Genomic DNA, 57,671 nt, shown 5'->3' with positions numbered 1-57,671 from the left:
CGGGCACGAGCGGCACCTCCGGTACCAGCGGAACCTCGGGCACGAGCGGTACGTCCGGCACCTCCGGTGTGTCGGCGAACCCGGTGGGAAATGTCCTCGCAAGCGGCAGCAACATCATCACGAATGCCGGCAGCACCGTCTCCGGTCTCGGCTCCGTCATCGGCAGCCAGACGCTGCCGGGCGTCAATCCGGCCACCACGCAAGCCGCGGGCGGCATCGTGCAAAGCGTAGGCGGCGCGGTCACCGCGCTGGGCAACGGCCTCGGCAGCGGGCTCGGCCAACTCGGCGCGACGAAGGATCCGGTCGGCACCACGGTCGCCAGCACGGGCGGCGTGGTCAATCAGCTCGGCGGCGCAGTCACGCAAACGGGCAACCTCGTCACGAGCCTCGGCAGCGGCCCGCTGTCGCCGCTCGCGCCGGTCACGGGCGCGGTCGGCGGCCTTGTATCGACGCTCGGCGGCGCCGTGTCGAACGGCGGCACCACGCTCACCAACGCACTGTCGACGGGTCCGATTCAGCAGGTCACGCAAACGGTCAGCTCAGCCATCACGCCGATCACGACGATGGTCGGCCAGACGACCCAGACGATCGGCACGGCAACCGGCCTCGGCGCGCCGGTCAACACGCTGCTCGGCACGGTCGGCAACGGGCTGAACCAGGCCGGCGCCCTGCTCGCATCGACGGGCGGCAACCCGGTCACCACCGGCCTCGGCAACACCGTCTCGTCGACGGGCAACACCGTGAAGGCCGTCGGCGGCCTGCTCACGGGCGGCACCGGCGGCGTGACCAACCCGCTCGCACCGCTCACCGGTCTCGTCTCGACGGTCACCGGCACACTCGGCGGTGCAACGGGTGGCGGCAGCGGCCCGCTCGCACCGGTCACCGGCCTCGTCTCGACCGTCACGGGCGCACTCGGCGGCGCAGCAGGCGGCAGCGGCGGCCCGCTCGCACCGGTCACGGGCCTCGTCTCGACGGTCACCGGCGCGCTCGGCGGCGCAACGGGCGGTACCAGCGGCGGCCCGCTCGCACCGGTCACCGGTCTGCTCGGCGCAGTCACGGGCGCACTCGGCGGCGCGACGGGTGGCGCAGGCGGCAGCAGCCCGCTCGCCCCGGTGACGAATGCCGTCTCCACGGTCACGAGCACGGTCGGCGTACCGGCACTGAGCGGCGGCACGGGTGCCGTCACGAACTCGGGCTCGTCGTCGAATCTGCTTGCACCCGTCACGTCGCTGATCGGCGGCCTGCTCGGCGGCACGCACGGCAAGTAATCCGACACCCATTCATCGAAAAGACAGCGAGGAGTCCATCATGTCCCAGCAACGTTCCATCACGACGGTCGCCCTGCGCCACTGGCGCGTGCCCCTCACCGCCTTCGCCGCAGCGTGCCTGCTGGCCGCCTGCGGCGGTGGCGGCGTCAGCTCGCCGCCGACCAGCAGCAACGACAACAACAACCCGAGCACGAGCGGCACGCCCGGCACGAGCGGCACCAGCGGCTCGCCGACCGGCACCAAGGGCGTCATCAGCACGGTCGGCCAGACGGCTACCGACCTCGGCAGCACGGTCGGCAACATCAGCCTGCCGGGCCTCGGCGACGGTGTGACGAAGGGCGTCGGCAGCACGCTGTCCAGCACCGGCACGATCGTCGGCGCGGCCGCCGATGCGGTGAGCAACGGGCTGGGGCAGATCGGCTCGACGAAGGACCCGGTCGGCACCACGGTTGCCGGTCTCGGCAACGTCGTCGGCGCGACCAGCAACACGGTGTCCGGCCTGAGCTCGACGGTCAAGGCGCTGGGCACCGGCCCGCTGGCACCGCTCGCGCCGGTCACGACGCCGGTCGGCACCGTGCTCGATACGGTTGCCAACGGCCTGACGGCCGCCGGCACGACGATCGGCTCGACGCTGTCGTCGGGCGCCGTCCAGCAGGTCACGCAACCGATCAGCTCGGCGATCACGCCGCTCGTGATCACCGCCGGCCAGGTCACGCAGCAGGTCGGCACGACGACCGGCCTCGGCCAACCCGTCTCGGGCCTGCTCGGCCAGATCGGCGGCGCAATCAGCTCGGCCGGCAAACAGGTCGGCGGCACGTCGAGCCAGCCGCTCGTCGGCGACGTCGGCCAACTCGTGACCGCGGTCGGCAATACCGTGACCAACGCGGGCGGCCTCGTCAATCCGAACGGCCCGAACGGCGCAGCACCGATCCCCGGCCTGATCACGAGCCTCGTCGGCGGCTCGACGGCAACCGTCCAGAACGGCTCGTCGTCGGGTTCCGGTTCGACGAACCCGCTCGGCGGCCTGCTGTCGGGTCTCGGCTCGACGCCGCTCGGCTCGCTCACGGGTGCGCTCGGCGGTGCAACGGGCGGCTCGGGCAGCGGCCCGCTCGCGCCCGTCACGAATCTTGTTTCGACGGTCACCGGCACGCTCGGCGGCGCAACGGGTGGCGCAGGCGGTGCAAACCCTCTCGCGCCCGTCACCGGTTTGCTGAATACTGTCACCGGAGCGGTTGGCGGTGCAGCAGGGTCCGGGGGCTCGAGCCCGCTCGCGCCGGTCACGTCGCTGGTCGGCAGCGTGTCGGGTACGGCGTCGTCGGGCAGCGGTTCGACGGGCCTGCTGGCACCGGTCACGGGGTTGCTGGGTACGTTGGGTAGCGTTGGCAAGTAAGGAGGACGGTCGCGTCATCGCAGCCGGAGCGAATGACGCGGCCGTACAAACACAACCGGCATTGCGGCACGCGGCGCGCGACACCCTGGTGTCGTGCGCCGGCATTACCAAGAAGACGAAAAGCAAGGCCTACGAGGAAGAACAATGAAATCCAGACTCGACAGATGGATGATGCTGCTCGCCATCGCGGCAGCAGGCACGGCACAGGCACAAACGCGCGTCGGCGGCAATCCGCTCGACTCCCTTCCCCAGATCAACGCACCGAAGACGGGCCCGAACGTCACCGTTCAGGTCGCACCGCAGGCGCCGCAATTGCAGGAGTTGCTGTCGCGACACCTGACGCCGACGACGTTCCAGGTCGAAGGCGTGAAGTCGGTGCCGTTCGAGGAAATCACGCGCCGCTTCACACCGCTCGTCGGCAAGGACATCACGATCGGCGAGCTGATCGAAACCGCCAACGGCGTGACGAAGCTGTACCAGGAACGCGGCTACGCGCTGTCGTTCGCGTTCGTTCCCGCTCAGACGTTCGAGAACGGTGTCGTGCGCATCACGGTGGTCGAAGGCTACGTGGCGGACGTCAAGGTCACCGGCAAACCCGGCGCGATGGAACCGAAGATTCGCGCGATCGCCGCGCATATCACGGCCGACCGACCGCTGCGCCGCGCAACGTTCGAGCGCTACGTGAACACGTTCGGCCTGCTGCCCGGCCTTACGGTGAAAGCGAATGTCCCGCCGCCGCAAACCACCGACGGCGCGACGACGCTCGAACTTGCGGTGGATCGCAAGCCGTTCAACGTCAGCACGGGTATCGACTTCAACCACCCGGGCGTCCAGGGCCTCATCACCGCAACCGAAAACGGCCTGACGCGGTTCGGCGAGCAACTGAGCATCTCGGCGCTCGCGCCGCCGGGACGCGACAAGCAGACCTACTTCGCGTTCAGCGGCGCGGTGCCCGTCGGCAGCAGCGGCCTGATCACGCGCCTCGATGCCAGCACGTATCGCGGCAAACCGACCGATAACCCGGGGTTGCCGTCGACCGTCGAGCGCACCGTCAAGAACGAGAAACTCGGTCTTTCGGCATCCTATCCGATACTGCTGAACAACCAGCGCAGCCTGCTCGGTACCGTGTCGGGCTATGCGTCGCACAACGAAGACCGCTATCAGAGCAAGCTCAACGGCAACAGTATCGACACGCGCTCGCAGGTCCGCGTGCTGCAAATGCAGCTCGACTACACGAGTGTCCAGCCGAAACAGGTACAGAAGCTGAGCGTCAACGTTGCAAAGGGCTTCAACATCCTCGGCGCGTCGAAAGCGCAAGACATCACCGTCGGCACGGCGACGGCCTCGATAGACAGCCCGATCTCGCTGACCTTCGTCCGCACCGGCGCAACGTTCACGCAGACGAACGAATGGCCGTTCCGGATCGGCACGTCGGTTTCGCTGACCGGGCAATACAGTCCCGACTCGCTGCCGACATCCGAACAGATCTCGTTCGGCTCGACCCGTTACGCGCTCGGCTACCAGCCGGGCGAAACGTCGGGCGACTCGGGCTGGGGGATGTCGCTCGAAGTCAACCGCGGTTTCACACCGGGCTGGACGTATCTGAAATCGATCACGCCGTACATCGCGTACGACATGGCGCGCGTGTATCTGCACTCGGGCACGCCATCGCCGAACCGCATGTCGTCGGTCGGCATCGGCGTGCGGCTCACGGACAGCCGCTACTACAGTCTCGACCTGAACGTCGCCAAACCGGTGGGCGACGCACCGGTCGAAAGCGCGTCACGCAGCCCGCGCATCAACGCCGCGTTCTCGTATCAGCTCAACTGATCGGTCACCAAAGCCGCCCCACAGCCCGCGTCACGCGGGCTGTTTCGATTAGAGTCCCCTCTATCAAACGTGGCGCACGGTTTCACGTATTCTGGCGAAGCTCGCAACAGACCCGCCCCATGTAGACGGTCGTGCGGGCCAATCGAACAGACATGCAAAACAAGGAGGATGACAATGATTCAACTGACCCGCCCGTTGCGTGCGATCGCCATTGCCGGCGCCCTGCTCGCGTGTGCAGCTCCCACGTTCGCGCAAGCCGACAGCCCCGTCGGCATGTGGCAAACGATCGACGACAACACCCATCAACCGAAGGCACTCGTGCAGATCGCCGAGGACGGCGACGGCTCGCTGACGGGCAAGGTCGTCAAGGGCCTCGGTGCGAACGATACGCCCGATCGCCGCTGCACCGCGTGCACGGACGAGCGCAAGGACCAGCTCATCAAGGGCATGACGATCATCAAGGCGATGAAGAAGGACGGCGACCACTGGGACGGCGGCAACATTCTCGACCCGGAGAACGGCAAGGTCTACAAGTGCAAGATGACGCTTGAAGACGGCGGCCAGAAGCTCGTGGTGCGCGGGTACATCGGCGTGTCGCTGCTGGGCCGGTCGCAGACGTGGGTGCGCCAGCAATAACGCAGCACGCGCCGAAACGCGCGGCTCAATAAAAAAATCGGCCTGCGACGACGTCGTCAGGCCGATTTCCTTTGGGGCGTGCGCAACGAAAACCAATGGACTTCACGCCGCGTGCTTCATCGTATCCGATGCATAGCTACCCGGTGCACGATACGCGGGCGCCGCGTTGCTACGCGCCTCTGCCGCCTTCGATTGCGTATGCTTGCGCATCCGCGCGGACAGTTCGTTGCACAGATTCATGCCGGCGTCGCCGTAGAGCTCACGCATCACGTTCATCAGCGTGCCCGTTTCGTGCCACACCTTGAAGCGGCGATGGCATGTCTGATACGACGGGTAACGGCGCGGCATGGCCGACCATGTTGCGCCACTGTAGATCACCCAAAGCACACCGTTCAGCACGGCCCGCGTATTGGCTAACGGCCGGCCGCGCAATTCGGTGCGCGGCTGCATTTCGGGCAGAAGCGGCGCGACGCAGCGCCATTCGTGGTCGGTCAAATCGCGATACGGTGTCATGGACATCTCCAGCCTTAATAACCATGACACCACAATATCGGCTCACCTCAACGATGAATATAAGACAAATCCGAAAATACCCGAAGATTGCCTGAATCTAACCGAAATTGACGTTTAAATTACGCCGATTGCGAGTACCCGCCATCCGCTCAGGTCAACGACGTATCGACGATGCGGCGCGGCGTTTCGAGATACTCCTTCGACTGCATCTCGACGATGCGCGAGACCGTACGCGCGAATTCGTTGGCCATCGGGCCTTCGACGTACAACGCTTCGGCCGGCACCGCCGCGGACATCAGCAGCTTGACCTTGTGATCGTAGAGCACGTCGATGAGCCATGTGAAGCGGCGCGCTTCGGACGCCATCCGCGGCGACATCTGCGGCACCTCGGACAGCACGATCGCATGAAAACGGCTCGCCAGTTCGAGGTAGTCGTTCTGCGAACGCGGACCGCCGCACAGCGTCGCGAAATCGAACCACACGACGCCGTCCGCCTTGCGCAGCGCCTTCAGTTCGCGCTTCTCGATATGCAGGATCGGGCTCTCGTCGGGCACGGCCGCCAGCTTGCCGAATGCATGGCGCAGCTCGCGATCGGCTTCCGCGCCGAGCGGCGTGTGATACATCTTCACCTGCGCGAGCGTGCGCTGGCGATAGTCGACCCCCGCATCGACGTTGAGCACGTCGAGCTTTTCCTTGATCAGCGCGATCGCCGGCAGCATGCGGTCGCGATGCAGGCCGTCCGGATACAGGTCGTCGGGATCGTAATTGGACGTCATCACGAACTGCACGCCGTTGTTGAACAGGCGATCAAGCAAGCGATACAGGATCATCGCGTCGGCGATGTCCGACACGTGGAACTCGTCGAAGCAGATCAGCCGGTAACGCTTCGCGATGCGTCGCGCGAGTTCGTCGAGCGGATCGGCCTGCCCTTTCAGTTCCTCGAGCTCGCGGTGCACTTCGCGCATGAATTCGTGGAAATGCAGGCGCGTCTTGCGCTGCACGGGTACGACTGCGTAGAAGCTGTCCATCAGGAAGCTCTTGCCGCGACCGACACCGCCCCACATGTAGACGCCGCGCGGGAGATCCGGGTGATTGATGAGCTTCTTGAAAGCGTTCGAGCGGCGCGCCTTGTAGTCGACCCATTCGTCGAAACAGCGCTGCAGGCGATCGACGGCCGCGCGCTGAGCGGGATCGGACTGATAGCCGCGCGTGGTCAGTTCGCGCGTGTAGTATTCGGTGACGTTCATCGGGCAAACCGGAAAGAACGAAGGCGAGCGGGAAACCCCGCCCGCCTTCGTCATGAGACGGCTGCGCCGGCCGACGGCCGGCAGGCGCTATACCGTGCTCAGCTGTTCAGCGAGCGCTTGTCGACCGCGAGCGCCGCTTCGCGCATCACTTCCGACATCGACGGGTGCGGATGGCAGATGCGGGCGATGTCTTCCGACGCCGCCTTGAACTCCATCGCCACCACGGCCTCCGCGATCAGGTCCGACGCGTTCGCGGCGATCACGTGCACGCCGAGCAGTTCGTCGGTCTTCGCGTCCGCGATCATCTTCACGAAACCGTCCGGCGCATTCATGCCGAGCGCGCGGCCGTTGATCGAGAACGGGAACTTGCCCGTCTTGATCTCGCGGCCTTCGGCCTTCAGTTGCTGCTCCGTCTTGCCGACCCATGCGATTTCCGGGTACGTGTAGATCACCCACGGAATGCAGTTGTAGTCGATGTGAGGCTTCTGCCCGTCGATCACTTCCGCAACCAGCACGCCTTCGTCTTCCGCCTTGTGCGCGAGCATCGGGCCGCGCACCACGTCGCCGATCGCGTACACGTTCGGCACTGCGGTGCGGCAGTGGTCGTCCACGTCGATGAAGCCGCGCTCGTTCGCCTTCAGGCCGATGGCCTCGAGGCCGAGGTTATCGGTGTTCGGCACGCGGCCGACCGACACGATCAGGCGGTCGGCGTCGAGCGTCTGCGCGTTGCCGTCCTTGTCCGTGTAAGCGATCGACACGCCGTTCGCGGTCGTCTTCACGTCGCCGATCTTCACGCCGAGATGGATGTCGAGGCCCTGCTTCTTGAACAGCTTCGCCGCTTCCTTCGCAAGCGCTTCGTCGGCTGCGCCGAGGAATGCCGGCAGCGCTTCGAGCACCGTCACTTCGGCGCCGAGGCGGCGCCACACCGAGCCGAGCTCGAGGCCGATCACGCCCGCGCCGATCACGGCGAGCTTCTTCGGCACCGAGTCGAACGTCAGCGCACCTTCGTTGTCCGACACGATCTTGTTGTCGACCGGGATGTTCGGCAAGTGACGCGCCTTCGAACCCGTCGCGATGATCACGTTCTTCGCGGTGACGACTTCGGTTTCACCCTCGCCGCTCACTTCGATCTGCACGCCGGCATCGGTCTTGCCGGTGAACTTGCCATGGCCCTTCAGCCAGGTGATCTTGTTCTTCTTGAACAGGAACTCGATCCCGCTCGTCATCTTCTCGACGATCGCGTCTTTGCGGCCGAGCATCTTCGCGACGTCGATCTTCACGCCGTCGACCGTGATGCCGTGGTCGGCCAGGTGATGCGACGTGTTCTCGAACTCTTCCGACGACGCGAGCAGCGCCTTCGACGGGATGCAGCCGACGTTCAGGCAGGTGCCGCCGAGCTTCAGCGCGCCGGCCGGGTTCTTCCACTTCTCGATACAGGCAACGGTCTTGCCGAGCTGCGCAGCGCGAATCGCGGCAATGTAGCCGCCGGGGCCGGCGCCGATCACGACGACGTCAAATTCCTTGGACATGACAATCCTTTCTACTTGTACGCCCGCAGGTTCACGCGTGCGCGCGAACCTGCGAACGGGTCGATGCAGTGAGGCTCGGCTTACAGGTCGAGCAGCAGGCGTGCCGGATCTTCCAGCGCATCCTTCATCGCGACGAGCGACAGCACGGCTTCGCGGCCGTCGATGATGCGGTGGTCGTACGACAGCGCCAGGTAGTTGATCGGGCGGATCACGATCTGGCCGTTTTCGACGACCGGGCGCTCCTTCGTCGCGTGCACGCCGAGAATGGCCGACTGCGGCGGGTTGATGATCGGGGTCGACAGCATCGAACCGAACACGCCGCCGTTCGAGATCGAGAACGTACCGCCCGTCATTTCCTCGATCGACAGCTTGCCGTCCTTCGCCTTCTGGCCGAATTCGGCAATCTTCTTCTCGATTTCGGCGAGGCTCAGCTGATCCGCGTTGCGCAGGATCGGCACGACCAGGCCGCGCGGCGAACCGACCGCGATACCGATGTCGAAGTAGCCGTGGTAGACGATGTCGTTACCGTCGATCGACGCGTTCACGAGCGGGAACTTCTTCAGCGCATGGACGGCCGCCTTCACGAAGAACGACATGAAGCCGAGCTTCACGCCGTGTTCCTTCTCGAACTTGTCCTTGTACTTGTTACGCAGTTCCATGACCGGAGCCATGTTCACTTCGTTGAACGTCGTCAGGATCGCGTTGGTCTGCTGCGATTCGAGCAGGCGCTCGGCGATACGCGCACGCAGGCGCGACATCGGCACGCGCTGCTCCGGACGATCGTTCAGCCACGTCGCCGCCGACGCCGGCACCTTCACTTCCGGCAGCGCCGGCTTCGCAGCGGCGGTCTTCGCCGGCGTGGCGGCCGGAGCGGCCTTCGGTGCGCTGCCTGCGGCCAGCGCGTCGCCCTTCGTGACGCGACCGTCGCGGCCCGAACCTGCGACGTCGCCCGTCGACAGGCCCTTCTCGGCCAGCAGCTTCGCTGCGGCCGGCGATGCGGCGGCCGAGCTCGATGCGGTCGCGGCGGCCGGCTGTGCGGCCGGTGCGGCTGCAGCAGGCGCTGCCGCCGGCTTGACTTCGGCGGCACCTGCCGCTGCTTCGGCAGCACCTGCCTTCGCTTCGGTGTCGATCGTCGCGATCACCTGATCGGCGACCACCGTGTCACCGTCGTTCTGCAGCACTTGCGCGAGCACGCCCGCGGCCGGCGCCGGCACTTCGAGGACGACCTTGTCGGTCTCGAGTTCGATCAGGATTTCGTCCTGCGCGACTGCTTCGCCCGGCTTCTTCTTCCACTGCAGCATGGTGGCTTCCGACACCGACTCCGAAAGCTGGGGGACTTTGACTTCTACGATAGCCATGTGATTTTCCTGGATGCTTAATCTGGGGTATGACGAGGTTCGTGCGATTCCTTCGGCCGGTGCGGCGCGCGACGCGCCCGGCAGGCCAAAAGGAACGGGAAAGCGCCGCGCGCCTTCCCGTTTCGCTTGACGTCGATTATTTCGCGATCGATGCGCTCTTCAGGCGGCCGAATGCACCTTCGATCAGGGCCTTCTGCTGCTCGTAGTGCTTCGCGTAGTAGCCAACCGCCGGCGAGGCCGAAGCCGGACGGCCGCTGTATGCCAGCTTCTGCCCTTCCTTCATGCCTTCCTTCAGGTGGTGCTCGACGTAGAACCAGGGGCCCTGGTTCTGCGGCTCGTCCTGCACCCAGACCACTTCAGTCGCGTTCTCGTACTTCTTCATTTCGGCTTCGAACTGCTTGTGCGCGAACGGATACAGCTGCTCGATACGGATGATCGCGACGTCGTTCGCCTTCGCTTCGCGGCGATGCGCGACGAGGTCGTAATACACGCGGCCCGAGCACACCAGCACGCGCTTGACCTTCTTCGCGTCGATGCCGCCGTCGGTTTCGCCCAGTACCGGCTGGAACGAACCCTTCGCGAGTTCCGACAGGTCCGACACCGCTTCCTTGTGGCGCAGCAGCGACTTCGGCGTGGCGACGATCAGCGGCTTGCGGAACAGGCGGATCATCTGGCGACGCAGCAGGTGGAAGATCTGCGCCGGCGTCGTCGGCTGGACGACCTGCATGTTGTGGTCGGCACACAGTTGCAGGAAACGCTCGATACGCGTGGACGAGTGTTCCGGACCCTGGCCTTCGTAGCCGTGCGGCAGCAGCATCGTGAGACCCGACACGCGGCCCCACTTCACTTCGCCCGACGAGATGAACTGGTCGATCACGACCTGCGCGCCGTTGACGAAGTCGCCGAACTGCGCTTCCCACAGCACGAGCGTGTTCGGCTCGGCAGTCGAGTAACCGTATTCGAAGCCCAGCACCGCTTCTTCCGACAGCACCGAGTCGATCACCGTGAACTTCGCCTGACCTTCGGCGATGTTCTGCAGCGGCACGTACGTGCCGTCGTTCCAGCGCTCGCGGTTCTGGTCGTGCAGCACCGCGTGACGGTGCGTGAACGTGCCGCGGCCCGAATCCTGGCCCGTCAGGCGCACCGAGTAGCCCGATGCGACGAGCGACGCGAATGCGAGGTGTTCGCCCATGCCCCAGTCGAGCGGCTGGTCGCCGCGCGCCATGTTGCGGCGGTCGTTGATCACGCGCTCGACGAGCGGGTGAACCTTGAAGTTTTCCGGGACCGTCGTGATGCGTTCGCCCAGGCGCTTCAGTTCGGCGAGCGGCACGGCCGTGTCGGCTGCGTCCGTCCACTTGCGGTTCAGGAACGGCACCCAGTCGACCGCGTACTTGCTCTTGTAGTTCGACAGCACCGGATCGACGGTGTGGTGGCCGTCGTCCATCGCCTTGCGGTACGCCTTCACGTAGTTGTCGGCGTCTTCCGCGGTGATCACGCCCTGCTGCACGAGCTTCTCGGCATACAGCGCACGGGTGCCCGGGTGCTGCGCGATCTTCTTGTACATCAGCGGCTGCGTGACGGCCGGCGTGTCCTGCTCGTTGTGACCCAGCTTGCGGAAGCAGACGATGTCGATCACGACATCCTTGTGGAACTGCATCCGGTAGTCGATCGCGATCTGGATCGCGAGCACGACGGCTTCCGGATCGTCGCCGTTCACGTGCAGCACCGGCGCTTCGATCATCTTGACGACGTCGGTACAGTACAGCGTCGAGCGCGCGTCGCGCGGGTCGGACGTCGTGAAGCCGATCTGGTTGTTGATGACGATGTGCAGCGTGCCGTGCGTGCCGTAACCGCGCGTCTGCGCGAGGTTCAGCGTTTCCATCACGACGCCCTGGCCGGCGAACGCCGCGTCGCCGTGGATCTGCACCGGCAGCACTTGCAGGCCGTCTTCGTCGCCGCGACGGTCCATCCGCGCCTTCGCGGAACCTTCGACCACCGGGTTCACGATTTCGAGGTGCGACGGGTTGAACGCGAGCGACAGGTGGACCGGGCCGCCTTCCGTCGACACGTCCGACGAGAAGCCCTTGTGGTATTTCACGTCGCCGGCCGGCAGGTCGTCGACGTGCTTGCCTTCGAATTCGGCGAACAGGTCGGCCGGCATCTTGCCCAGCGTGTTGACCAGCACGTTCAGGCGGCCGCGGTGAGCCATGCCGATGATGATTTCCTGCACGCCGCGCTTGCCCGCGTGCTGGACGACTTCGTCCATCGCCGCGATGAAGCTTTCGCCGCCTTCGAGCGAGAAGCGCTTCTGGCCGACGTACTTGGTGTGCAGGTAGCGCTCGAGGCCTTCGGCGGCCGTCAGGCGATTCAGAATGTGTTTCTTCTTGTCGGCCGAGAAGGCCGGCGTCGCGCGGGTCGATTCCAGGCGCTCCTGCCACCAGCGCTTCTGCTCCGGATCGCTGATGTACATGTACTCGGCGCCGATCGTGCCGCAGTACGTGTCGCGCAGGCCCTTGACGATGTCGCGCAGCGAAGCCTGGTCGAAACCGAAGTACAAGTTGCTTGCGCTGTACGTCTGGTCGAGGTCGCCTTCGGAGAAATCGTAGAACGCGGGTTCGAGCTCGGGAATGGCCGGACGCTCGCGACGCTTCAGCGGATCGAGGTTGGCCCATTGCGAGCCGAGGAAGCGATAGGCGCTGATGAGCGACTGGACGTGCACCTGCTTGCGTGCGGTCGCGAGATTGCTGGTGCTTTCGCGCGGAATGAAGGCATTGGCCTTCGCACGCTCGGCGAACGATTCGACGATCGGGAAGTGAGCGACGTCATTGGCATTCGAGCCGTCCGTCGCAGGCACGTTCTGCAGCGCGTCGAAATACTCTCGCCAGTTCTCCGGCACCGATGCCGGATTGTTGAGGTATGCATCGTACAGTTCTTCAACGTACGAAGCATTGCCGCCGAACAGATAGGAGTTCAGCTGAAACTGCTTCATTACATCTGACATTTTACGCTCACCTTTCTTCGAGCTTCTCGAGAAATAGCGGGTTACTCAACCTTCCGCGACACGGCCTGACCGTTTAGCGGATTGCGAATCAAGTCTTGCTTGGAAGGACCTAAAACTTGCGTGCGCGCAGCATATCACAGAACCGATACCGGAGTTCACGGCGCAATGCGCGCGAAAGCACCGCGCGGCGGGGTTTTGCCGGATTGCCGCGGCCTGCGGGAACAGTGTTTTGCAACCGGCCCGGTTGCCGGTCGCGCGAATGCAAAAAAGGCCGCCCGAAGGCGGCCTTTTCCGTGATGCGGGAACGATCGATGCTTAGTCGACCGCGCCTTCGCGGCTCGCGCGGCGACGCTCGTGCTCCTTCAGGAAGCGCTTGCGCAGGCGGATCGACTGCGGCGTCACTTCGACGAGTTCGTCGTCGTCGATGAATTCGACCGCGTATTCCAGCGACATCTGGACCGGCGGCACGAGACGCACGGCTTCGTCGGTACCCGACGCGCGCACGTTGGTCAACTGCTTGCCCTTGATCGGGTTCACGACGAGGTCGTTGTCGCGGCTATGGATGCCGATGATCATGCCCTCATACAGCGCATCGCCCGGCTTCACGAACATGCGGCCGCGATCCTGCAGCTTCCACAGTGCGTACGCCACCGCGGCGCCATCGTCCTGCGAGATCAGCACGCCGTTGCGGCGCTCGAAGACCGAACCGTCCTTGACCGGTGCGTACGAGTCGAAGATGTGGCTCATCAGGCCCGTGCCGCGCGTGAGCGTCAGGAATTCGCTCTGGAAGCCGATCAGGCCACGCGCCGAGATCCTGTACTCCAGACGCGTGCGGCCGCGGCCGTCCGACGCCATGTCGAGCATCTCGCCCTTGCGGCGGCCCAGCTCTTCCATCACGCCGCCCTGGTGTTCGTCCTCGACGTCCACCGTCAACAGCTCGTACGGCTCGTGACGCACGCCGTCGATCTCCTGCATCACGACGCGCGGACGCGACACGGCCAGCTCGTAGCCTTCGCGGCGCATGTTCTCGACGAGAATCGTCAGATGCAGTTCGCCGCGACCCGACACTTCGAACACCGTTTCGTCGCCGGTATCCTTCACGCGCAGTGCGACGTTGTGGTTCAGTTCCTTCATCAGGCGGTCGCGGATCTGGCGGCTCGTCACGAACTTGCCTTCGCGGCCGGCGAGCGGCGACGAGTTGACGAGGAAGTTCATCGTCAGCGTCGGCTCGTCGACGGTGATCATCGGCAGCGCTTCCGGCGTGTCGACCGCGCAGATCGTCGCGCCGATGCCGACATCTTCAATACCGTTGATCAGCACGATGTCGCCCGCCTCGGCCGACTCGACCTGCACGCGTTCCAGACCCTTGAACGACAGCACCTGGTTGATCTTGCGGTTCAGCACGTCGCCTTCCGGGCCGAAACGCATCGCGACCGGCTGGCCCGGCTTGATGCGGCCGCGCGTGATGCGACCGACGCCGATCCGGCCGACGTACGTCGAATAGTCGAGCGACGTGATCTGGAGCTGCAGCGGCGCTTCCGGATCGGCCGGGCGAACCGGCACGTGCGCGAGGATCGCCTCGAACAGCGGGCGCATGTCGCCTTCGCGAGCAGCCGGGTCGAGCGACGCGTAGCCGTTCAGGCCCGATGCGTACACGATCGGGAAGTCGAGCTGCTCTTCGGTCGCGCCGAGCTTGTCGAACAGGTCGAAGGTCTGGTTGATGACCCAGTCGATCCGCGCGCCCGGACGATCGATCTTGTTGACGACGACGATCGGCTTCAGGCCGAGCGCGAGCGCTTTCTTCGTGACGAAGCGCGTTTGCGGCATCGGGCCTTCGACCGCATCGACGAGCAGCAGCACCGAGTCGACCATCGACAGCACGCGCTCGACTTCGCCGCCGAAGTCCGCGTGCCCCGGCGTGTCGACGATGTTGATGTGCGTGCCTTCGTATTCGACCGCGCAGTTCTTCGCGAGAATCGTGATCCCGCGCTCTTTTTCGATGTCGTTCGAGTCCATCACCCGCTCCGCAATCTGCTGGTTCTCGCGGAAGGTGCCGGACTGGCGGAGCAGTTGGTCGACGAGCGTGGTTTTGCCGTGGTCGACGTGGGCGATGATGGCGATATTGCGAAGGGCGCGGGTCATAGAAACCTGGAAATCGTTTGAACGCGCAAACGCGCGCGCTCGTTTTTCACGGGCGCGCGCGTTGCAGCTTGGAAAGCCTCAAATTATAGCACGTGCGAGTGTCGAGAGCCGACCCGCGCATTGCAATGCAGCAAAACGGGCGGCTCCGCCTTCCTCTGCCGAACAGACGAACCCGCTTCCTTACCCTTGCCGGCCGGCCCCAAAAACCTTATCGAGATAAGGGATTCTCGCGATACACAGCGCGGGTTTTGCCGTTCGATTAACATTTGCCGCGGCAAGCAATTGTGCCTATACTGCTGCCTAGTCAACTATTGCAGCCTCAGGGTTTTATGTCGGATTCTCCTACTCCTCCGCCCGTTTCGCAGTTGTCTTCGTATCAGATGAACGACAGCGTCGGTTATCTGATGTCGCGCGTGAAGTCGGTGATGACCAACCTCGTCACGCAGCGCACGCAGGAAGAGCTCGGCATCACGGGCACACAGGCGAGCATGCTGTTCATGATCGCGGTCGGCAAGTGCTCGACGGCCGCCGAACTCGCGCGCGAATACGGGATCGACGCAAGCGCGGTCACGCGCTTGCTCGACCGGGTCGAGAAACGCGGCCTGCTGTCGCGCGTGCGCAGCATCGAGGACCGACGCGTCGTGCGCCTCGAGCTCACCGACGAAGGCCGGGCGCTGGCCGAACGGCTCCCGCCCATTTTTCGCAGCGTGCTCGACCAGGTGCTGGACGGGTTTACGCCGGAAGAAGTCGGGTTCCTGAAGAGCATGCTGCGCCGCATTCTCAGCAACTATTGCGAGACGGCCGGCGGTAGCATCACGTAATAGTTGCCATAACAATTACTTTTGACAGATTAATGTAAGGAAATCCTTGCAGTGTCCATCATTCATTCCGAGTCAGGGGTTAGCGCGATGAAATCCTCCCCGTTGTCCGTGCGCGCCGGGTCGTGCCGCGCCGCCATCGCTGCCGCGGTCGCCGCGCTGGCGCTGGCGGGCTGCGCGAATTACATCGGCATCAAGAGCGACAAGCAGATCGCCCCCGCGTCGCAATTCGAATCCGCCCAGAGCCTGCCGGCCCAGGGTGGCCAATGGCCGGCACTCGACTGGGCCAGCCAGTTCGGCGATCCGCAATTGCCGAAGCTGATCGACGAAGCGCTGCAGGGCAACCCGTCGATCGCGCAGGCGCAGGCGCGCATCGCGAAAGCGTCGTCGTATATCGAATCGTCGCGCTCGAACCTGATGCCGAAGGCCGAAGCCAGCTATTCGTGGACGCGTGAACTGTATTCGTCGAACGGCCTGTTCCCGCCCCCGTACGGCGGCCAGTGGTACAGCGAAAACAACGCGCTGGCGAGCGCCTCGTGGGAACTCGACCTGTGGGGCAAGAACCGCGAGCGCCTGCACACGGCCGTGTCGCAGGAAAAGGCCGCCGAAGCCGACATGCAACAGGCGCGCATCACGCTCGCGTCGTCGGTCGCACGCACCTACAACTCGCTCGCACAGCTCTATGCGCTGCGCGACATCGCGCAACGCGAGATCACCAACCGCGAGACGGTCGGCAAGATCACCGACGGCCGCGTATCGGCCGGCCTCGATACCAACGTCGAACGCCAGACGGCCCGCGGCAACATCGCGACCACCCAGGCCTCTCTGTCGGACCTCGACGGCCAGATCACGACGGTGCGCTACCAGCTCGCCGCGCTGCTCGGCAAGGGCCCGGATCGCGGGCTGCAGATCGCGGCGCCCGTGATGAACCCGAGCGGCAACGTCACGCTGCCCGGCAACCTGCCGGCCGATCTCGTGTCGCGCCGCCCCGACATCGTCGCCGCGCGCTGGCAGGTCGAAGCCGCGATGCACGACGTGAAGGAAGCGAAGGCCGAGTTCTTCCCGGACGTGAACCTCGCGGCCGGGTTCGGCTTCGATGCGTTCGGCTGGGGCAAATTCCTGAACTTCGCGAGTCGCCAGGCCCAATTCGGCCCCGCGATCCACCTGCCGATCTTCGATGCCGGCGCGCTGCGCGCCCAGCTCAAGGGCCGCTACGCCGACTTCGACCTGTCGGTCGCGAACTACAACCAGACGCTGATCAGTGCGCTGAACGACGTCGCGACGCAAGTCGCGTCGATCCGCGCGATCGATCGCCAGATGGGCGACGCCCAGCGTGCGCTCGACGCCTCGACGCGTGCGTACGATCTCGCGGTCATCCGCTACAAGGCCGGCCTGTCGCCGCAACTGCAGGTGCTGACGGCGGACAGCAACCGCCTCGCATCGGAACAGACGGTGACCAACCTGAAAATGCGCCGGCGCGACATGCAGCTTGCCCTGATCAAGGCGCTCGGCGGCGGGTTCGACGCGACCGGCACGCCGCTCGCCGCGCCCGATGCGGCCACGCCGACCAAACAGGCCGCCAACTGATCCGGCGCCACCACTACGCAGACACTCGAAATAAAGGACGGAGAAAATCGCCATGAGCGACCAACAAAACGCCGCCAGCGCGCAGCCGCAGAACAACGGCAAGCGCAAACGAATGATGACGCTGCTCGTCGCGGTCATCGTGATCGCGGCCATCGCATACGGCCTGTACTACTTCCTCGTCGCCCGCTTCCATGAAGACACCGACGATGCGTACGTAAACGGCAACGTCGTGCAGATCACGCCGCAGGTCACCGGCACCGTGATCGCCGTGAAGGCGGACGACACGCAAACGGTCAAGGCCGGCGATCCGCTCGTCGTGCTCGACCCGGCCGATTCGCAGGTCGCGCTGCAGCAGGCGGAAGCCAACCTCGCGCAGACGGTGCGCCAGGTGCGCGGCCTGTTCGTCAACGACGACCAGTACCGCGCGCAAGTCGCGCTGCGCCAGTCGGACCTGTCGAAAGCCCAGGACGACCTGCGTCGCCGCCTGGCCGTCGCGCAGACGGGCGCCGTATCGCAGGAAGAAATCTCGCACGCCCGCGACGCGGTGAAGGCCGCGCAGGCATCGGTCGACGCCGCACAACAGCAGCTCGCATCGAATCGCGCATTGACCGCGAACACGACGATCGCATCGCACCCGAACGTGATGGCCGCCGCCGCGAAGGTGCGCGACGCGTACCTCGCGAACGCGCGTAACGTGCTGCCGGCGCCGGTCACCGGCTACGTCGCGAAGCGCTCGGTGCAGGTCGGCCAGCGCGTGTCGCCCGGCAACCCGCTGATGTCGGTGGTGCCGCTCAATGCCGTGTGGGTCGACGCGAACTTCAAGGAAGTCCAGTTGAAGCACATGCGCATCGGCCAGCCGGTCGAGATGACGGCCGACATCTACGGCTCGTCGGTCACGTACCACGGCAAGGTCGTCGGCTTCTCGGCCGGCACGGGCTCGGCGTTCTCGCTCTTGCCCGCGCAGAACGCGACCGGCAACTGGATCAAGGTCGTGCAGCGCCTGCCCGTGCGGATCGAGCTCGACCCGAAGGATCTCGAGAAGCACCCGCTGCGCATCGGCCTGTCGATGCAGGTCGACGTGGACATCAAGGACGAACGCGGCGACCAGCTCGTCAACGCACCGAACACCGTCTACGAGACCAACGTGTTCGCGAAATACGGCGACGAAGCCGATGCCGAAATCGCGCGCATCATCGCCGAAAACGCAGGCGGCAACGCGTCGGCGCCGGTCGCGGCGAAGCAGAGCAGCGCCGCGAAAATGATGTAACCGTTCCGACTCCGGAAAGACAACCGACATGGCACAGGCTCCTGTCTCCCATCCGCCCCTGCAGGGCGGACAACTCCTGCTCGGGACGATCGCGGTATCGCTCGCGGTGTTCATGAACGTGCTCGACACGTCCATCGCGAACGTCGCGATCCCGACCATCTCGGGCGACCTCGGCGTGTCGTCCGATCAGGGCACGTGGGTCATCACGTCGTTCGCGGTCGCGAACGCAATCTCGGTGCCGCTGACCGGCTGGCTGACCGAGCGTTTCGGGCAAGTCCGCCTGTTCCTCGCGTCGATCATCCTGTTCGTCATCTCGTCGTGGATGTGCGGGCTGGCGCCGAGCCTGCCATTCCTGCTCGCGTCGCGCGTGCTCCAGGGTGCCGTCGCGGGCCCGATGATTCCGCTGTCGCAAGCGCTCCTGCTGTCGAGCTATCCACGCGCGAAAGCGCCGATGGCGCTCGCACTATGGGCGATGACGACGCTGATCGCACCCGTCGCGGGCCCGATTCTCGGCGGCTGGATCTCGGACAACTATTCGTGGCCGTGGATCTTCTACGTCAACATCCCGGTTGGCATCGCCGCCGCCGCCGCGACGTGGGTGATCTACCGGAATCGGGAGTCGGCCGTGCGCCGTGCGCCGATCGACGGCGTGGGCCTCGCGCTGCTGGTCGTCTGGGTCGGCTCGCTGCAGATCATGCTCGACAAGGGCAAGGATCTGGACTGGTTCGCGTCGACGACGATCGTCGTGCTCGCGCTGACCGCCGTCATCGCGTTCGCGTTCTTCGTGATCTGGGAGCTGACCGCCGAGCACCCGGTCGTCGACCTGTCACTGTTCCGCATACGAAACTTCACCGGCGGCACGGTCGCGCTGTCGATCGGCTACGGCCTGTACTTCGGCAATCTCGTGCTGTTACCGCTGTGGCTGCAGACGCAAATCGGCTACACCGCGACCGACGCCGGCCTCGTGATGGCGCCGGTCGGGTTGTTCGCCATCCTGTTGTCGCCGCTCACCGGGAAGTACCTGCCGCGCACCGATCCGCGCTTCATCTCGACGGCGTCATTCCTCACGTTCGCGCTGTGCTTCTGGATGCGTTCGCGCTACACGACCGGCGTCGACGAATGGTCGCTGACGCTGCCGACGCTCGTGCAGGGTATCGCGATGGCGGGCTTCTTCATCCCGCTCGTGTCGATCACGTTGTCCGGGCTGCCCGGCCACCGCATTCCAGCGGCGTCCGGCCTGTCGAACTTCGTGCGGATCATGTGCGGCGGCATCGGTACGTCGATCTTCCAGACCGCGTGGGATCATCGGAACAACTTCCACCACGCGCAACTGGTCGAACAGACGAATCCGTACAACCCGACGTTCAATCAGGCCGTCACTCAGATGGGTAATCTCGGGCTCACGCAGGAACAGGCACACGGCCTGATCAACAACATGGCCACGCAGCAGGCTGCGCAGCTCGGCGTGAACGATCTGTTCTACATTTCCGCCGCGATCTTCGTGCTGCTGATCGGATTGATCTGGATCACCAAGCCCGAACGCGCGGGCGGCGGCGATGCCGGTGCGGCGGCGTCGGCGGCACACTGAGCGCCACCCGGCAGCAGCATCACGGCGCGATCACGCCAAACAAAAGGCCCGGTCGAAAATGACCGGGCCTTTTTCATTCCGCTGCGTGCACGTGCGTGCGTCGCTGCGTCATTGCGCCGTCACGACGAGCCGTTCCGGTGCGAGCACGCCATTCGCCTTGCGTGCCACGCCGAGCAATCGCGTTGCGTCGTACACCCGCACGCGCTCGCCGTCGGCCGCGTCGATCGGCTCGAGCGCCGACAGCGGCAGGCGCTGGCCGTGCAGGAACCGCTTCGCGGACGCGTCGTCGAGCCGAATGGCCGGAAACGTCGACAGCAACGCGTCGACCGGCTGAAGCCATGCATCGCGCGCCGATTCGGCAGCGTCCGACAGTGCATCGAGCGTCACCGCGTGCTCGAGCGTCAGCGCACCGACGCCCGTGCGACGCAGCATCGTCAGATGCGCGCCGCAACCCAGCGCCTCGCCGATATCCTCCGCCAGCGTGCGCACATACGTGCCCTTGCTGCAGGTCACGCGAAACGTCACGTCGGGCAGCTCGCAGGCTAGCAGTTCCAGCGCGTGGATCGTCACGTTGCGGCCTTCCCGCTCGACGGTCTGGCCGGCCCGCGCATATTCGTACAGCGGCTTGCCGTCGCGCTTGAGCGCCGAATACATCGGCGGCACCTGCACGATATCGCCGGTGAAACGCACGAGCGCGGCTTCCACCGCCGCACGATCGCATTCGACGGGGCGTGTGTCGATCACGTCGCCTTCCGCGTCGCCGGTGGCGGTACGCTGGCCGAGACGCATCGTCGCTTCGTAGGTCTTGTCGGCGTCGAGCAAGTCCTGCGAGAACTTGGTCGCTTCGCCGAAACACAGCGGCAGCAGGCCCGAGGCCAGCGGATCGAGCGTGCCGGTATGACCGGCCTTCTTCGCGAGAAGCAGGCGCTTCGCACGAATCAGCGCATCGTTGCTCGACAGGCCGACCGGCTTGTCGAGCAGAAGAACGCCGTCCAGCACGCGCCGGGGCACGCGCGGACGTTGGGGTGCAGCATTCGTCATAGGCCGGTCGAGCTCAGTCGTCCTTGGCAGGCACGTCGGCCTCGTCGTCGTCCTTCGCGCGCGTGGAGTTCGCTTCCTTGATCAGGCGCGACATTTCGACGGCCTTCTCGATCGTCTGGTCGTAATGGAAATGCAGCGTCGGCACCGTATGAATGTGCAGGCGCTTGAACAGCAGGTTGTGCAGGTGACCCGACGCATGGTTCAGCGCTTCCTGCGTCTTCTCCGGATCGCCGGTGAGCGCCGTGAAGTAGACCTTCGCGTGCGCATAGTCCGGCGTGAGTTCCACGCTCTGGATGGTCACGATGCCGATGCGCGGATCTTTGACCTCGCGCATGATGAGTTCGGACAGATCGCGCTGAATCTGATCGGCGATCTGAACGTTGCGATTGGGGGAAGTACGTTTCCTGGACATGATCGATCCGTGATCCGTTTATCAGGATGAAGCGGCGGCCATTTTCGGCACGCCACCATGAAAATGGGCGGGGCAAGCCCAAGCCTGCCCCGCCCATGAGCCGATACGCGACGATTACAGCGTACGTGCGACTTCGGTCACTTCGAAGACTTCGAACTGGTCGCCTTCGATGATGTCGTTGAAGTTCTTCACCGACATACCGCATTCGAAGCCTTGCTTCACTTCCTTCACGTCGTCCTTGAAGCGCTTCAGCGATTCGAGTTCGCCCGTGAAGATCACGACGTTGTTGCGCAGCACGCGCACCGACGACGAGCGCTTGACGATGCCGTCCGTGACCATACAGCCTGCGACCGTGCCGACCTTCGGTACCTTGAAGACCTGGCGCACCTCGACCATGCCGGTGACGACTTCGCGCTTCTCCGGCGCCAGCATGCCCGACATCGCCGCCTTCACCTCGTCCACTGCGTCGTAGATGATGTTGTAGTAGCGGATATCGATGCCGTTCGCCTCGGCCAGCTTGCGTGCCTGAGCATCCGCACGCGTGTTGAAGCCGATGATGACCGCCTTCGATGCCGTCGCGAGGTTGACGTCGTTTTCGCTGATGCCGCCCACCGCGCTGTGCACGATCTGCACGCGCACTTCGTCGGTCGACAGCTTGAGCAGCGACTGCACGAGCGCTTCCTGCGAACCCTGCACGTCTGCCTTGATGATGAGCGGCAGGTTCTGCACTTCGCCTTCGCCCATCTGCTCGAGCATGCTTTCGAGCTTCGCGGCCTGCTGCTTCGCGAGCTTCACGTCGCGGAACTTGCCCTGACGGAACAGCGCGATTTCACGCGCCTTGCGCTCGTCCGGCAGCACGATCACTTCCTCGCCCGCACCCGGCACTTCCGACAGACCCTGGATTTCGACCGGGATCGACGGGCCGGCTTCCTTCGTCGGCTTGCCGTTCTCGTCGAGCATCGCACGGACGCGGCCGTAGGCCGTACCCGCCAGCACGATGTCACCGCGGTTCAGCGTACCGGACTGCACGAGGATCGTCGCGACCGGGCCTTTACCCTTGTCGAGCTTCGCTTCGATCACGATGCCCTTGGCCGGTGCTTCGACCGGCGCCTTCAGTTCCAGCACTTCGGCCTGCAGCAGCACGTTCTCGAGCAGATCGTCGATACCTGCGCCCGTCTTTGCCGACACCGGCACGAACGGCGAATCGCCACCGTATTCTTCCGGCACGACGCCTTCCGCGACCAGTTCCTGCTTGACGCGATCGGGGTTCGCTTCCGGCTTGTCGATCTTGTTGATCGCGACGACGATCGGCACGCCACCCGCCTTCGCGTGGGCGATGGCTTCCTTCGTCTGCGGCATCACGCCGTCGTCGGCCGCCACCACCAGCACGACGATGTCGGTCGCCTTCGCGCCGCGCGCACGCATTGCCGTGAACGCTTCGTGACCCGGCGTGTCGAGGAACGTGATGACGCCACGCGGCGTGTCGACGTGATACGCGCCGATGTGCTGCGTAATGCCGCCCGCTTCGCCCGCGGCAACCTTCGCGCGGCGGATGTGGTCGAGCAACGAGGTCTTGCCGTGGTCGACGTGACCCATCACCGTGACGACCGGCGGACGCGGCAGTTGCTCCGCATCGGTACCGGTTTCGCCTTCGACGAGCAGCGCTTCCGGATCGTCCAGCTTCGCGGCAACCGCGCGGTGGCCCAGCTCCTCGACGATGATCATCGCCGTTTCCTGGTCCAGCACCTGGTTGATCGTGACCATCTGGCCCATCTTCATCATCACCTTGATGACTTCGGAGGCCTTGATCGACATCTTGTGCGCGAGATCCGCAACCGACACGGTTTCCGGCACGTGCACTTCACGGACGATCGGTTCGGTCGGCGCCTGGAACGACGATGCGCTGTCCTGGTGACGGCCGCGACCCTTCGGGCCACCGCGCCAGCCGCGGTCGACACCGCCGCTCGAGTCGCCGCGCGTCTTGATGCCGCGACGCTTCGATGCGTCATCCTGCCAGCCGCCCTTGCCTGCGCCCGGCTTCTTGTTGCGGTCGCCCGCGCCTGCCGGCGCCTGCGTCGTGGCCGGTGCCGCGGCACCGACCGGCTTCTTCACGGCCGGACGCGCCTGCGCACCCTCCGGCTTCGCCGGCTTGTGCAGCGTGCCCTTCGCTTCGGCCGGCTTCGGCGCCTCGACCGGCTTCGGCGGTTCGGGTGCCTTGACCACGGCCTTGCGCGGCGTGTTCATCATTTCGCGAATCGCGCGTGCTTCGGCTTCCGCCGCCGCGCGACGCTTGCTGATCTCTTCCTGCTCGGCGCGCGCCTTGTCGGCCGCCTCGCGAGCTGCATCCTCGGCCTTCTTCGCCGCTTCGCGCTGCGCCGCGCGTTCGGCGGCCGCACGCGCTTCGTCCTGCGCGGACTGCGCACTCGGTGCTTCCGACTCGGCTGCGGCAGCCTGTTGCGCGGCCGCCTGCTGCCGTGCCGCAGCGGCTTCCGCCGCGGCACGCTTCGCCGCCGCTTCTTCCTCGGCGCGACGGCGCTCGGCTTCCGCCGCTTCCTCGCGGGCGCGACGTTCGGCTTCCTCGCGCTCGAGGCGCTCCTGACGCTCGCGCAGCTCCTGCGCCTGCTTCTCGAGCAACTCGGCCTCGCGGCGCGCTTCTTCCTCGCGACGCTTCAGTTCCGCATCGTCGTCCGCTTCGGCGACCTGCGCCTGACCCTGTTCCGCACCTTCGCTCACGTCGTCGCGCTTGACGAACGTACGCTTCTTGCGAACCTCGACCTGAATGGTGCGAGCCTTGCCCGTCGCGTCAGATTGCTTGATCTCCGACGTATGCTTGCGGGTCAGCGTGATCTTGCGCTTGTCGCCGTCGGTTGCGCCGTGCGACTTGCGCAAATGATCGAGCAGACGCGCCTTGTCCGTTTCGGACAGCGCATCGTCTTCACTCGCTTTCTGGACGCCCGCTGCCTGCAGCTGCTCGAGCAGCACACCAGCAGGCATTTTCAGTTCCGCGGCAAATTGGGCTACGTTGTTACTCGCCATTCATTCCTCTTAGTGCAAGGACCGATTCCTTGCGGTTAGCATCGGGTCAGGCCATACGGCCGCCATCAAATCAGTGCGCCATGGTCATTTCTCACTGGAACCAATGTTCACGTGCTTTCATGATCAACGCCTTAGCGGCATCCTCTTCCATCCCGGTCATGTCGACCAGTTCATCTACAGCCAGCTCGGCGAGATCGTCGCGCGTCTGCACGCCGTGTTCGGCCAGCTTCGCGAGCAGCTCCGGCGTGATGCCGTCGAGGCTCTTGAGATCCAGCGCTGCGTTCTCGACCTTTTCTTCGTTCGCGATCGCCATCGTCAACAGCGCGTCGCGTGCGCGGTTGCGCAGTTCGTGCACGGTGTCCTCGTCGAACGCTTCGATTTCGAGCATTTCGTTGAGCGGCACGTACGCGATCTCTTCGAGGCTCGTGAAGCCTTCGTCGATCAGGATGTCGGCAACTTCCTCGTCGACGTCGAGACGCGCCATGAACAGTGCACGCAGCCGGTCGCGCTCTTCGCCCTGCTTCAGGGCGGATTCGTCCGGCGTCATGATGTTGATCTGCCAGCCGGTCAGCTCGCCGGCAAGGCGAACGTTCTGACCGCTGCGGCCGATCGCGACAGCCAGTTCGTTTTCGTCGACGACGACGTCCATCGAATGCTTTTCTTCATCGACGACGATCGACTGGACGGCAGCCGGCGCGAGCGCGCCGATCACGAACTGGGCGGGATCTTCCGACCATAGCACGATGTCGATGTTTTCGCCACCGAGCTCGTTGCGCACGGCCTGCACGCGCGAGCCGCGGATGCCGACGCAGGTGCCGATCGGATCGATCCGCTTGTCGTATGCGATGACGCCGATCTTCGCGCGCACGCCCGGGTCGCGGGCAGCCGCCTTGATCTCGAGCAGGCCCTGCTCGATTTCCGGCACTTCCATCTCGAACAGCTTCATCAGGAATTCGGGCGCCGTGCGCGACAGCTCGATCTGCGGGCCGCGCGCGGTGCGGTCGACCTTCGCGATGTAGGCGCGCACGCGGTCGCCCACGCGCAGGTTTTCCTTCGGGATCAGTTGATCGCGGCGCAGCAGTGCCTCGACACGGCCCGATTCGACGATGAAGTTACCCTTGTCGAGGCGTTTCACCGTACCCGTCATGATCTTTTCGCCACGCTCGAGGTAGTCGTTCAGGATTTGCTCGCGCTCCGCGTCGCGCACCTTCTGCAGGATCACCTGCTTCGCGGCCTGCGCGCCGATGCGACCGAACTCGATCGACGGAACGGGTTCCTCGACATACTCGCCGACTTCGACGTCGGGGTTCTGCTCACGAGCCTCGAACAGCAGGATCTCGCGATCCGGCTCCTGCAAGCCTGCCTCGTCGGGCACGACGAGCCAGCGACGGAAGGTTTCGTGCTCGCCGCTTTCGCGATCGATATGGACGCGGATTTCGGCGCCTTCGTCGAACAGCTTCTTGGAAGCGGACGCGAGCGCAGCCTCGAGGGCGCCCAGCACCACATCCTTGTCGACGTTTTTCTCGCGCGCCAGCGCATCCACCAGCATCAACACTTCGCGACTCATTATTTGCGGCTCCTAAAGTCAACTTGCGGAATCAGGCGGGCTTTGTCGATATCGGCCAGCGTGAAATCCAGCATGGCTGCCTCGCCCTTCTTCCCCTCAAATTCCAAACCGATCGTTTCGCCATTCGGCGCGTGCAGAATGCCCCGGTACGTCTTGCGCCCGTCCAGCGGCTTTTTCAAGGTCACGGAAACTTCGCTGCCGGCGAAGCGCTCGAAGTCGGCCAGCTTCTTCAACGGGCGGTCGAGCCCCGGGGACGAGACTTCGAGCCGTTCGTAATCGATGTTTTCGACCGTCAAGACGTGCTGGAGCTGACGCGTGACCTTTTCGCAATCTTCGAGCGAGATGCCGGCAGGCTGATCGATATAGATGCAAAGCATGCCGCGCCCGGTGCGCTCGAGATCCACCAGCTCGTAGCCGAGCCCGGTGACCGTGGTTTCTATCAGTTCCGTCAGTTGCACAGTGTCCTCTCAGGTGTTCGCGCCCGCCGCTCGCGATTCACCCGCGGGCGCGCGCCTTAGCCGGCGCAGGAAGCGCTACCCGAGATGCCTAACCGTTTCAGCAAAAAAAAATGGGCGGAACGCCCATCTTCTTACTGGTGGTCGCACCTGAGCCGCACATTGAATCCGTACGCCCAGCGACTCCGCGATTATAGCGATTTTTGGCGCAAACGCCAAGCCAGCCGGTAAAAGCAGCGCGCCGGCCGCCTTTACGGACCGAAAATGCGAAATCGGGCTGCCCGATCGACCGAAACCAACTATCGAACCGGTGATCGCCGTTGTCGCGGTACGCGACATCATAGATGCAGCCGAAATCCATCAATGCAATGCGTCGCGTCGACAAAACCGGCCGAACGCCGGTCGGACCGGCGAGCCGGCAGCCTCGCGCCGCCGCACGCCAATCCAGTCAATAGACGCTTAGCGGCTACGCGTACGACTGCGCTGCGGACGCTGACCGCCGCGCGGGCCGCCGCCGTTGCCGCCGTCGGCGCGATTGCCGTTCGGATTGCGATTGCCGCCACCCTTGCTGCCGCCGCGCTTGCCGCCCGCGCCATCGCGCTTGGGGCCGGCGCCATACGACATGCGATTGCCGTCGACATCGCGACCGCCGCCGGTGCGATTGCCGTCGCGCCCGCCACCTACGCGATTGCCATCACGGCCGCCGCCCGGACGACTACCGTAGCCCGACGGCGCAACCGGCAGGCTACCGTAGCCGCTCAAGCCCGGCAGGCCCGGCCCGCCGCGTCGGCCGCCGCCGCGACGCGGCTGGTCGAGTTGCCCGTGCGTCGTCAGCACCGGCTCGCGGCTGATGAAGCCCATCGACGTCTGCATCGGATCGGGCTGGCGACGCTCGGTCGGACCGGCGCTGCCGCGCTTGCCCTTCTCCTCGGACGGCGCCTTCAGGCCGACGGTCGCCATCAGCTTGCGCACCTGCGCGTCGTCGAGCTCTTCCCAACGGCCACGCTTCAGGCCGCGCGGCAGCGGAATCGGGCCGTGACGCGTACGGATCAGCCGGCTCACCATCAGGCCGACCGCCTCGAACATCCGGCGCACTTCGCGGTTGCGGCCTTCGGCCAGCGCGACGTGATACCAGTGGTTCGTGCCTTCGCCGCCGCCATCGCGGATGCGCAGGAAATTCGCCGGACCGTCGTCGAGCTCGACGCCGTGCAGCAGCTTCTGCCGCATGCCTTCGGACAGCTCGCCGACGACGCGCACCGCATACTCGCGCTCGACGCTGTAACGCGGATGCATGAAGCGGTTCGCGAGGTCGCCGGAGGTCGTCAGCATCAGCAGACCTTCGGTATTGAAGTCGAGACGGCCCACCGCAAGCCATTTCGCCGTCTTCATCGGCGGCAGACGGTCGAACACCGACGGACGGCCTTCCGGATCCGCGTGGCTGACGATTTCGCCCGTCGGCTTGTGATACAGCAGCACGCGCGGCGGCTTGTTCGGCAGCTTGCGCTTGACCGGCTTGCCGTTGATCCGCACCTGGTCGGTCGGCATGATCCGCTGGCCGATGTGCGCCGGTTCGCCGTTCACCGACACGCGGCCGGCGACGATCAGTTCTTCCATTTCCCGGCGCGAACCCATGCCGGCTTCCGCCAGCACCTTGTGGAGCTTCGGCGCATCGTCGTCCGGCGACAGCACACGCTTGTTCGCAGGCTGATTGCGGCCACGGCGCAGCATCGGCGCTCGCACGCCGCTACCGCCCGCGGAGTTGTCCGCGTCGAACGCGGGCGACGTCACGTACGCGAACAGTTCGTCCTCGGACGCATCGCCTTCCATGGCTTTCGCCGAGCCACCTTCGGCCTTCGATGCACCGCGACGGCCCTGGCCGCCCTGGCCGCCCTTGGCCGCGCCTTCACGCTTGCCGGCGGGCTTGCGGCCGCCCTTGGCCGCGCCTTCCTTGCGCGGCGCACGCGCCGGCTGCGCGTCGGCAGCGTCGGCCGGCTGCGCATCCGCGCCCTCGGCGCCCTGCTGCTCGCCTTCGGCGCCCTTCGACTTGGCCGCCGCGCGACGCCGCGCGATCAGGCTGCGCGGGCCGCGCCGCAGACCGCGGCGGGGACGCTCGTCGCCACCCGCGGCCGAAGCATCCTGCTCCGGCGCATCGTCGGCACGCGCTGCCTGCACGGCAGGCGCGGACGATTCAATATCGTGGATATCTGTCAAAACAACCTCAAAATGTCAGGTCTCGCGCCCGGCGCGGGCGCGGCAAGAAGTTGGCCGCGATCAGGCGCGACGCTGTTTGGGTTCTGCTTCGTCGTCCGGCAGCGCGTCGGCGCCGATGGGCGCACTGGCGCTTCGTACGGCATCCGCGAGACTGTCGGACGTGTCGTCCAGCGTCTCGTCGTCCGCGGGACCGGAACGGGAGGCGTCGGCCCGATCGGCCTCGCCGGGCATGTCGCCGGCCGCTTCCGCTCCGTCTCCGGCAGCCGCTTCGGCGGCCGGCTTGCGATCTTCCTCGCTCCAATCCGCACGCTGCGGCTCGGGCTGCACACCGGTCGGCACTGCTTCGGCGCCGACCTGCTCCGTATGTTCCGTTTGCCCGCGATCGGCGTCGAGCGTATCGCGACTCGGAATTTCGTGCGTCGACGCGACGTCGGCCGGCACCTCGGCCGACTGGCCGTCGGGCGCTTCATCCGTGAGCGCCTGCGGCATGTCGGCCGCCGCATCGCTGGCCACCGGCATGTCACCGTCGAAATCCATCGCCTGCTGCGCGAGCAGCGCGGCCTCGATGTTCGCGGCCGGCTCTTCGAGCGCCGGCAGGTCGTCGAGCGCCTTCAGGCCGAGATCGTCGAGAAACTGCTTGGTCGTCGCATACAGCGCCGGACGCCCCGGCACGTCGCGATGACCGATCACCTCGATCCAGCCGCGATCCTCGAGTTGCTTGACCACCTGCGTGTTGACCGTGACGCCGCGAATCTCCTCGATGTCGCCGCGCGTGACGGGCTGCCGGTACGCAATGATCGCGAGCGTTTCGAGCACCGCGCGCGAATATTTCGGCGGCTTCTCGGGATGCAGGCGATCCAGATAATGACGCATCGCCGGCTTGCTCTGAAAGCGCCATCCGGTCGCCAGCGCCACCAGTTCGACACCGCGACCGGACCAATCCTGTTTCAGATCTTCGAGCAACGTGCGGACCGTGTCAGCCGACACGCCGTCGGCAAAGAGCTTGCGCAAATCGCCGAGCTTCAGCGGTTCCTGCGCACAGATCAAAGCAGTCTCGAGGACGATCTTCGCCTCTTGGGTATTCATGCAGCTAGGCCAGACCCTGTGGTCAAACGAACCGGATCAACAAACAGACGAAAGGAACGGAAGACGCGCTCGCCCGATTCTGATCGGTCATATTGATGGGAGCACGAACCGGGGGCGGCGAACCAACTTCAGGCCAGGCCCAAACCGGACGGAACAGCACGGCTCAACGACGGAACCGCGTGACTGAACGCCATATTACGCAAAATTGCCCGGTGCGTAAAGATGAGCGGAACAGGCCGCCGCACGGCGCGGCGCCCGCTCCGTCCCTGCTTCAGCGGGCGCCCGCGCCGTGCGCAAGGAACCGGCGTAGCCGCTCGACGCCCGCGTCGAGCCGCGCCGGATCGCACGCATAACACCAGCGCACGAACCCCTCTCCCTCCGGGCCGAACGCACGACCGGGCGCAAGGCCGAGCCCCGCGTCGCGCACCAGCGTCTTGCAGAACGCCAGGCTGTCGGCCGCGCCCGGCAGTCGCAGGAACAGGTACATCGCGCCCGGCGGAGGCGGCACGTCGACGCCCGGCAGCGTCCGCAGCGCGGCGATCAGGTGATCGCGCGCATCGCGCAGCGCCGCGACGAACGTCCGCACGAACGGCTCGCCGTCTCGCAACGCGACCTCGGCCGCGGCCTGAACGAAGCCCGGCGCACACGACGTGTTGTATTCGACGAGCTTCGACAGGTCGGCCATCACCGATGCCGGCGCAACCAGCCATCCGAGCCGCCAGCCCGTCATCGCCCACGCCTTCGAGAATGAATTCACGACCACGACGCGCTCGTCGCGAGACGCGATATCGAGGAACGACGGCGCGCCGCCCTCGTCGAATGCAAGCCGCTCGTACACCTCGTCGGCGACCAGCCAGATGCGGTGACGACGGCAATGGGCGAGCACGGCCCGCTGATCGTCGCGCGACATCGTCCAGCCGGTCGGGTTGTTCGGCGAATTGATCAGCAGCATCCGCGTATCGGGCGTCAGCGCCGCGAGCAACCGTCCGACATCGAGCCGCCATCCCGCATCGCCGTAGCCGAGCGGCACGCACTCGACCTGCGCGCCGAGGACCTTCGGAATCTCGACGAGATTCGGCCACAGCGGCGTGACCGCGACGACACGCTCGCCCGGCCCGACCAGCATCTGGGCAGTCAGCATCAGCGCACTCACGCCCGAACTCGTCACGGCCACCGTATCGGCCGCCGTCGCACCGTGACGCGCGCCGACATAGGCGGCGATCGCGTCGCGCAGCGCCGCCGTGCCGAGATTGTGCGTGTAGAAGGTCGCACCGTCGCGCAGCGCCGCCGCCGCAGCGTCGCGGATGAAGTCCGGTGTCACGCGGTCGGATTCGCCGAACCAGAACGGCAGCATGTCCGGCACGCCGAAGCCGGCGTTTGCGACCTCGCGGATCAGCGATGGACGCAGCGCGTGCACCGTGGCGCGCGCCGCCGGCTCATCGTTCGCCGGGAAAAAACCTGCGGAATGCGTCATCGAGAACCATCGCCCCAGGAACACGGTCCGCGTAGTGTACCGGCCGGCAAGCCGGACCGGCGCAACGTCAGTCGAGATCCTCGGCCCTCGCCGGCATCTGCCGCACGAGCTCCCAGATCGCCTGCGCGGCGGGCGACAACGACCGGTCGCGGCGGCGCACCAGTTCGACGGTGCGTTCGGTACGCGGCGTGAGCGGCCGCGCGACGAGCGTCGAGCCGGCCGGCAGCGGCAGCGACAGCCACGGCTGCACGCTCACGCCGACACCGGCCTCGACCAGCCCGAACACGGTCGCCGAATGCCCGAGTTCCTGCATGACCGTCGCGTTGACGCGATGCGTGGCCAGCGCCGCATCGATCAGCGGCCGGCTGCCCGATGCGTGATCGAGCAATACGAGGCGCTCGCCGTCCAGCGCAGTCCACGGCACCTCGGCCCGTGCCGCGAGCGGATGGTCGGCGCGCGCGACAAGGCAGAACGAATCGGTCATCAGCGGCTCGCAGACGAGATCGGCGACCGTCAGCGGCCCGATCACGACGCCGAAGTCGACTTCGCTCGATTTCACCTTGCGCAGCACGTCGCTCTGCACGTCGTCGCGCAGGCCGAGCGTGACGAACGGGAACTGGCGCTCGCACGACGCCACCACGCGCGGCATCAGCCTGCATGCGATCGTCGGGCTTGCCGCGACGACCACGCGCCCGCGGCGCTGCTCGCCGATCTCGCGAATCTCGCGCAGCGTGTCGTCGAGATCGTCGAGCAAGCGCGACACGCTCGCGATCAGGTTCGCACCGACGTCGGTCAGTTGCACGTCGCGCGTCGTGCGGTCGATCAGCTTCAGCCCGAGTTCGGCCTCGAGCTCTCGCACGCAACGGCTGACGGCGGACTGGGTGAGCCCGATCTCGTCACCCGCCCGGCTGAAGCTCTTGAGCCGCGCGACTTCGATGAATACGCGAAGCTGGCGCAGCGTAACGTTCATGTCCCGACCTCATCAATCATCGATATCGATGCGGGATTCTAATGTGCGAAACCGGCTTCGGCGAACGAATCGGCACCCGCCGCCCATGTTTCGCTGCGGTGCAATACATTCGCAAACGCACGTGACATGGGCGAATTGCACAAGATTGGTGATTGTCCCGATTTGCTCACGGGTTATTTTGGCGTCTTATACGCCCCTAGCTGACTTAGCCGTTAGCTCGCTGCCAAGCGGCTCTCGAGGGATTCACCTCCGACATGGCACGCTTCGTGCATTACCTTGCGCACAGGGTGCAGGTTTCGTCGGACGGAAGAGCAGAAACGCCGCTGCCGGCCAACCGGACGCCCCCACCCGGCACTCGACGATCGAGTGCTTGAAGAGTGCGCGGCGCAGGGCAGCGCACCGGAGTTAGCTTCGCTGAGGTGAGGACATGATGCTGTTCGACGATTTGAGAGATAACGAATGGGCGCTGGTCGAGGGTTTGTTTTGCTCGGAGCCCGCACGGAGTGAGCGGCGCGGCCGTCCCCGCGTGGAAGCCCGCTCGGTGGTCAACGCCGTGCTGTGGGTGCTGTCGACGGGGGAAGGCTGGTCGAAACTGCCGGGCCGCTATCCGTCCCCGCCGACCTGCCGCCGCCGCTTCGACGAATGGCAGGCGGACGGTACGCTCGCCGAAATCGTGAAGCGACTCGGCACGAGCGGCCGGCAGATCTCGCTGCGCGGACGCATCGGCGCAAGCGCGGCGAAGCCGCCCGCCCCGCCGAGCCGCGACCGGCTGCGCGGCGCCTTCTGGACCAACCCGGAATCCTGGCGCGCACCCGTCAAGATGGCGTAACGAATGCTCGATCGGGCGGCTTCGGCCGCCCGGTTTCTTTCTGCGACGCGACCTTTCGCGACGCATGCCTTGCCGTCGATTACCGTTGTCGTGCTGCGAAACAACTATTTACCAATATTTACAGCAAGCCTGCACTCCCACGCTTACCTTAGCGACATATCAACAGGCCGCACTGACGGCTTGAAGGGAGCCCCGCCATGAAAACAATGTCACTGCTCGTTGCATGCGGCATTGTCGTTTCCGTGGCGCTGAGCACTCCCGTCCATGCCGACGATCGCGCGAAGCCACCCCATCGCCAGCAGGATCACAGGAACACCTTTCGACAGCCACCGTCCGCGAACCCGTCCAGCCGGCAAACCGTGCCGCGCGGCGACTTGCGCGGCGACATCGCCAGCAATGCGCGGGCGCGAATCGGCTCACAGCCGTCGGGCGTGCCGCGCCATCCTTAGCCCTGCCGATTTCGAGATTTCGCCAAAGAAAATGCCCGCATCCGGGAACTGCGCCGCATGCGACGAGTCACATCGTTGCCATGAGCACAGCGTGGCAGCAGCAAAAGTATCCGGTACGCCCGTATCCTCGCGATACGGGCTTTTTTTTGCATCGCCGTCCCGTGCGGCGATGCACGGAACGGGATGGAGAGCCGCTAAAGACGACTTTCAAGAATCGCCACGGCGCTCGCTTCGCTCAATGCGTAGTCGTCCATGCGGCGATCAGTCCAGGAAAGTAATTTCTCGTCGCGCTCGAGGCGCGAGAATTCGGCGCGGCCGCTGTCGGTCAGTACGGCGATGTCGACCGGTGCATGAAAGCCCGGTGCGGGGGCAACGGTTTTCTGCCTGACCGTGTCCATCAGGCCGAGCGAACGGAGATACTCGAACACGCCCGGGCGGCGTGCCCACGGTACCTGGCGGTACTGCACTCGTCTCAATGCGTCGAGCACCGCTTCGTTGGAATACGTGGCCATCTCGATTCTTTCTTAAAGTGCAGCGACAATGCGAAGCGGCGAGCCGGGCGGGGTCTCCGCCCGCCGAAACCGCCACCGATTCTGGAGGCCGACGTTGTTCGGCGTCGCGTCAGGGCCGTATCGTCAGCCGTCCATAAAAAGACACCATACCCCAATCAAATTGATTCTGTTCGATTCATTTGTACTTCTCTTCATCGGTTTCATGCTCTGCCGCAAGCAGCGTCGAACCATTTCCATCGCCGCCGCCGCGCTGTTCTGGCTACTGGCGACGGGCTGGCTCGCGGCGCCGCTCATCGCCTGGACCGAGGCGGGCGTCACGCCGGTCGAGCACCCCGACATGCACGGGCGAACCACGCTGATCCTCCTTGGCGCCGGCACGCGCCGCACCGACTCGGGATTGCAGCCGCCGCCCGACGGCGTCGCGCGCATCCACAAGGTTGCTGCGCTCTATCGCACGTGCCGGCAGCAGGCCGAACGCTGCACCGTGGTGATGTCGGGCGGCAACCCACAGCATCACGGCGACACCGAGGCGGCCGTCTACGGGCGCCAGCTCGTCGCACAGGGCGTGGCGCCGGCCGACCTCGTGCTCGAACCGGACAGCCGCACAACCTACGAAAACGCGAAATTCACTGCATCTATACTACGCTCACAGTATGACGACGCGCGCGTTCTCGTCACGTCGTCGTATCAGATGCGCCGGGCGCTGCTCGATTTCCGCCGTTTCGGCATCGATCCGCAGCCCGTTTATGCGAACCTCCGACGTGCGCAAACGGGCTGGTTGCCGCGCTGGCGCAATGTGGCGAACGCCGAGCAGGCGCTGCACGAGCTGGTCGGAATCTCGCAATTCCACGTGTATCGCTGGCTCGGCTGGTTCTGACGATACCGCGAAAATCGCTGCACCACCCCGCATGGCAGATGCGTGACGCAGTGCGCGAAGTGTTGCGCGACTTCAACGGGGCCTTGCGTCGTGCGCCGATCCGATGCACATTGATCCGTCACTTTTGTTACACTCGACACGCACTCGATTGCAGTCGCCAGACAAAACGGCACACTCGGGTTCATCACCACTTAGCGGAGGTAAAGCAATGAAGAAGACGTCCCTGGCTATCCTGGTAGCGATGTCGGCGCTGACTGGCGCAGCGTATGCGCAAGAGAGCACGCAGATCCAGACCATCACCGATCCGGCCAAGATCGCCGAGATCGAGCAGCGTGCACAAGCGCTGCAACAGCAGCAAGCGGCCGAAGCGGCTCAGCCGGCGGCGCAGGAAGAGCATCACCACGGCAAGAAGGCTGCGCATCACAAGGCAGCGAAGAAGGCCGGCAAGAAGGCGAAGGCTGCAGACGCTGCCAGCCAGTAAGTTCGGCGGCACCGTACCAGCGACAAGCCGAATCCGGGCAACCGGGTTCGGCTTTTTTGGTTGCGGCGCCCGCGCGCTGTGCTAAAGTCGCGCACCGAAATTTTCCACCCGTGCGCACCCCGGTGCGGAGGACAGCATGAGTAACATTCAACTCGACATCGAGTGGACCGAAGCCGCCACTCGCCGGATCAAGCAACTGATGCCCCGCGGCTCGGACGACGCGTTTCTCGCGCTGCCGCCGATCGAGTGCCTGCCGATGGAGGGCGACGTGCTGTTCCTCGGCCCGCAAGGCAAGCAGCAACCGTTCATCGTTGCCGAGCGCCAGTATCACCATGACGGCGACGCCGACTGGACGATCATCCTGATCCTCGACGTACCCAGCGCGTCGCACTGACGCGCGGCCGCGACCGGACAGGTCCGGTCGCTCCACCCGGCTCGACTCAGACGAGCTTCGACAGCACGCGGATTTCGGAACGTTCGATCCAGTCCGCGGCCGCTTCGCGATAAGCGAGAATATGCGCGGAACGCGCATGCGCGGCCAGCGCCTCCTCGCTCTCCCAACGCTCGATGAATACGAACCGCGCGGGCTCCTTCAGATCCCGGTGCAGGTCGTACTGCAATGCGCCGGCTTCGTTGCGGGTCGGCTCGACGATTCCCTCGAGCGCGGCGCGCAGTTTTTCCTCGGCGCCGGGCTTCGCCACGATCAGCGCCACGACTGCAATTTCCGCCATTCCCGCCTCCCTCTTCCGAAAAAGTCCGAGAATACGCGAATCTCGCGCCGCGCATCGGCTACGCCGAGACGGCATGACGACGGCACCAAAAAAATAGCCCGCGCTTCAGAGAAGCGCGGGCGAAACCGTCGCCCTACGAGGATAGGCGACGGGGCCATCGAGATCCGCACGCTGGCGCGGATCGTCATCTGTTGTGCCGACGCTTGTCGCGTCGGCATGTGAAGGCGTCGAGACCGTTGTTCGGGCGCTCGCGGCGCATTCCCCGGGCTCTGACGCCATCCTCCCTGTTCTAACGATTCCAACCTATAAAGCAGGTTGCGTGCCAGGCGCAGGACACCCGACATTCCGTTGATTTATAAGGACAATTTTTTAGATCGGCGACAATGTGACACTTGTTTTGTCGTCGTAACGCCCGGATGTTACGTAACGTCACGAGGCGGGGTCGAACCACGCTCCCGCCACACGCGCCAGCGAGCGACCATGAAAAAAGCCCGCCGGAAGGCGGGCTTTTCAAGGGTGCGGGAAACGCCGGGATCAGCGGAGCTGATTCACGAGCAACCCCATGATCTGCCGAGCCGGCGACGACGTATCGATCGCGCCCGAATCGTCGACGACCGCGACGCGCGTCTGATCGGCCGTGAGCGCCTTCACGTTGACGCGATACTGCTTCGCCTGCTTTTCCTTCTTGCCGTGGAACAGCTGGCTCCAGAAACCCTGCTCCGCCGAGCTCAAATCCTTCGGATCGACGTAGCGCACGAAATACAGGCCCTTCGAGCGATCGCGATCGTCGACCGTGAAGTTCGCGCGATCGAGCGCGAGACCGACATGCAGCCACGACCGGTCGTACGGCTCGCCGAGCGTGACTTCGGACGGCACGGCCGCTTCGGCCGCGTCATTGCCTTGCGCCGACGTGCGCGAGACGTTCTGCGCAGCGATCGCCGCGGCAGCCTTCGACGACGCATCGGCATCGGCCTTCTTGTCGTTCGGGACCGCGTTGTCCTTGATGTTCGCGATCGGCGGTTCGCCGTTCTTCGCGCGTTGCTCGTTCTGCGCGAGCACGGCCATCAGCCGCTTCAGGTATTCCGTCTCGAGCGCGGGATCGTTCGGCTTCGGTTCCCATTTGCTCGAATCGTTGTTCGCGCCGGTGATCGCCTCGCGCATCCCCTTCTGGCTGATGAACACGTAAGTGCCGCCGTTCGGCGCCGAATCGAGACGCGTGCGGTACTTGTTGCGCTCGGCCGTCACGTACGAATTGCCCATCGCCTTCGAGATCACGCTGCGGATCAGGCCGTCGTTGATCTGCGGATGGGTTTCGTTCCAGTCGGTTTCCATCACGCCCTTGTCGCGCTGGTCGACGACGAGCAGGAAGCCCTGCTCCTGCCAGAAACGGCGAACCTGCGGCCAGATCGCGGCCGGCTGCTTGCCGTCGATCACGAGCCAGCTTTCGGTGCCGTCGCGCTGGATATGCATGCCGGCCACGGCCGGCGCGACGGTGTCCAGCGCGGGCGCAGCCTGCTGGACCTGCTTGAGCGCGGACAGGGAAGTCGCGCCGCCCTGGGGCGGCAGCGAACGCTGATCGGCCGTCTCGTCGAGCATGTTGGGCGGCACTGCGAGCGACGCTTCCTTCGATTTCGAATCGCTCTTGTAGTCCACTTTCGTGGGCGACGACGTACCGCAACCGGCGACGAGCGCGCCGGTGGCGAGCACTGCAGCGAACCGCATGGTAAGACGAAGATCAGTCATGTTCGGGGAATCCTCTTCCGCTAAATCACGGCGCTTTCCGTGGATCAACCTTGCATTTTACCGGGGCCGCGCCGCGATGTGCAAAAAAGCGACGGCCAAGAAAAAACCCGCGTCAGCCTGAGCTGACGCGGGTTCTTGTCTGGTCGGGGCGAGAGGATTTGAACCTCCGACCACCTGCACCCCATGCAGGTACGCTACCAGGCTGCGCTACGCCCCGAAAGAAAAAAATTATAACAGACAGTTCCTCGATTTAGAACGGGTCGCATGCATTTTGTGAATGTTCTCGTGAAATTTTTTGGCGCGATGGTGCCGATGCAAGCAATCTGCGGCGCCGGTTCCCCACCTGCGTCACCGCTTGCGTGCGACGCAGATAACCGTCAGGCCGGCGACGCGATTGAAGCGGAACATCGGCAACTCGATGCGGCAGATCGTCTTGAGCAAGCCGTTGACGAACGGATGATGACGACGCAATTGCGACGCAGGCTCGCGCGGATGCGAACGCGCGCGCTCGCCCAGCCGCAACGCGGCCGCGAGCGGAAACGTGAGACCGAAATAATAGGCGCCGTGCTCGACGTCGAGCCCCGCACGCCGGGTCACGTCCTCGAGGCCGCCGAGCGTATATCTGCGCTTGTGCTCGAGGAAATCGTCGTGGCCGCTCCACAGGAACTGGAACGCCGGCACCGTGATCAGGAACCGGCTGCCCGGAGGCGCACCCTTCACATACTGCATCAGCAGCCCGACATCGTCGTCGACATGTTCGAGCACGTCCATCAGCAACACGAGATCGGCATCGAATCGATCGACAGACCGCCGAAAGTGGATGGGCTTGCCGGCCGCCTCGCCGTCGCTGTCGTCGGCGTAGCTCGTGTCGACGCACCATGCTTCCGTCGCCTGCGTGCGCTCGAGCAGATGCTGCGAGAAAAAGCCGGAACCCGCACCGACGTCGAGTATGCGGTTCGCGCCCGACGCACCCAGGAACCGGCGAATTGCGCTCGCCTTCGACGCGTAGTACCAGTGGTCGCCCACCCCCGCACCCAGTACGTCGACTTCCTTCAGGTCCATGGCGCTTCCCCGTGATGGCTGCCGTGTTGTGACGCCGAACCAGCCATTGATGCCGATCTTACCTCGCCGCCAGCGTCGATCGTATCCGTCGATGCCCGGGGGCCGCGCCGCTCGGGCATCGGGTGAAACCCGCGCCGGCCAAGGCCGGTCGCGGGTTTTCAGGGCCGCTTCGACAGACGCCGACCGCCGCGCCGGACAAACCAAACGACCGTTTGAACCAGCCGTCCATCCCCCGCGAATCCATTGTCTGGCCGCCCGCCGGCGCGCCGCACCGGTATGCCCGTTGTTTGGTAACGCCGCTCTAGCACGCTATGACACACTGCACGGCATCGACGCCCGCGCCGTGCAATAGCGCGTCGCCGTCGATCAAGACAAGACATGGAGACAGACGATGCGGAATGCGGTCCGACACGGCCATCGCTCGCCTTTGGCAATTTTCGACTGGGTTTCCGGCCTGCGACGCACGGCCGCCGCGGGGTCGCGCACGACATCCCGCGTGTTCGGCTGCAGCGCGCTGGCGCTCGCGCTGCTTTGCACCGGCTGCGCGGAATCGGCCGCGCAACGCGACAGCAATACATCCATCGCGTCGACGAAGATCGAGCGCACCAAGGCCGAGCGGCTCGCGCGCGAGCAGCAGATCGCGCGTACCGTGCCGTCGCTCGCATCGATCAGCCTCACGCAACCGCGCCCGTTCACGCTGCGCGACTCGGGCCAGAACGGCGCGATGACGTTCCTGCGCGACGTCGATTTCCGCGTCGTCAACAACCTCGGCTTCTTCATCCATCAGTTGTCCGCCACGCTCGTACCGACGCAGGCCGGCGCGCCGATCGTGTTCGACGACCCGACGAGCTTCGAGATCGACGTGCACGAAGGCACGGTCACGCTCGACAACGCGAAGCTGACCGCCCTCTTCAACACCTACATCTTCGGCTATCGCAACGCGCCGCTGCGCAAGCTCGCGGTGTCGGCCGGCGACGGCGTGATCCATCTGCAAGGCGAGATGCAGCGCGACGGCTGGGTACCGTTCTCGCTGACCGGCACGCTCGCGATCCGCGACGGCAGCCAGCTCGTGTTCCACCCGACCGGCGTGCGCGTGTCGGGCATCGACGCCCAGCCGGTGATGCGCGCGGCCAACGTGAAAATGGCCGACCTGCTGAAGGTGCAGACACCGATCGCCCAACTCGCCGGCGACGATCTCGTGATGGCGGTCGACAAGCTGATGCCGCCGCCGCGCCTGAAACTCACGATCACCGCCGTGCGCGTGACGCCGGCGGGCCTCGACCTGAAGCTCGACGACGGCACGCGTGCCGGCTTCGCGATGCCCGCGAATGCCCCGCAGCAGGCGATGTATATCCGCGGCGGCGACGTGAAATTCATGCGCTCGATGCCGATGAACGCGGATATCCTGATCGGTCCGATCGACTCGTCGAGGCGCGACCAGACGTTCGTGTTCGACCTGTATCACTATCGAGACCAGGTGTCGGCCGGCTACTTCAACTTCGACGAAAGCGGCGCGATGGCGATCCGGATGCCGTCGTATACGGGCCCGGCGAGCGGCGCGCTGCTCGGCAACGCCGCGGCGCGCCTGAACGACAGCTTCCTCGCCGCGCAGCAGAATACGCTGCGCGACGTGCGGCAGCACTGGGAAGCGTACGCGCTGGCGGCGGACGCGGCGCGGCCCGGCATGCAGAAGGTTGCGATGCGGCGCACGTCGACGACGCCGTTCAACGAACGGCACGTCTCGAACCGCAACCCGACGATCCACCTGCGCAACGTCGACTTCAACCTGTCCGGCGATATCGGCTTTCATGTCGAAGATCTCGACGTGGAGCTCGTGTCGAAGCGCCCGGGCGAACCCGTCGATCTCGACGATCCCAACCAGTACGACATCCGCATTCTCGGCGGCACGGTCGTCGAGTCGTGGAAGGCGATGTCGGCGCTCTTCAACGACTATCTGCTCGACTATTCGCCGCGTTCGCTGAACGACCTGCAATTGAGCGCGGACGGCCAGAACCTGCGCGTCCGGGGCGGCATCAAGCTGTGGAATCATGTGCCGGGCGTCTGGCTGCCGACCGACATGAAGGGCTCGCTGACGGTGCTCGACGACCGCCACCTCGCATTCAAGCCATCGCAGGTGTCGGTGCTCGGTATCCCGCAGGCGACGCTGCTGCGCTCGCTCGGCATCGAGCTCGCGTCGCTGACGCCGTTGCAGCGGCGCGGCGCGGAACTGCGCGGCGACACGCTCGTGCTCGACCAGTACACGGTGTTCCCGCCGCCCGTGCTGAACGGCAAGCTCGGCCAGGCAACGGTCGAGCGCGACGGATTGCGGCTCACGTTCCGGCGCGCCGCAAGTGCACCCGCCCCGAAGCGGCCGCAGATCGACGCGCCGAGCTACATGTGGATGGAAGGCGGCGACATGAAGATGTTCAACGTGCTCGAACTGAACGTGCGCGCGCTGATCCGGAATTCGGCCGAGGCCGGCCCGATGCGGTTCGACCTGTACGGGTATCGCAGCCAGGTCGCGCAAGGCTCGGTGCGGATGCTGCCGGACGGCACGCTGGTCGTCGACATGGGGCTAAAGAATCCGCTCGCGTCGCGCTGATCCGCGTGCAGGGCACGCATGAAAAAAGCCCGGTGGCAGGTCGCCAACCGGGCTTTCCAATGCATCTTGCGCGCCGTGCGCTCAATCGCGTTTCAGTCCGTCGATCACGTCCAGCAACGCCTGCCGCAACGCGATGACGTCGACGGTCGCGCCCGGCTTGATCGCCCCGCGCGCATCGACGGCCCGCGCATCGGGTTCGACCGGCTCCGCCGCGGCCCGCTCGCTGCCCGGCGAATCGAGCCGGTTGCGCGCACCGTTGATCGTGAAGCCCTGCTCGTACAGCAACTCGCGAATCCGCCGGATCAGCAGCACTTCGTGATGCTGGTAATACCGACGATTGCCGCGTCGCTTCACCGGCCGCAACTGAGTGAACTCCTGTTCCCAGTAACGCAGCACATGTGGTTTGACCCCGCACAGTTCGCTGACTTCGCCGATCGTGAAGTAGCGCTTCGCGGGAATCGGAGGCAAGACGACTTTCTCAACCGTGGTGGTCATCGTCGGTTAACCGTCGGTAAAGGGTGCGCGGCGGCCGCGCGGGGCGTGGGCGCGCGTATTACTCCGCGCCGTTTTCGACCAGCGCCTTCAGCTTCTGGCTCGCGTGGAAGGTTACCACCCGGCGGGCCGCGATCGGAATCGCCTCGCCCGTCTTCGGATTGCGGCCCGGACGCTGCGGCTTGTCGCGCAACTGGAAATTGCCGAACCCCGACAGCTTGACGCTTTCGCCGTTTTCGAGCGCGTCGCGGATCACTTCGAAAAACGCCTCGACCATGTCCTTCGCTTCACGCTTGTTCAGCCCGACGCTGTCGAACAGCAGCTCCGCCAGCTCCGCCTTCGTCAGCGTCGGCGTCTCGGTGGACGCCGGCGCCGAAGCGTCGCGGTTCATCGCGCTGCGTTGCGCCGTCAGGAGGGCTTCGAATTCACTCGAGGTCATGTCGTTCATATCTGCCATACAGCGCGTTGAATCAAAACTTACGATGGAAACAAGCCGCCCGCGAACGGGCCGGCCCCTCTCCTCAGCCGCGCAGGCGCGCGCCGGCACGAGCCATCCGCTCGACCAGCGTCTGGATCGCCTGATCGACGATCTCGTCCTGCAGCGTGCCAGCCGCGTCCTGCAGCGTCACGCGGAAGGCAAGGCTCTTCTCGTTCGCGGCAAGACCACCGGAAGTGTTTGATTTTGCACGAAATTCGTCGAAGAGTACAACCTTCTGAACGAATCGGCAGGCCTCTTCGGCAAGCGCCTTCTTCATTTCGTCGAAAAGTGCCTGAACCTCGACCGCCTGATCGACGACAACGGCGATATCGCGACGGACCGGCGGGAATTTCGACACGTCGGTCGGCGCGGGCAGCGCACGCGTAGTCAGCGCGTCGGCATCGATCTCGAACATCACCGGCGCGTGCGGCAGCTCGTACTTCTGCATCAGGCGCGGATGCAGCTCACCGATCCAGCCGACCGCGCGGCCATCGACCTCGATGCGTGCGCTGCGGCCCGGATGAAGGGCCGGATGCTCGGCCTTCACGAAGCGTGCAACCGCCGGCGCGAGCAGCGCTTCGAGATCGCCCTTCACGTCGAAGAAATCGACCGCGCGGGTCGCCGCACCCCATTGCTCGTCGAGTGCCGGACCATACGCCAGCGCGCCAACGCGCTTCGGCTGCGCGTGACCTTCGACCGCCAGCTCGCCGGCCTTCACCGACGGATCGGCGACGAACACGCGCCCCGATTCGAACACGCGCACACGATCGGCGCGGCGGTTCAGGTTGTGACGCAGCACGGCGATCAGGCTGCCGAACAGCGTCGTGCGCATCACCGAAAGCTGGCTCGCGATCGGGTTCAGCAGCCGGATCGGGTTGTCGTTGCCCGCGAAATCGTGCTCCCACTCCGCATCGACGAAGCTGAAGTTGACGGTTTCCGCGTAGTCGCGCGCGGCGAGCGCGTGACGGATATCGTGGATCGAACGCCGCGTCTCGTTGGTCGCGCGCATTTCGCTCGTCGCGACCGGCGGCCGCGCCGGGATCTTCTCGAAGCCGTAGATGCGCGCCACTTCCTCGATCAGGTCTTCCTCGATCTCGATGTCGAAGCGGTGCGACGGCGGCGTGACGAGGAACGCGTCGTCTTCACGCTCGAACGGCAGGCCGAGACGCGTGAAGATGTTCGCGATCTCGTCGGCGTCGATCTTCACGCCGATGATGCGGTTCGCGCGCGACACGCGCATCTTCACCGGCGCGCGCTGCGGCAGGTTCACCGCCTGATCGTCGACCGGGCCGGCCTTGCCGCCGCAGATCTCGAGGATCAGTTGCGTGATGCGCTCGACGTGCTCGACGGTCGTCGCGTAATCGACGCCGCGCTCGAAGCGATGGGCCGCATCGGTCGAGAAGTTGTACTTGCGCGCGCGGCCGCGGATGCTGTCCGGCCACCAGAACGCGGCTTCCAGGTAGATGTTGGTCGTATCGAGCGTGACGGCCGTGCTGTCGCCGCCCATGATGCCGGCCAGGCTTTCGACCTGGGCCGCGTCCGCAATCACGCCGACCGTTTCGTCGAGTTCGACCGTGTTTCCGTTGAGCAGCTTCAGCGATTCGCCGCGCTTGCCCCAACGCACTTCGATGCCGCCGTGGATCTTGTCGAGATCGAACACGTGCGACGGGCGGCCGAGTTCGAACATCACGTAGTTCGAGATGTCGACGAGCGCGGACACGCTGCGCTGGCCCGCGCGCTCGAGGCGCTCGACCATCCATTGCGGCGTCTTTGCGCGCGCGTTCACGCCGCGGATCACGCGGCCCGAGAAGCGGCCGCACAGATCGGGCGCGGCAATGCGCACCGGCAGCGTTTCGTCGAGCTCGACATGCACCGGGCGAATATCGACCGGCGTCAGCGGCGCGCCGGTGATCGCGGCCGTCTCGCGGGCGATACCGAACACCGACAGGCAGTCGGCCTTGTTCGGCGTCAGCTTGATTTCGAAGATCGTGTCGTCGAGATTGAGGGTTTCGCGGATGTCCTGGCCGACCGGCGTGTCTTCCGGCAGGATCAGCAGCCCGCTGTGATCCTCGGACAATTTCAGCTCGCGCGCCGAGCACAGCATCCCCTGGCTTTCCACGCCGCGCAGCTTCGACAGCTTGATCGCGAACGGCTTGCCGCCCTCTTCCGCCGGCGGCAGTTCCGCGCCGACCAGCGCGACCGGCACCTTGATGCCCGGCGCCACGTTCGGCGCGCCGCAGACGATGTTCAGCGTCGCGCCGGTGCCGGCGTCGACCTGGCAGACATTGAGCTTGTCCGCATCCGGATGCTTGACGACTTCGAGCACGCGGCCGACGACGATCTTCGACGTCGGCGGCGCAGCCTTGCTCAGCGATTCGACTTCGAGCCCCGCCATCGTCAGCGCGTGCGACAGTTCGTCGGTCGTCAGCTGCGGGTCGACAAAGGTTCTCAACCAGGATTCAGGGAATTGCATGGATGTCTACGTTCGAAACAGGTTAGATCGACGCCCGGGCCCCTCGGAAACGTCCGTCGGGGCGTGCGCGGGCACAGGTCGGCGCGGCGAGCGGCGTTATGCGAACTGGCGCAGGAAACGCAGGTCGTTCTCGAAGAACAGCCGCAGATCCTGGACGCCGTAACGCAGCATCGTCAGGCGCTCGAGGCCGCTGCCGAACGCGAAACCGATGTAGCGCTCGGGGTCGAGGCCCATGTTGCGGATCACGGTCGGATGCACCTGCCCGGAGCCGGAAATTTCGAGCCACTTGCCGGCGTTCTTGCCTTGCTCGAACATCATGTCGATCTCGGCCGACGGTTCCGTGAACGGGAAATACGACGGACGGAAGCGCACGAGGATGTCGTCGCGCTCGAAGAATTTTTTCAGGAAGTCGGTATAGACGCCCTTGAGATCGGCGAAGCTGATGTTTTCGTCGATCCACAGCCCCTCGACCTGATTGAACATCGGCGAGTGGGTCGCATCGCTGTCGACGCGATACGTGCGCCCCGGCGCGATCACCTTGATCGGCGGACGGTTCATGCGCGCATAACGCACCTGCATCGGGCTCGTGTGCGTGCGCAGCAGCAGCTGGCGGCCGTCGGCATCCTTGCCTTCGACGTAGAAGGTGTCCTGCATCGAACGCGCCGGATGGTTCTCCGGGCTGTTCAGCGACGTGAAGTTGTACCAGTCGGTCTCGATTTCGGGGCCGTCGGCCACGTCGAAACCGATCGAGCCGAAAATCTGTTCGACACGCTCCCACGTGCGCATCACCGGGTGCAGGCTGCCGGCGCCGGCGCCACGGCCCGGCAACGTCACGTCGATCGCTTCGGCGGTGAGGCGCTGATTCAGCAGCGCGTCGGCCAGTGCCTGGCGACGAGCGGTGAGCGCGGCTTCGACCTGCTGCTTCGCGACGTTGATGCGTGCGCCTTCGGTCTTGCGTGCTTCGGGATCGAGCTTGCCGAGGCCCTTCAGCAACTCGGTCAGCGCACCCGATTTACCGAGAAATCGCGCTTTCTCGTTTTCGAGCGTGGTGATGTCGGCAGCCTGTTCGAAGGACTGCTGCGCGTCGGCGACAATCTGGTCCAGATCCATAGATCCCATCATTTCCAACGTCATTCGGTCTTGGCGAGCGAAACCGCCCACCAAACAAAAAAGGGGCTCGGAAGAGCCCCGTTTTCGCTGCAGCGGCCGAGACTACCGGAACCTCGCTGCAACTAACCACGCAGTGCTAATTTCGCAATTAGGCTGCAACGGCGGCTTTCACCTGCTTGACGATCGCAGCAAAAGCAGCCTTGTCGAACACCGCCATGTCGGCCAGCACCTTACGGTCGAGTTCGATCGACGCCTTCTTCAGGCCGTTGATGAACACGCTGTAGGTCATGTCGTGCTGGCGAACTGCCGCGTTGATACGCGTGATCCACAGTGCGCGGAACACACGCTTCTTGTTGCGGCGATCGCGGTACGCGTACTGACCAGCGCGCATCACCGCCTGCTTGGCGATGCGGTAGACGTTATTGCGGCGGCCGCGATAACCCTTGGCCAGGTTGATGATCTTCTTGTGGCGGGCCCGTGCGGTTACCCCACGTTTGACTCGAGGCATGTTTCTCTCCTTGGAGTATCAGTTGAGGGGTTACGCGAACGGGAGCATCGCGCGGACGGAGTTCAGATCGGAATCGTGAACTGCCGTTGCACCGCGCAGATGGCGCTTGTTCTTCGTGGTTTTCTTGGTCAGGATGTGGCGCTTGAAGGCTTGACCGCGCTTGACGGTACCGCCCGGACGCACCACGAAGCGCTTTGCAGCGCTCTTCTTGGTCTTCATCTTAGGCATGACGAACAACTCCAGTTTATTAGATGGCGATGGGTGTGCGGTTGGCTTGCGCCCTTGACCCGCCCTTCGAAACCCAGTCCACTTGTGTACGGCGACCCGCTTGCGCAGCCGCCGTCGTTGTTGGCACGCCACCCGATCGGGCAGCGCGCCGAACCACTGTCGAACCTGCGCGCGATGCGCGCGGGCTCGTTACTTCTTTTTCTTCGGCGAGAGCACCATGATCATCTGGCGCCCTTCCATCTTCGGCATCTGCTCGACCTGGCCGACTTCCTCGAGATCCGTGCGCAGACGCTCGAGCATCCGCATACCGATTTCCTGGTGAGCCATTTCGCGGCCGCGGAAACGCAACGTGATCTTCGTCTTGTCGCCCTCTTCGAGGAAGCGCACGAGATTGCGGAGCTTGACGTTGTAATCCCCGTCATCGGTACCCGGGCGGAACTTGACTTCCTTCACCTGGATGACCTTCTGCTTCAGCTTCGCTTCGTGCTGCTTCTTCGATTCCTGGTACTTGAACTTGCCGTAATCCATCAGACGGCAAACCGGCGGCACCGCTTGCGGCGCGATTTCCACCAGGTCAACATCCAGTTCTTCCGATTTACGGAAAGCATCAGCGAGTTTTACGATACCGAGCGGTTCGTTCTCGATCCCGACCAGGCGCACTTCCGGCGCAGTGATTTCACCGTTGATGCGGTGCGACGACTTATCAGTAGCGATGTTACGTTTCCTCTAAAAATTAAAAAAACGAGCCGCGCTGCCAGGGCGGTTACTTGAACGAGCGCAGGTCTTCCTGCAGACGCTCAACGAAGGCTTCGACCGGCATTACGCCAAGGTCGACGCCGCCACGGGCACGCACGGCTACCGTTTGTGCATCACGCTCCTTATCGCCCACGACGAGGAGATAAGGCACCTTTTCCAGCGTGTGCTCGCGTATTTTATAGCTAATCTTCTCGTTGCGCAAATCGGCCGCCACTCTAACCCCTTGTTTTTGCAACGATTGGGCCAGGGACTGCGCATATTCGGCCTGACTTTCGGCGATATTGAGCACAATTGCCTGGTACGGCGCGAGCCAGACCGGCATTGCACCAGCATGGTGCTCGATCAAAATGCCGAGGAACCGCTCCATCGACCCGACGATCGCGCGATGCAGCATCACCGGCCGGCGGCGGCTGTTGTCTTCCGCCACGTACTCGGCGCCGAGGCGCTCCGGCAGCACCATGTCGAGCTGCAGCGTGCCGCATTGCCACGAGCGGCCGAGCGCGTCCTTGATGTGGTACTCGATCTTCGGGCCATAGAACGCGCCCTCGCCCGGCAGTTCCTCCCAGGACAGACCGCACGCCGTGAGCGCGTCGCGCAAGCCCTGCTCGGCGCGATCCCACGTTTCGTCGGTGCCCGCACGCTGTTCGGGGCGCAGCGACAGCTTGATGTCGATGTGCTCGAACCCGAAATCCTTGTACACGCTCATCGCCAGCGTGTTGAACGCGATCGACTCGGCGATGAACTGCTCTTCCGTACAGAAGATGTGCGCATCGTCCTGCACGAAGCCGCGCACGCGCATCAGGCCGTGCAGCGCGCCCGATGCCTCGTTGCGGTGGCACGAACCGAATTCCGCGTAACGCAGCGGCAGGTCGCGGTACGAGCGCAGGCCATGCTTGAACACCTGGACGTGGCCCGGGCAGTTCATCGGCTTGATCGCGTAGTCGCGCTTCTCCGACTCCGTCGTGAACATGTTTTCGCGATAGTTCTGCCAGTGGCCCGACGCCTCCCACAGCGAACGGTCCATGATCATCGGCGTCTTGATCTCGAGATAGCCGGCTTCGTTGACGCGGCGGCGCATGTACTGCTCGACCTGCTGCCACAGCGCCCAGCCCTTCGGATGCCAGAACACCATGCCCGGCGACTCTTCCTGCATGTGGAACAGGTCGAGCTGCTTGCCCAGCTTGCGGTGGTCGCGCTTTTCCGCTTCCTCGAGCATGTGCAGGTACTGATCCTGGTCTTCCTTCTTCGTCCAGGCCGTGCCGTAGATGCGCTGTAGCTGCTCGTTCTTCGAATCGCCGCGCCAGTACGCGCCCGCGACCTTCATCAACTTGAAGACCTTCAGCTTGCCGGTGGACGGCACGTGCGGGCCGCGGCACAGATCGGTGAAGCCGCCGTGCGAGTACAGCTTGATTTCGTCGCTTTGCGGAATCGATTCGATGATCTCGGCCTTGTACTTCTCGCCGATGCTGCGGAAGTAACCGGCGGCCTCGTCGCGCGACACGACACGGCGCGTGACCGGCTCGTCCTTCTTCGCGAGTTCCTGCATGCGCTTTTCGATCTTTTCCAGATCTTCCGGCGTAAACGGGCGGTTGTACGAGAAGTCGTAATAGAAACCGTTGTCGATCACCGGGCCGATCGTCACCTGCGCGTCCGGATACAGTTCCTTCACCGCGTATGCGAGCAAGTGGGCGGTCGAGTGACGGATGATGTCGAGGCCGTCGGCATCCTTGTCCGTGACGATCGCGAGCGACGCGTCGCGATCGATCACCGTCGACGTATCGACGAGCTCGCCGTCGAGCTTGCCGCCCAGCGCAGCCTTCGCCAAGCCGGGACCGATGGAGGCCGCAACCTCGGCAACTGTCACCGGATGCTCGTATTGTCGAACTGAGCCGTCAGGCAAGCGTATCGAAACCATAGCAATCTCCGTGATGCCGACAGTGGGCGGCAGACCAGGTACGCGAGTCAAACTCACGCGGGAAAATTCGCGACAAAAAAAATGCGGCCCCGCTTTCGAGGGGCCGCATTCGATACTTCACTCAACTGAAAGGGCGAAAACGTTCCTCGACTAGCGTCGCTCCGAAGTGGTTTCGGTCAACGTTCGCGGTGTCATAACCGTATTCGCCTTGTTCGCGTTGAGTTGTGTGCTGCATCGAACACCCGGAGGCCGGGCATTCTCAATTCGTTGGTAGGCTCGATTGGACTCGAACCAACGACCCCCACCATGTCAAGGTGGTGCTCTAACCAGCTGAGCTACGAGCCTAGAGAAGCTAAGATTATATGGAGTTGCTACCGGCTTGGCAAGCGTTTTATGCGGTTGCAGCAAAATAACGCTGTTCCAACCCCATCACGATTTTCGTCCTGCCCGCACGACGCCCTGCACCTCGCCGAGCAGCGTGCATGCGCGCTGCACCTGCGCCGAATTCGATACCTCGACCGTGAACTGCATGAATGCCGCATTGCGGCGGCTCTGCGTCTTCACGCCCACGACGTTGATCTTTTCCCGCGCGAACACTTCGGAGATATCGCGCAGCAACCCTTGCCGGTCGCTCGCCTCGATCATCAGGTCGACCGGATAGACGGACGCGCCGCGCCCGCCCAGCACGTCGGCCGACCAGGTCGTCTGCAGCACGCGCTCCGGCGCGCGCTCGACCATCCGGCGAAACGTCGGGCAGTCGGTGCGGTGGATCGACATCCCCTTGCCGCGCGTGACGAAACCGCTGATCGGATCGGGCGGCGCCGGACGGCAGCAACGCGCCAGTTGCGTCAGCAGCGCGTCGACGCCCACCACCAGCACGCCGGTCGACGCGCCATGCGCGACGCTCGCGCCGCTGCTGCGCTTCTCGAAATCGGCCGGGGCCTCGGACGCCGGTTCCGGCGGCGGCGCATCGGACAGCGCGTGCTCGATGTTGCGCAGGCTGAATTCTTCCTTGCCGACGACCGAGAACAACTCCTCGGGCGACTTGAAGCCAAGCTTCGCGGCGAGATGGTCCAGATTGACCGACGTCTTGCCCTCGCGCTGCAGCGTCTTTTCGACGAGCGCGCGGCCGTGCGCGACGTTTTCTTCCTGCTCGATCGAGTTGAACCACGCACGCACCTTCTGCCGCGCGCGCGAGCTCTTCAGGTAACCGAGCTGGAGGTTCAGCCAGTCGCGCGACGGCCCGCCTTCCTTCACCGCGACGATCTCGACCGTCTGGCCGTTCGCGAGCGACGTGTTCAGCGGCACCATCACGCCGTCGACGCGCGCGCCACGGCAGCGATGGCCGAGCTCGCTGTGCAGGTGATACGCGAAATCGACTGGCGTCGCGCCTTGCGGCAGCGCGATCACGCGCGCCTGCGGCGTCAGCACGTAGATGTGGTCGTCGTCGAGCGACGTTTCGCGCAGTTGCGCCCACGCCTGGTCGCCCGACACTTCGGCGCCGTCCTCGACGTCGTCCTTCCACGCGAGCAACTGGCGCAGCCACGCGATCTTCTCGTCGTACTTGTCGCTCGCCGAGAACTGGCCGCCATAGCCGCGCGCGCCGGCCTCCTTGTAGCGCCAGTGTGCCGCGACGCCATACTCGGCGAAACGATGCATCTCCTGCGTGCGGATCTGCACTTCGAACGCACGGCCGTCGTCGCCGATCACGACCGTATGCAGCGACTTGTAGCCGTTCGGCTTCGGCCGCGAGATGTAGTCGTCGAACTCCTTCGGCACCGGCTGCCACAGGTGATGCACGATGCCGAGCACCGCGTAGCAATCCTTGATGTCCGGCACGATCACGCGAAACGCGCGCACGTCGTACAGCTCGGAGAAATCGAGCTCCTTGCCGCGCATCTTGCGCCAGATGCTGTAGATATGCTTCGGCCGGCCGCTGACGTCGGCCTGGATGTTCGCCTCCGCGAGCTCGTGCTGCAGCCGCGCGATCGCCTGCGTGACGTACGCCTCGCGCTCGATTCGCTTCTCGTCGAGCAGCTTCGCGATCCGCTTGTAGGTGACGGGATCCTCGAAGCGGAACGCGAGATCCTCGAGCTCCCACTTCAGTTGCCAGATACCGAGACGATTCGCGAGCGGCGCATAGATCTCGAGCGTCTCGCGCGCAACGTCCGGCGGCGGGTCGATCTTCGCGGCCGCATAGTGGCGCAGCGACTGCAACCGCGACGCGAGCCGGATCAGCACGACGCGGATGTCCTGCGCGAATGCGAGCAGCATCTTGCGCAGCGCCTCGATCTGCGTACGCCGCTCCTGCGCCGCGTCGCGCCCGGCGTCGGGCTTCGCGTTCTGCGCGACGCGCAGGCTGACGGTGCCGAGCCGCAACAGCTTGCGCACGTCGAATACGAGCCGCGCGACTTCGTCGCCGAAACGCTCGGTCAGCTCGCGTTCGGGGTCGCTCAGGTGCGGCGTCAGCACGAACAGCGCGGCGGCCTGCATCGCGGACGGATCGACGTTCAGCGTGCGCATGATCGCCGCCGTGCCCGCCGAGTGATCGGCGAGCAGCTCGCCGGACGACAGGCGCGCATCGCCGGCCCGCTCGCGCACGAACGCGAGCACGTCGTCGAACGACGGCGCCGCGACGGAGGATGCGGAAACGGATTCGGTCATTGCACGGCCTGCCGGAATACGATCATCGTCGGATAACGCTCAGCTCCGCTGCGCGGCGACGACGACGATCTCGACGAGCAGCGCCGGATCCGCGAGCTTCGCCTCGACGGTGGCGCGCGGCGGCGTGTTGCCCTGCGCGACCCATGCGTCCCACTCCGCATTCATGCCTTCGAAATTCGCGAGATCCGAGATGTAGATCTGCACCGACAGCAGATGCGCCTTGTCGCTGTTCGCTTCGGCGAGCAGACGGTCGATGTGGCCGAGCACTTCGCGCGTCTGGCCGCGGATGTCCTGCGTGGTGTCTTCGGCGATCTGGCCGGCCAGATACACGGTGCCGTTGTGGATCGCGGTTTCGGAGAGACGGGCCCCGACGTGGTGACGAATGACTGCCATGAAATGTTCCGGTCGTGATGAGTGAGGAATCGGGCGGCACGGCCCGCGTGCCGCCGAACCGCATATTATGACGCGTTTAGGCGCCGCCTTCGACGAAAAACCGCCGCGCGAGCGCAATCTGGTCGGCGCTGACGAACGCCGGCGCGTGGCCCGCCCCCGGGATCTCGACCTGCGTCACATGCCGGCCGCGACGGACCATTTCGGCCGCCGTCTCGCGCGACAGCAAGTCGGACGTCTCGCCGCGCACGACGAGCAGCGTCGCATCCGTCGTCTCGATCGCGCGCCACAGCGCGGCCTCGCCGAGCGCGGCCAGCTCCGGCGTCGTCGCCTTGAACGGCTCGGCGATGCGCGGATCGTAGCGCATCGTCCAGTCGCCTTCGGGCAGTTGGTGCAGCAGCGGCCCGTTGATCTCGCGCCACTCGTCGGCGCTCAGCGCACCGAACGGCAGCGACAGCGACGTCAGATAGTCGATCCCCTCCTGCTCGGTCGCAAAGCGCGGCTGCACGCCGAGGTACTCACCGATGCGCGTGAGCGAATCGGGCTCGATGCGCGGGCCGACGTCGTTGACGATCATCCGCCGCAGCGGCGAACCGGGCAGCCCGGCGAGCGCCATGCCGATCAGGCCGCCCATCGACGTACCGAACCAGTCGACCGATTCCACGTCGAGCCGTGCGATCAACGTCACCATGTCGGCCACGTACTGCGGAATCGCGTAGAGCCGCGGATCGGCCAGCCGGTCGGAGCGGCCACGCCCGGCGACATCGGGGCAGACGACGCGATACGTATCGGACAGCGCGGCGGCCAGCCGGTCGAAATCGCGCCCCGAGCGCGTCAGGCCGTGCACGCAGACCAGCACGCGCGGATTCGCGGGATCGCCCCATTCCGTATAGGCAACGTGGTGAAGGCCGGCGGCGCTCGCACACTGCACGCGTCGCTGACGGGGAACCGGGGAATTCGCTGAAGTCGTTGGCATCGTTGGCATCCTGTCGAACGAGGGGCGACGCGCGGGGCAACGCTTGCGACGCCCGATGCAAACGATTGTAAACCGCTTCCGCCGGACGGGTCGGCCCATCGGGCACCCAATAAGCTAGCCGTCGATGCGCAATGACAAACGCCCCGCACGCCGTCGTCCGGCATGCGGGGCGTCGAATGCGCGCCCGTGCGTGAACTTATGCCACGGCGCTGACGTCGAGCGGCGCCCCCGTCTTCGCCTGGATCTCTTCCGCGCTCACGCCGTCGGCGAGTTCGAGCACCTTCAGCCCGTCCGGCGTCACTTCGATCACGCCGAGGTCGGTAATGATCAGATCGACCACGCCGACACCCGTCAGCGGCAGGTTGCATTCGTCGAGAATCTTGTGCTGGTCGCCCTTGGCGACGTGCTCCATCAGCACGACGACGCGCTTCACGCCCGCGACGAGGTCCATCGCGCCGCCCATCCCCTTGATCATCTTGCCCGGGATCATCCAGTTCGCGAGGTCGCCCTTCTTGCTGACCTGCATCGCGCCGAGGATCGCGAGATTGATGTGGCCGCCGCGAATCATCGCGAACGAATCGGCCGACGAGAAGATCGACGAACCCGGCAGCGTCGTGACGGTCTGCTTGCCGGCGTTGATGAGATCGGCGTCGACTTCGTCTTCGGTCGGCGACGGCCCGATGCCGAGCAGGCCGTTCTCCGACTGCAGCCACACCTCGACGCCTGCCGGCACGTGGTTCGCGACGAGCGTCGGCAGGCCGATGCCGAGGTTCACGTAGAAGCCGTCCTGCAGTTCCTTCGCCGCGCGCGCGGCCATCTGGTCACGATTCCAGGCCATGTCAGTCTCCTTTCGCGCGTACGACGCGTTGTTCGATGCGTTTTTCAGGCGTCGCGTTCAGCACGATGCGCTGTACGAAGATCCCCGGCGTATGAACCTGGTCCGGATCGAGCGTGCCGTTCTCGACGATCTCCTCGACCTCCGCCACGGTGATCTTGCCGGCCATCGCGCACATCGGGTTGAAGTTGCGCGCGGTGCGGCGATAGATGAGGTTGCCCGACTTGTCGGCCTTCCACGCCTTGACGAGCGCGACGTCTGCCGTCAGCGAAGGCTCGAGCACGTAGTGGCGATCGCCGAACTGGCGCGTTTCCTTGCCTTCCGCGATCACGGTGCCGTAGCCGGTATTCGTGAAGAACGCGGGGATGCCCGCGCCGCCCGCGCGCAGCTTTTCGGCGAGCGTGCCCTGCGGCGTGAATTCGAGCTCGAGTTCGCCGGCCAGGTATTGGCGCTCGAACTCTTTGTTCTCGCCGACGTACGACGAGATCATCTTCTTGATCTGGCGCGTTTCCAGCAGCAGGCCGAGGCCGAAACCGTCGACGCCCGCGTTGTTGCTGATGCAGGTGATGCCCTTGACCGCCGAATCGCGCAACGCCGCGATCAGTGCCTCGGGAATCCCGCACAGGCCGAAGCCGCCCACCGCGAAGGTCTGTCCGTCGCGGACGATCCCCTCCAGCGCGGCAGCCGCGCTTGGATAGACTTTGTTCATCAGTTGTCCCTTCCTCTATGGAAACCAGCAAAACCGGTTCACGCGCCACGTGGCGCAAGCCCGCCGCACCATTCTATGCATGTGCGGCAATGCCTGCGTCGAGGCACGCTGTTTTTATGTCGCGACACACCGCCGCGAGATGCCTGAAAGGGTACGATGTGACGCCGATGCGGCACAATACGCAAAAATACATAAGCATTTGCCTCCGCCTGCCCGCGCCATGCCCGATCTCGATTACCAGACCGCCTTCCACCTCGCGCCGCTCGGCCTCGTGCTGTCGCGCGATCGCGTGATCGAGGACTGCAACGACGCGCTCGCGTCGATCTTCCGCTGCGCGCGGGCCGACCTGATCGGGAAGTCGTACGCGGTGCTCTACCCGTCGACAGACGAATTCCAGCGAATCGGCGAGCGCATTGCACGCGTGATGGTCGCGAACGGCGTCTACTCGGATGACAGAATCATGAAACGCGCGGATGGCGAGCTGTTCTGGTGCCACGTGACGGGACGCGCACTCGACCGCACCGCGCCGCTCGCGGCCGGCGTCTGGACCTTCGAGGATTTGAGCGCGACGCGCCGCGTCGCGGTCGAGCTGACCCCGCGCGAGCGCGAGATCGCCGCCCAGCTCGCGACCGGCAAGACCAGCAAGCAGATCGGGCGCGTGCTCGACATCAGCTCGCGCACGGTCGACATCTACCGCGCGCGGCTGATGCGCAAATACGGGACGAACAATACGCCGGAGCTGCTGCAGCGCCTGCTCGGGCAGTGAACGCGCATCGCGTGACGGCGCTCGGATGACGATCGGCCGCGCATGGCGGCCGATCGGGGGGAACATCGGAAAACCGGGCACGGCACGCCAGCGGCGATCCGGTGCCGGCCTGCCGGCAGCCGCGCTCAGCCGACTTTCGTCGCGAGCGCCTGCTCGATCGTGTCGCGCAGCAGTTGCGGCAGCGGCACCGACTTGCCGAGCGCATAGTCGACCCACACGCAGCGCGCGTTGCCGCGTGCATAGACATGCCGCGGATCGTCCGCGCGCGTGAGCTCGAAACCGGTGTCGAAACTGCTTCGGCCCGGCTTCGCGGCCGACATCTTCGCGATCACGTCGCCCGGATAGTGCAGTTGCTTGAGGAATTCCATCGACGCGGTGACGATGACGGGCCCCTGCCCCTCGCCGTTGCCGCCGGCGATGCCGAGCGCTTCGAACCACGAAATCCGCGCCTGCTCCATGTAGCGGAAATAGACCGTGTTGTTCACATGGCCGAACGCGTCCATGTCGCCCCAGCGGATCGGCATCGACATCTCAAAAACGGGTGAGTAATCGCTTGTTGCGCTCATTGCAGTCTTCTTTGTTGCGGAATGTCATCCGCTCACGCGAGGCCGAAACCGTCGTCGGCGGAGATAATCGAGCCATTGATGAACTGCGACTCGTCGGCCGCGAGCAGCAACAACAGCCCGTCGAGATCCTGCGGCTTGCCGACGCGCCGGCGCGGCAGCATCGACTGCAGCTTCTGGCCCTGCTCGGTTTCCCACAGGTAATGATTGATTTCGGTATCGATATAGCCCGGACAGATCGCGTTCACGTTGATCCCGTGGCGGCCCCACTCCAGCGCCATCGCGCGCGTCATCTGCACGACCGCGGCCTTGCTCATCGCGTACAGCCCGATCTGCGGGAACACGCGCAGCCCGGCCACCGACGCGATGTTGATGATCCGGCACGGCGGCTTGCCGTTGCCGCCACCGTTCGCGCGCATGATCATCCGCTTCGCGACTTCCTGCGCGACGAAAAATGCGCCGCGCGTGTTCGTATCGAACACGAACTCGAAATCCGCCGGCGTCACGTCGACGAGCTTCTGCATCGTCGACACGCCAGAATTGTTCACGAGGATGTCGATCGTGCCGGCTTCCGTCTCCGCATGCGCGACGGCCGCCTTGATGCTCTGCACGTCGGTCACGTCGAGCGACACGACGTGCGCGGCACCGCCCGCCGCCTCGATCTCCGCGCGCAGTTCCTTCAGGCGTTCGACGCGGCGGCTCGCGAGCACGACCTTCGCGCCGGCCTGCGACAGCACCTGCGCAAAACGCTGCCCCAGGCCGCTCGACGCGCCCGTGACCAGCGCAACCTTGCCTTCCAGATTGATCGATCGACCCATTTGCCCATCCCCTTTCGATGTCGTTTCGCCAGCCCCGGCGGCACAGTCCGGGGGGCATTACCCTAGCACAAAAATAGAACGATCGTGCTAATCTGCCTGCATGTTGTTGCGGCAAGCGTTTCGTTTCGCAGACAATACGCTCCCGAATAAAAGCATTCTAACGGTTAGAGGAACGCCAATGACCCCCGCAAGCCTCATCGAGCAATACGGCCCGCGCGAATCGATGGAATACGACGTCGTGATCGTCGGCGGCGGCCCCGCCGGGTTGTCGGCGGCGA

The 57,671-nt window shown here is 65.0% G+C and carries 48 protein-coding genes, 2 tRNA genes and 1 pseudogene (1 of these 51 running past the window's edge); 15 read left to right on the top strand and 36 right to left on the bottom strand.

All coding sequences use genetic code 11. The features are described from left to right. The 4 genes from WS89_RS05350 to WS89_RS05335 all read left to right on the top strand — a co-directional run. On the top strand, positions 1 to 1,268 hold the 3' portion of the coding sequence (locus WS89_RS05350; protein ID WP_059789768.1) for a collagen-like triple helix repeat-containing protein. 262 nt of this gene lie to the left of the window's left edge; the window shows 1,268 of its 1,530 coding nt (coding positions 263–1,530); its start codon lies beyond the left edge, outside the window; it ends in the stop codon at positions 1,266 to 1,268. Between the two features lie 40 nt (positions 1,269 to 1,308). Then, a complete protein-coding gene (locus tag WS89_RS05345) occupies positions 1,309 to 2,658 on the top strand; it encodes a collagen-like triple helix repeat-containing protein (protein ID WP_059499043.1) in 1,350 nt (449 codons plus the stop codon). 144 nt (positions 2,659 to 2,802) lie between these two features. After that, on the top strand, positions 2,803 to 4,488 hold the full coding sequence (locus WS89_RS05340) for a ShlB/FhaC/HecB family hemolysin secretion/activation protein (RefSeq protein ID WP_059789767.1): 1,686 nt from the start codon (positions 2,803 to 2,805) through the stop codon (positions 4,486 to 4,488). A gap of 174 nt (positions 4,489 to 4,662) precedes the next feature. After that, positions 4,663 to 5,124 (top strand): DUF2147 domain-containing protein, encoded by a 462-nt coding sequence (locus tag WS89_RS05335; protein ID WP_059499045.1) that lies wholly within the window; start codon positions 4,663 to 4,665, stop codon positions 5,122 to 5,124. Between the two features lie 102 nt (positions 5,125 to 5,226). Here the strand turns inward: WS89_RS05335 and WS89_RS05330 are convergent, their stop codons facing one another. From WS89_RS05330 to typA, 6 genes are all read right to left on the bottom strand, one after another. Beyond that, the gene (locus WS89_RS05330; protein WP_059499046.1) at positions 5,227 to 5,637 is read right to left on the bottom strand and encodes a transposase; all 411 of its coding nucleotides are present in this window, start codon (positions 5,635 to 5,637) and stop codon (positions 5,227 to 5,229) included. Positions 5,638 to 5,786: 149 nt separating this feature from the next. Then, positions 5,787 to 6,884 (bottom strand): cell division protein ZapE, encoded by a 1,098-nt coding sequence (gene zapE / locus WS89_RS05325; protein WP_059499047.1) that lies wholly within the window; start codon positions 6,882 to 6,884, stop codon positions 5,787 to 5,789. Between the two features lie 98 nt (positions 6,885 to 6,982). After that, positions 6,983 to 8,413, bottom strand: a complete 1,431-nt coding sequence (lpdA, locus tag WS89_RS05320; RefSeq protein ID WP_059789766.1) for a dihydrolipoyl dehydrogenase — start codon at positions 8,411 to 8,413, stop codon at positions 6,983 to 6,985. An 80-nt stretch (positions 8,414 to 8,493) separates the two neighbouring features. Continuing rightward, complete coding sequence (odhB, locus tag WS89_RS05315; RefSeq protein ID WP_059499049.1) at positions 8,494 to 9,771, bottom strand: 2-oxoglutarate dehydrogenase complex dihydrolipoyllysine-residue succinyltransferase; 1,278 nt, start codon at positions 9,769 to 9,771, stop codon at positions 8,494 to 8,496. A gap of 136 nt (positions 9,772 to 9,907) precedes the next feature. Beyond that, positions 9,908 to 12,772, bottom strand: a complete 2,865-nt coding sequence (locus tag WS89_RS05310) for a 2-oxoglutarate dehydrogenase E1 component (RefSeq protein ID WP_059499050.1) — start codon at positions 12,770 to 12,772, stop codon at positions 9,908 to 9,910. Positions 12,773 to 13,087: 315 nt separating this feature from the next. Continuing rightward, entirely contained in the window at positions 13,088 to 14,914 is a 1,827-nt protein-coding gene (gene typA / locus WS89_RS05305; RefSeq protein WP_059499051.1) for a translational GTPase TypA, read from the bottom strand. 329 nt (positions 14,915 to 15,243) lie between these two features. Between typA and WS89_RS05300 the strand changes: the two genes are divergently transcribed. From WS89_RS05300 to WS89_RS05285, 4 genes are all read left to right on the top strand, one after another. After that, the gene (locus tag WS89_RS05300) at positions 15,244 to 15,735 is read left to right on the top strand and encodes a MarR family winged helix-turn-helix transcriptional regulator (protein ID WP_059499052.1); all 492 of its coding nucleotides are present in this window, start codon (positions 15,244 to 15,246) and stop codon (positions 15,733 to 15,735) included. Between the two features lie 87 nt (positions 15,736 to 15,822). Continuing rightward, positions 15,823 to 17,319, top strand: a complete 1,497-nt coding sequence (locus tag WS89_RS05295) for an efflux transporter outer membrane subunit (RefSeq protein WP_059499053.1) — start codon at positions 15,823 to 15,825, stop codon at positions 17,317 to 17,319. A gap of 52 nt (positions 17,320 to 17,371) precedes the next feature. After that, positions 17,372 to 18,586, top strand: a complete 1,215-nt coding sequence (locus WS89_RS05290; RefSeq protein ID WP_059789765.1) for an HlyD family secretion protein — start codon at positions 17,372 to 17,374, stop codon at positions 18,584 to 18,586. A 28-nt stretch (positions 18,587 to 18,614) separates the two neighbouring features. Further along, on the top strand, positions 18,615 to 20,174 hold the full coding sequence (locus WS89_RS05285; RefSeq protein ID WP_059499055.1) for a DHA2 family efflux MFS transporter permease subunit: 1,560 nt from the start codon (positions 18,615 to 18,617) through the stop codon (positions 20,172 to 20,174). A gap of 108 nt (positions 20,175 to 20,282) precedes the next feature. Here the strand turns inward: WS89_RS05285 and truB are convergent, their stop codons facing one another. The 9 genes from truB to WS89_RS05240 form a co-directional block, all read right to left on the bottom strand. After that, the gene (gene truB, locus WS89_RS05280; protein WP_059789764.1) at positions 20,283 to 21,215 is read right to left on the bottom strand and encodes a tRNA pseudouridine(55) synthase TruB; all 933 of its coding nucleotides are present in this window, start codon (positions 21,213 to 21,215) and stop codon (positions 20,283 to 20,285) included. A 13-nt stretch (positions 21,216 to 21,228) separates the two neighbouring features. Next, positions 21,229 to 21,627: a 30S ribosome-binding factor RbfA gene (gene rbfA, locus WS89_RS05275; RefSeq protein ID WP_053525271.1), complete on the bottom strand. Its 399-nt coding sequence runs from the start codon at positions 21,625 to 21,627 to the stop codon at positions 21,229 to 21,231. 114 nt (positions 21,628 to 21,741) lie between these two features. Beyond that, the gene (gene infB / locus WS89_RS05270; RefSeq protein ID WP_059499057.1) at positions 21,742 to 24,663 is read right to left on the bottom strand and encodes a translation initiation factor IF-2; all 2,922 of its coding nucleotides are present in this window, start codon (positions 24,661 to 24,663) and stop codon (positions 21,742 to 21,744) included. Between the two features lie 91 nt (positions 24,664 to 24,754). After that, positions 24,755 to 26,230 carry a transcription termination factor NusA gene (gene nusA, locus WS89_RS05265; protein WP_059499058.1) on the bottom strand — a complete coding sequence of 492 codons (1,476 nt, stop codon included), beginning with the start codon at positions 26,228 to 26,230 and terminating at the stop codon, positions 24,755 to 24,757. Continuing rightward, positions 26,230 to 26,688: a ribosome maturation factor RimP gene (rimP, locus tag WS89_RS05260; protein ID WP_011351796.1), complete on the bottom strand. Its 459-nt coding sequence runs from the start codon at positions 26,686 to 26,688 to the stop codon at positions 26,230 to 26,232. The genes nusA and rimP overlap by 1 nt, the downstream gene beginning before the upstream one ends. A gap of 456 nt (positions 26,689 to 27,144) precedes the next feature. Next, positions 27,145 to 28,896, bottom strand: a complete 1,752-nt coding sequence (rluB, locus tag WS89_RS05255; protein ID WP_059789763.1) for a 23S rRNA pseudouridine(2605) synthase RluB — start codon at positions 28,894 to 28,896, stop codon at positions 27,145 to 27,147. A 60-nt stretch (positions 28,897 to 28,956) separates the two neighbouring features. Next, positions 28,957 to 29,982, bottom strand: a complete 1,026-nt coding sequence (gene scpB, locus WS89_RS05250) for an SMC-Scp complex subunit ScpB (RefSeq protein WP_059789762.1) — start codon at positions 29,980 to 29,982, stop codon at positions 28,957 to 28,959. 271 nt (positions 29,983 to 30,253) lie between these two features. Continuing rightward, positions 30,254 to 31,456: a pyridoxal phosphate-dependent aminotransferase gene (locus tag WS89_RS05245; RefSeq protein WP_059789761.1), complete on the bottom strand. Its 1,203-nt coding sequence runs from the start codon at positions 31,454 to 31,456 to the stop codon at positions 30,254 to 30,256. A 67-nt stretch (positions 31,457 to 31,523) separates the two neighbouring features. Then, entirely contained in the window at positions 31,524 to 32,426 is a 903-nt protein-coding gene (locus WS89_RS05240; protein ID WP_059499063.1) for a LysR family transcriptional regulator, read from the bottom strand. A gap of 430 nt (positions 32,427 to 32,856) precedes the next feature. On the opposite strand from WS89_RS05240, the pseudogene WS89_RS05235 reads away from it, so the two are divergent. Both WS89_RS05235 and WS89_RS34535 read left to right on the top strand, forming a co-directional pair. Then, positions 32,857 to 33,252: pseudogene (locus WS89_RS05235) on the top strand (transposase); the annotation flags it as partial. Positions 33,253 to 33,452: 200 nt separating this feature from the next. Continuing rightward, entirely contained in the window at positions 33,453 to 33,704 is a 252-nt protein-coding gene (locus WS89_RS34535; RefSeq protein WP_082741798.1) for a hypothetical protein, read from the top strand. A gap of 194 nt (positions 33,705 to 33,898) precedes the next feature. Here the strand turns inward: WS89_RS34535 and WS89_RS05230 are convergent, their stop codons facing one another. After that, positions 33,899 to 34,216, bottom strand: coding sequence for a hypothetical protein (locus tag WS89_RS05230; RefSeq protein ID WP_006495354.1), 318 nt, complete (start codon positions 34,214 to 34,216; stop codon positions 33,899 to 33,901). Between the two features lie 160 nt (positions 34,217 to 34,376). Between WS89_RS05230 and WS89_RS05225 the strand changes: the two genes are divergently transcribed. The 3 genes from WS89_RS05225 to WS89_RS05215 all read left to right on the top strand — a co-directional run bounded on the left by WS89_RS05225 (position 34,377) and on the right by WS89_RS05215 (position 35,968). Next, positions 34,377 to 35,093 carry a YdcF family protein gene (locus WS89_RS05225; protein ID WP_059789760.1) on the top strand — a complete coding sequence of 239 codons (717 nt, stop codon included), beginning with the start codon at positions 34,377 to 34,379 and terminating at the stop codon, positions 35,091 to 35,093. 208 nt (positions 35,094 to 35,301) lie between these two features. Next, a complete protein-coding gene (locus WS89_RS05220) occupies positions 35,302 to 35,574 on the top strand; it encodes a hypothetical protein (RefSeq protein WP_034207109.1) in 273 nt (90 codons plus the stop codon). 136 nt (positions 35,575 to 35,710) lie between these two features. Next, positions 35,711 to 35,968, top strand: a complete 258-nt coding sequence (locus tag WS89_RS05215) for a hypothetical protein (RefSeq protein ID WP_059499065.1) — start codon at positions 35,711 to 35,713, stop codon at positions 35,966 to 35,968. Between the two features lie 46 nt (positions 35,969 to 36,014). Here WS89_RS05215 and WS89_RS05210 read toward each other — a convergent pair whose 3' ends face one another. From WS89_RS05210 to WS89_RS05195, 4 genes are all read right to left on the bottom strand, one after another. After that, the gene (locus tag WS89_RS05210) at positions 36,015 to 36,305 is read right to left on the bottom strand and encodes a putative quinol monooxygenase (RefSeq protein WP_059499066.1); all 291 of its coding nucleotides are present in this window, start codon (positions 36,303 to 36,305) and stop codon (positions 36,015 to 36,017) included. 534 nt (positions 36,306 to 36,839) lie between these two features. Beyond that, positions 36,840 to 38,048 (bottom strand): outer membrane protein assembly factor BamC, encoded by a 1,209-nt coding sequence (gene bamC, locus WS89_RS05205; RefSeq protein WP_059499067.1) that lies wholly within the window; start codon positions 38,046 to 38,048, stop codon positions 36,840 to 36,842. Positions 38,049 to 38,188: 140 nt separating this feature from the next. Beyond that, positions 38,189 to 38,265 (bottom strand) — tRNA-Pro (locus WS89_RS05200). Positions 38,266 to 38,396: 131 nt separating this feature from the next. Then, positions 38,397 to 39,110 carry a class I SAM-dependent methyltransferase gene (locus WS89_RS05195; protein ID WP_059789759.1) on the bottom strand — a complete coding sequence of 238 codons (714 nt, stop codon included), beginning with the start codon at positions 39,108 to 39,110 and terminating at the stop codon, positions 38,397 to 38,399. 391 nt (positions 39,111 to 39,501) lie between these two features. Between WS89_RS05195 and WS89_RS05190 the strand changes: the two genes are divergently transcribed. After that, the gene (locus WS89_RS05190) at positions 39,502 to 41,712 is read left to right on the top strand and encodes a hypothetical protein (protein ID WP_059789758.1); all 2,211 of its coding nucleotides are present in this window, start codon (positions 39,502 to 39,504) and stop codon (positions 41,710 to 41,712) included. An 81-nt stretch (positions 41,713 to 41,793) separates the two neighbouring features. Here the strand turns inward: WS89_RS05190 and WS89_RS05185 are convergent, their stop codons facing one another. The 14 genes from WS89_RS05185 to WS89_RS05120 all read right to left on the bottom strand — a co-directional run bounded on the left by WS89_RS05185 (position 41,794) and on the right by WS89_RS05120 (position 55,246). After that, positions 41,794 to 42,207: a MerR family transcriptional regulator gene (locus WS89_RS05185; protein WP_059499070.1), complete on the bottom strand. Its 414-nt coding sequence runs from the start codon at positions 42,205 to 42,207 to the stop codon at positions 41,794 to 41,796. Between the two features lie 58 nt (positions 42,208 to 42,265). Next, complete coding sequence (locus tag WS89_RS05180; protein WP_006486093.1) at positions 42,266 to 42,652, bottom strand: integration host factor subunit alpha; 387 nt, start codon at positions 42,650 to 42,652, stop codon at positions 42,266 to 42,268. A gap of 73 nt (positions 42,653 to 42,725) precedes the next feature. Continuing rightward, on the bottom strand, positions 42,726 to 45,155 hold the full coding sequence (gene pheT / locus WS89_RS05175; protein ID WP_059789757.1) for a phenylalanine--tRNA ligase subunit beta: 2,430 nt from the start codon (positions 45,153 to 45,155) through the stop codon (positions 42,726 to 42,728). A 96-nt stretch (positions 45,156 to 45,251) separates the two neighbouring features. Then, positions 45,252 to 46,265, bottom strand: a complete 1,014-nt coding sequence (gene pheS / locus WS89_RS05170; protein WP_006486107.1) for a phenylalanine--tRNA ligase subunit alpha — start codon at positions 46,263 to 46,265, stop codon at positions 45,252 to 45,254. Positions 46,266 to 46,413: 148 nt separating this feature from the next. Continuing rightward, complete coding sequence (gene rplT, locus WS89_RS05165) at positions 46,414 to 46,773, bottom strand: 50S ribosomal protein L20 (RefSeq protein ID WP_004192938.1); 360 nt, start codon at positions 46,771 to 46,773, stop codon at positions 46,414 to 46,416. A gap of 30 nt (positions 46,774 to 46,803) precedes the next feature. Further along, entirely contained in the window at positions 46,804 to 47,001 is a 198-nt protein-coding gene (gene rpmI, locus WS89_RS05160; RefSeq protein WP_004191477.1) for a 50S ribosomal protein L35, read from the bottom strand. A 189-nt stretch (positions 47,002 to 47,190) separates the two neighbouring features. After that, positions 47,191 to 47,715, bottom strand: a complete 525-nt coding sequence (gene infC, locus WS89_RS05155) for a translation initiation factor IF-3 (protein WP_071734130.1) — start codon at positions 47,713 to 47,715, stop codon at positions 47,191 to 47,193. A gap of 49 nt (positions 47,716 to 47,764) precedes the next feature. Continuing rightward, entirely contained in the window at positions 47,765 to 49,672 is a 1,908-nt protein-coding gene (thrS, locus tag WS89_RS05150) for a threonine--tRNA ligase (RefSeq protein ID WP_059789756.1), read from the bottom strand. Between the two features lie 268 nt (positions 49,673 to 49,940). Continuing rightward, positions 49,941 to 50,017: transfer RNA gene (locus WS89_RS05145), tRNA-Val, on the bottom strand. A gap of 84 nt (positions 50,018 to 50,101) precedes the next feature. After that, positions 50,102 to 52,336, bottom strand: a complete 2,235-nt coding sequence (locus tag WS89_RS05140) for a RelA/SpoT family protein (protein ID WP_059789755.1) — start codon at positions 52,334 to 52,336, stop codon at positions 50,102 to 50,104. A 39-nt stretch (positions 52,337 to 52,375) separates the two neighbouring features. Continuing rightward, positions 52,376 to 52,729: a RidA family protein gene (locus tag WS89_RS05135; RefSeq protein WP_027784253.1), complete on the bottom strand. Its 354-nt coding sequence runs from the start codon at positions 52,727 to 52,729 to the stop codon at positions 52,376 to 52,378. Positions 52,730 to 52,805: 76 nt separating this feature from the next. Next, a complete protein-coding gene (locus WS89_RS05130) occupies positions 52,806 to 53,702 on the bottom strand; it encodes an alpha/beta fold hydrolase (RefSeq protein WP_059499074.1) in 897 nt (298 codons plus the stop codon). 196 nt (positions 53,703 to 53,898) lie between these two features. After that, positions 53,899 to 54,540: a CoA transferase subunit B gene (locus WS89_RS05125; RefSeq protein WP_059785420.1), complete on the bottom strand. Its 642-nt coding sequence runs from the start codon at positions 54,538 to 54,540 to the stop codon at positions 53,899 to 53,901. A gap of 1 nt (position 54,541) precedes the next feature. Beyond that, positions 54,542 to 55,246, bottom strand: a complete 705-nt coding sequence (locus tag WS89_RS05120; protein WP_012363722.1) for a CoA transferase subunit A — start codon at positions 55,244 to 55,246, stop codon at positions 54,542 to 54,544. Between the two features lie 220 nt (positions 55,247 to 55,466). On the opposite strand from WS89_RS05120, the gene WS89_RS05115 reads away from it, so the two are divergent. Further along, on the top strand, positions 55,467 to 56,012 hold the full coding sequence (locus tag WS89_RS05115) for a LuxR C-terminal-related transcriptional regulator (RefSeq protein ID WP_012328362.1): 546 nt from the start codon (positions 55,467 to 55,469) through the stop codon (positions 56,010 to 56,012). A gap of 125 nt (positions 56,013 to 56,137) precedes the next feature. Here WS89_RS05115 and WS89_RS05110 read toward each other — a convergent pair whose 3' ends face one another. Next, on the bottom strand, positions 56,138 to 56,578 hold the full coding sequence (locus tag WS89_RS05110; protein WP_034207097.1) for an acyl-CoA thioesterase: 441 nt from the start codon (positions 56,576 to 56,578) through the stop codon (positions 56,138 to 56,140). Positions 56,579 to 56,610: 32 nt separating this feature from the next. After that, a complete protein-coding gene (locus WS89_RS05105) occupies positions 56,611 to 57,393 on the bottom strand; it encodes an SDR family oxidoreductase (RefSeq protein ID WP_011545236.1) in 783 nt (260 codons plus the stop codon). Positions 57,394 to 57,671 lie beyond the last annotated feature (278 nt).

The organism is Burkholderia sp. MSMB1072, from assembly GCF_001524725.1.
Taxonomy (GTDB): Bacteria; Pseudomonadota; Gammaproteobacteria; order Burkholderiales; family Burkholderiaceae; genus Burkholderia.
This window is presented reverse-complemented; position numbering and strand designations above follow the sequence as displayed.

Excerpts from the sequence above, each read along its gene's own strand:
- WS89_RS05345 (WP_059499043.1), top strand. The coding sequence starts at position 1,309 with ATGTCCCAGCAACGTTCCATCACGACGGTCGCCCTGCGCCACTGGCGC.
- WS89_RS05340 (WP_059789767.1), top strand. The coding sequence starts at position 2,803 with ATGAAATCCAGACTCGACAGATGGATGATGCTGCTCGCCATCGCGGCA.
- WS89_RS05335 (WP_059499045.1), top strand. The coding sequence starts at position 4,663 with ATGATTCAACTGACCCGCCCGTTGCGTGCGATCGCCATTGCCGGCGCC.
- WS89_RS05330 (WP_059499046.1), bottom strand. The coding sequence starts at position 5,637 with ATGACACCGTATCGCGATTTGACCGACCACGAATGGCGCTGCGTCGCG.
- zapE (WP_059499047.1), bottom strand. The coding sequence starts at position 6,884 with ATGAACGTCACCGAATACTACACGCGCGAACTGACCACGCGCGGCTAT.
- lpdA (WP_059789766.1), bottom strand. The coding sequence starts at position 8,413 with ATGTCCAAGGAATTTGACGTCGTCGTGATCGGCGCCGGCCCCGGCGGC.
- odhB (WP_059499049.1), bottom strand. The coding sequence starts at position 9,771 with ATGGCTATCGTAGAAGTCAAAGTCCCCCAGCTTTCGGAGTCGGTGTCG.
- WS89_RS05310 (WP_059499050.1), bottom strand. The coding sequence starts at position 12,772 with ATGTCAGATGTAATGAAGCAGTTTCAGCTGAACTCCTATCTGTTCGGC.
- typA (WP_059499051.1), bottom strand. The coding sequence starts at position 14,914 with ATGACCCGCGCCCTTCGCAATATCGCCATCATCGCCCACGTCGACCAC.
- WS89_RS05300 (WP_059499052.1), top strand. The coding sequence starts at position 15,244 with ATGTCGGATTCTCCTACTCCTCCGCCCGTTTCGCAGTTGTCTTCGTAT.
- WS89_RS05295 (WP_059499053.1), top strand. The coding sequence starts at position 15,823 with ATGAAATCCTCCCCGTTGTCCGTGCGCGCCGGGTCGTGCCGCGCCGCC.
- WS89_RS05290 (WP_059789765.1), top strand. The coding sequence starts at position 17,372 with ATGAGCGACCAACAAAACGCCGCCAGCGCGCAGCCGCAGAACAACGGC.
- WS89_RS05285 (WP_059499055.1), top strand. The coding sequence starts at position 18,615 with ATGGCACAGGCTCCTGTCTCCCATCCGCCCCTGCAGGGCGGACAACTC.
- truB (WP_059789764.1), bottom strand. The coding sequence starts at position 21,215 with ATGACGAATGCTGCACCCCAACGTCCGCGCGTGCCCCGGCGCGTGCTG.
- rbfA (WP_053525271.1), bottom strand. The coding sequence starts at position 21,627 with ATGTCCAGGAAACGTACTTCCCCCAATCGCAACGTTCAGATCGCCGAT.
- infB (WP_059499057.1), bottom strand. The coding sequence starts at position 24,663 with ATGGCGAGTAACAACGTAGCCCAATTTGCCGCGGAACTGAAAATGCCT.
- nusA (WP_059499058.1), bottom strand. The coding sequence starts at position 26,230 with ATGAGTCGCGAAGTGTTGATGCTGGTGGATGCGCTGGCGCGCGAGAAA.
- scpB (WP_059789762.1), bottom strand. The coding sequence starts at position 29,982 with ATGAATACCCAAGAGGCGAAGATCGTCCTCGAGACTGCTTTGATCTGT.
- WS89_RS05245 (WP_059789761.1), bottom strand. The coding sequence starts at position 31,456 with ATGACGCATTCCGCAGGTTTTTTCCCGGCGAACGATGAGCCGGCGGCG.
- WS89_RS05240 (WP_059499063.1), bottom strand. The coding sequence starts at position 32,426 with ATGAACGTTACGCTGCGCCAGCTTCGCGTATTCATCGAAGTCGCGCGG.
- WS89_RS34535 (WP_082741798.1), top strand. The coding sequence starts at position 33,453 with ATGAAAACAATGTCACTGCTCGTTGCATGCGGCATTGTCGTTTCCGTG.
- WS89_RS05230 (WP_006495354.1), bottom strand. The coding sequence starts at position 34,216 with ATGGCCACGTATTCCAACGAAGCGGTGCTCGACGCATTGAGACGAGTG.
- WS89_RS05220 (WP_034207109.1), top strand. The coding sequence starts at position 35,302 with ATGAAGAAGACGTCCCTGGCTATCCTGGTAGCGATGTCGGCGCTGACT.
- WS89_RS05215 (WP_059499065.1), top strand. The coding sequence starts at position 35,711 with ATGAGTAACATTCAACTCGACATCGAGTGGACCGAAGCCGCCACTCGC.
- WS89_RS05210 (WP_059499066.1), bottom strand. The coding sequence starts at position 36,305 with ATGGCGGAAATTGCAGTCGTGGCGCTGATCGTGGCGAAGCCCGGCGCC.
- bamC (WP_059499067.1), bottom strand. The coding sequence starts at position 38,048 with ATGACTGATCTTCGTCTTACCATGCGGTTCGCTGCAGTGCTCGCCACC.
- WS89_RS05195 (WP_059789759.1), bottom strand. The coding sequence starts at position 39,110 with ATGGACCTGAAGGAAGTCGACGTACTGGGTGCGGGGGTGGGCGACCAC.
- WS89_RS05190 (WP_059789758.1), top strand. The coding sequence starts at position 39,502 with ATGCGGAATGCGGTCCGACACGGCCATCGCTCGCCTTTGGCAATTTTC.
- WS89_RS05185 (WP_059499070.1), bottom strand. The coding sequence starts at position 42,207 with ATGACCACCACGGTTGAGAAAGTCGTCTTGCCTCCGATTCCCGCGAAG.
- WS89_RS05180 (WP_006486093.1), bottom strand. The coding sequence starts at position 42,652 with ATGAACGACATGACCTCGAGTGAATTCGAAGCCCTCCTGACGGCGCAA.
- pheT (WP_059789757.1), bottom strand. The coding sequence starts at position 45,155 with ATGCAATTCCCTGAATCCTGGTTGAGAACCTTTGTCGACCCGCAGCTG.
- pheS (WP_006486107.1), bottom strand. The coding sequence starts at position 46,265 with ATGGATCTGGACCAGATTGTCGCCGACGCGCAGCAGTCCTTCGAACAG.
- rplT (WP_004192938.1), bottom strand. The coding sequence starts at position 46,773 with ATGCCTCGAGTCAAACGTGGGGTAACCGCACGGGCCCGCCACAAGAAG.
- rpmI (WP_004191477.1), bottom strand. The coding sequence starts at position 47,001 with ATGCCTAAGATGAAGACCAAGAAGAGCGCTGCAAAGCGCTTCGTGGTG.
- thrS (WP_059789756.1), bottom strand. The coding sequence starts at position 49,672 with ATGGTTTCGATACGCTTGCCTGACGGCTCAGTTCGACAATACGAGCAT.
- WS89_RS05140 (WP_059789755.1), bottom strand. The coding sequence starts at position 52,336 with ATGACCGAATCCGTTTCCGCATCCTCCGTCGCGGCGCCGTCGTTCGAC.
- WS89_RS05135 (WP_027784253.1), bottom strand. The coding sequence starts at position 52,729 with ATGGCAGTCATTCGTCACCACGTCGGGGCCCGTCTCTCCGAAACCGCG.
- WS89_RS05130 (WP_059499074.1), bottom strand. The coding sequence starts at position 53,702 with ATGCCAACGACTTCAGCGAATTCCCCGGTTCCCCGTCAGCGACGCGTG.
- WS89_RS05125 (WP_059785420.1), bottom strand. The coding sequence starts at position 54,540 with ATGGCCTGGAATCGTGACCAGATGGCCGCGCGCGCGGCGAAGGAACTG.
- WS89_RS05120 (WP_012363722.1), bottom strand. The coding sequence starts at position 55,246 with ATGAACAAAGTCTATCCAAGCGCGGCTGCCGCGCTGGAGGGGATCGTC.
- WS89_RS05115 (WP_012328362.1), top strand. The coding sequence starts at position 55,467 with ATGCCCGATCTCGATTACCAGACCGCCTTCCACCTCGCGCCGCTCGGC.
- WS89_RS05110 (WP_034207097.1), bottom strand. The coding sequence starts at position 56,578 with ATGAGCGCAACAAGCGATTACTCACCCGTTTTTGAGATGTCGATGCCG.
- WS89_RS05105 (WP_011545236.1), bottom strand. The coding sequence starts at position 57,393 with ATGGGTCGATCGATCAATCTGGAAGGCAAGGTTGCGCTGGTCACGGGC.